The sequence below is a fragment of the Klebsiella sp. WP4-W18-ESBL-05 genome, assembly GCF_014169075.1.
Classification (GTDB): domain Bacteria; phylum Pseudomonadota; class Gammaproteobacteria; order Enterobacterales; family Enterobacteriaceae; genus Kluyvera; species Kluyvera ascorbata_B.
Map to the genome: position 1 here is coordinate 4,342,438 of NZ_AP022057.1, position 57,671 is coordinate 4,400,108.

Genomic DNA, 57,671 nt, shown 5'->3' on the forward strand with positions numbered 1-57,671 from the left:
GCTAAAACGATATCTGCGTGCGGTTTTTATCGCCTGACTGTACTGGTTTTCTCATCTGTATGGCGATCACTGGGGATACAGCGATGACGCGTTACCAACATCTGGCCAACCTGCTGGCCGAACGAATTGAACAAGGGCTGTATCGCCACGGCGAAAAGCTGCCCTCCGTGCGCAGCCTGAGCCAGGAGCATGGCGTCAGCATCAGCACCGTACAGCAGGCTTATCAGACGCTGGAACAGCGCCAGCTGATCACCCCACAGCCGCGCTCCGGCTACTTCGTCGCGCCGCAAAAAGCCCAGCCGCCGGTGCCGCCGATGTCGCGCCCGGTACAGCGCCCGGTGGAGATCACCCAGTGGGATCAGGTACTGAACATGCTCGACGCCCGCAATGACAAATCGATCATCCCCTTCGGCGGCGGCTCGCCGGACGTCACCCAGCCCACGCTTAAACCACTGTGGCGCGAGATGAGCCGGGTAATACAGCATAATATTGTCGACGTGCTGAGCTACGACGAACTGCCCGGCCGCCGCGAACTGCGCGAACAGATCGCCCGCCTGATGCTCGACGGCGGATCGGTGGTCACCGCCAACGACCTGATCATCACCAGCGGCTGCCACAGCGCGCTGTCGCTGGCGCTGCTGTCGGTATGCCAGCCTGGCGATATTATTGCCGTGGAATCCCCGACTTATTACGGCACCATGCAGCTGCTGCGCGGCTTAGGGCTGAAGGCCATAGAGATCCCCACCGATCCCAACACCGGGATCAGCATCGAAGCGCTGGAGCTGGCGCTGGATCAGTGGCCGATCAAAGGGGTGATCCTCGTCCCCAACTGCAACAACCCGCAGGGATTTATCATGCCCGACGCCCGCAAGCGCGCGGTGCTGAGCCTCGCTCAACGCTACGATATCGTGATTTTTGAAGACGATATTTACGGCGAACTGGCGACCGACTACCCGCGCCCGCGCACCATCCACTCATGGGATATCGACGGCCGGGTGATGCTGTGCAGCTCGTTTACCAAAACCATCGCCCCCGGCCTGCGCATCGGCTGGATAGCGCCCGGCCGCTACTACGACAAGCTGCTGCAAATGAAGTACGCCGCCAACGGCACCAACGTGCCGTCGACCCAGCTGGCCGCCTCGAACTTTATCCGCGATGGCCACTATCACCGCCACGTGCGGCGGATGCGGCAGATCTACCAGCGCAACATGGAGATCTACACCTGCTGGCTGCGCGAGTTTTTCCCCTGCGGGATCTGCGTCACCCGCCCCACCGGCGGCTATATGCTGTGGGTAGAGTTGCCCGAGCAGGTCGATATGGTGTGTGTAGCGAAGCAGCTGTGCCGGATGAAGATCCAGGTGGCGCCGGGATCGCTGTTTTCGGCATCGGGGAAGTACCGGAACTGCTTGCGGATCAACTGCGCGCTGCCGCCGATCGACAAGCACCGCGAGGTGATGGTGCAGCTGGGAACGGCGGTGAAGGTGGCGATGGAGTGAGAGTGGAGTGCCCTATGGCCGCATAAATTTATGCGGCCAGCTCATTATTTCTTATTTTGCTCGCGCAGCATCGCTTCGCGCAAAATGGCGTTGAGCCGCGTCTGGTAACCCTTTCCAGGGCGTTTCAACCATTCCATCACGTCAGCATCAATACGCACAGACGCCTGCGTTTTCAACGGACGGAAAAACTTACCGCGATTAGCCTCTGACCACTGCTCATCTTCTGTCGCAGGAATGTCGCTGTAATCAATTTCATCATCCGATTTATTCGCCAGCGCTTTCAGTTCAGCCTCATGCTGAGGACTCAGCGTGGATACGCTGCCGCGTTTATGCTTAACCCTGTTCATAACGACTCCTCTCTTTACGGTCTGCCTTTCTGGCGCTGATGATGCGAATCACTTCATGACCACTTTCGAACTGAACGCTGTGGGCAACCAGAATAACCACAATGCCATGAACAAGACCGATGGTCTGCCAGCGATACTCGCCATTCTCATATCGATCCTGCCGCGACAGATGTTGGGGATCGTCAAATACCAGTACCGCATCCTCAAAGCGGACACCGTGTTTCCTCAGGTTATTTTGTGCCTTGTTTGCATCCCACTCAAACTCCATTGGCATGTGTTTTCCCTAAGGAAGGTGCGAACAAGTTCCTGATATGAGATCATCATATTCATCCGGAGCGCATCCCAGAGGGACATCATGAGCCATCAACTCACCTTCGCCGATAGTGAATTCAGCACTAAGCGCCGTCAGACCCGAAAAGAGATTTTCCTCTCCCGCATGGAGCAGATTCTGCCATGGCAGAATATGACCGCTGTCATCGAGCCGTTTTATCCCAAGGCGGGCAATGGCCGACGGCCCTATCCGCTGGAGACCATGCTGCGTATTCACTGCATGCAGCATTGGTACAACCTGAGCGACGGTGCCATGGAAGATGCCCTGTACGAAATCGCCTCCATGCGCCTGTTTGCCCGATTATCCCTGGATAGCGCCCTGCCGGATCGCACCACCATCATGAATTTCCGCCACCTGCTCGAGCAGCATCAACTGGCCCGTCAATTGTTCAAGACCATCAATCGCTGGCTGGCCGAAGCAGGCGTCATGATGACCCAAGGCACTTTGGTGGATGCCACCATCATTGAGGCACCCAGCTCTACCAAGAACAAAGAGCAGCAACGCGATCCGGAGATGCATCAGACCAAGAAAGGCAATCAGTGGCACTTTGGCATGAAGGCCCACATTGGTGTCGATGCCAAGAGTGGCCTGACCCACAGCCTAGTCACCACCGCGGCCAACGAGCATGACCTCAATCAGCTGGGTAATCTGCTTCATGGAGAGGAGCAATTTGTCTCAGCCGATGCCGGCTACCAAGGAGCGCCACAGCGCGAGGAGCTGGCCGAGGTGGATGTGGACTGGCTGATCGCCGAGCGTCCCGGCAAGGTAAAAACCTTGAAGCAGCATCCGCGCAAGAACAAAACGGCCATCAACATCGAATACATGAAAGCCAGCATCCGTGCCAGGGTGGAGCACCCGTTTCGCATCATCAAGCGGCAGTTCGGCTTCGTGAAAGCCAGATACAAGGGGCTGCTGAAAAACGATAACCAACTGGCGATGTTATTCACCCTGGCCAACCTGTTTCGGGTGGACCAAATGATACGTCAGTGGGAGAGATCTCAGTAAAAACCGGAAATAACGCCAGAAATGGTGGAAAAAATAGCCTAAATAGGCTGATTCGATGTGTTTGCGGGAAAAAAATCGGCCCAGATCCGCGAAATTTTAATCAGCGAGTCAGCTTGGGAAGAAATGACCTGCTTATTCGCACCTTCCATAGCTGCCGGATGGGATTATGTAGGCCGGATAAGGCGAAGCCGCCATCCGGCGATGCCACCGTTGTGCCTGATGGCGGCTTCGCCTTATCAGGCCTACCGTTTCTTTGCCGACAGGAGTCGCTATGACCACGGAAATCACCCTTACCCCCGCCGAGCGCGAGAAGCTGCGCGATCGGCTGACCGACTACTGCGCCAAACAGTTCGACCTCGATCTGGAGCAGTTCGATGCGGAGTTCTTTATCGATTTTATTATCGAAAATCTGGGGCCGGCCTTTTATAACGCCGGGATTGATGAGGCGATTCGCACCCACTTTGCGTGGAGCGAGCGCATTCAGGAAGAGATGGATCTGAAGAAAATTCTATGAGTTCACCGTACGTTATTCGTTCTTTACGCGACCATCCCGAGCAGATGGCGGCGGTTATCGCCTATTTCCAGCAGCAGTGGGCGTCGGAAGCATCGATGATGGTTTACGACGATGCGCTGCGCCGCACGCCGGGGGCGAAAAACCCGCTGCCGCAGTGGTACTGGTTGCAGGACGGCGATCGGATCATTGGCTGCGCGGGGTTGATTGCTAACGATTTTATCAGCCGCTGCGAACTGTATCCGTGGCTGTGCGCGCTGTACATTGAGCCGGATTATCGTCAGCAGGGGTTGGCCCGCCGGTTGATTGAGCATATCGCCCGGCACACAAAAGAGCTTGGCTTTACGCAGCTGCATCTGTGTACCGATATCGACGGGTTTTACGAGAAAACAGGATTTGCGTTCAACGGGCTGGGATATCACCCGTGGGGTGAGTCCTCGCGGGTTTATACCCGCGAATTGAACCCGTAGCCCGGAAAGGTGCCGGGTGGCGGCTGCGCCTTACCCGGCCTACAAAACCGCGGCGTAAGCCTGATAAGCGCAGCGCCATCAGGCAATTAGCGGCACCATTTCTCCTGTTGAAGTTCCAGCAATAGCAGCATCATCAGCGCCTGGGCGTACGGTACGGGGGCCATGGCGATATCGCAGTAATATTGCAGGTCCGGCCCGACCATCGTCCCTTTTGACGCTTCCAGTAAGATCCCATCGTCGATCCTGTCGCGCAGCGCATGCCAGGCGCGCATCGCGTGATCGGCCACCTTCTCGTCGAGGATCCCCATTCTGACGCCGCGCAGCATACCGTAGGCGATCCCGGCGGTAGCGGAAGATTCTTGCGGCGATAAAGGATCGTCGAGCAGCGTGTGCCACATGCCGTTGTCGGCCTGAAGCTCGCAGAGCGTATTCACCTGGCGCGCGACCACCACCGCGAGATAGCGCTTCACGCTGGCGTCGAGGCTGTCGCCGAGCAGGGCGATAAATTCCGGGATCGCCACGGTGATCCACGCGTTACCGCGCCCCCAGAACGCTTCGGAGAAGTGATGTTTACCGACAAACGTCCAGCCGTGGTACCACAGGCCGCTCGCCGGTTCACAGAGGTAACGAGTATGCAGCAGAAACTGGTACGAAGCTTCGTCGATCAGGTCTTTGCGCTTGAGCACCACGCCCGCGGTACCGAGGAACAGGCAGGTCATAAACAGCGTGTCGTCCCACAGATGACCGGTGTTCGGCTGCTCTTTCACCACGTGCTGGAAGCCGCCCTCTTCGGTTTTCGGCAGCGTGCGTAACAGCGCGTCGGCCCAGTCGTTCACCACCGTCAGCAGATCGTCCCGCCCGGTGTGCCCGGCCACCAGCGCGAGGGTGATCATCGGCGCGGTGGTGTTGATCTGGATTTCCGGCAGCCCTTTCGCCAGCTGATCTTCATACCAGGTGAGGATCGACTGCTGGAGGCGAGCATCATTCTGCTGGCGCGCATACTGCCAGAAGCCGTACAGGCCGACGCCCACTTCCCATTCCCACTCTTCGAAGTGGATGGCAAAACCTTCACCGTCGCGGGTGCCCACTTCACCCATATTTTTCAGGCGGCAGAAGCCCTGAACCACCTGCTCCAGCAGGCCGTTTAATGCTGCGTTGTTCATTGCACGTCTCCTGACACCGTGACCTGAATTTCATTGCCCACCCGCGTCGGGAACGCGGCGGCCTTGCCGTTGCGCTGGCAGTTGCCCTGCCCATCGAGCTGCATCAGCGTGTGCTGGCTATCCATCACCCGCGCGACGTCGCCTTGATGTTCAATGCGCAGCGCCTGAACGCGCTGGCAGAAGGTGCTAAAATCACCCTCGCCCACTTCCAGCCACCACGCCACGCGGCGGCCTTCGGCGCGCACTTCATCGCCGTTGACGGTGAGCGGCTGCGAGCACAGCACGGCGGCAAACGCGTCGCCCGCCCGCACCACCACGCCCTGCGCCAGCGGGCGCACTTCATCAAAGGCTTCGGCGTGAAGATGCAGGTGCGTCCAGCCCAGCGACTCCTGCTTGTCGAGCTGCCACAGCAGCATCGCCTGATTTTCCACCTGCATCACGCACGGCAGCACGCCGTTGCCCGCCCAGAAGGAGGGACGCGCTTCGCTGCCCGGTGCCACGTCACCCGGGTGGTTCACCCACAGCCGCGCCTCGGGACGCGTGGCAAACTGCACATCCACCAGATGCTGCTGATGACCGCGTTCGCCGGTGTGGTGATCGACGCAGCTGGAAAGCATCACCGCGGGCTGCTTCCACGCCACAATCTTGCCACCGCCGCACGCGTAGTGGGCGCTGAGCGCGCCGTGAGATAGGCGGGCGTACTGCGCAGACTCCGCCGGCGGCGCATAGTCGCTCAGGCAGAAGAACGGCAGCGAGGCACACTTGCGGTTAACGTGCCCGCCGCCCCAGGCCACGTGGCCGAACGCTGAGAGCTCGGTCATCTGGCTGGCCAGCAGCTCTTTTTCATAGACGCGGCCCATGGTGCCTGCGGCAATCCCGGACTGATAGTGCAGCGCGCTCATGCGCATCAGGCGGTCAATCAGATGCCGTGCACGCTGGCGCAGTGCAGGGTCGTCAGCCAGCTGATAAAGCGCGAACAGACCAATGTCGTCCACCGGGTAATAGGGCGCGGAATTCCACTCGACAAAGCCTTGCTGCTTGATGGCATCAAACCAGCCGTTCAGCCGTTGGGCGGCCACCGCCTGCTGTTCACGGCCCGTGCGGCCAGAGGCAATAAAGCGTTCCTCCGGGAACATTTGCCCGGCAAGGTACTGGGCGGTGTGGAAGCACAGCGCGTGGTTTTCACTCCAGAACCACATTACATCGTTGCCCAGTTCGTCATACCAGTAGCGATAGCCGACAATCGCCGAGCGCACACGCTTCCACAGCACCGCCGGGAAGTGTTCGCCGTGGAAGTCATGCCAGATCCACAGCAGCGGTACCATGGAGAAGTCCGAACAGTCCTGCCGCGCGCTGATGCGCTGGAGCGTGCTAATCAGCAGTTCCTGCGCCTGAGGGCCGTTTTGACCGACGTGCAGCATCGCCAGCAGGCGGCCGGTGCGCGGCACGCCGTGTTCAGCAATAAAGCTCAGCGCCGCGCGTTTGCGGGTTTCCAGCACGCCTTCGCCGCCGGGCGGCGTGGCGTCGGGCAGCACGGTCAGGCTCAGGCTGCGGCTCATCGTCACGTCGTTCAGGCTGGCGGTCAGTTCAAGACGGTAACGCCCCATCCCAACGCGCTCCGGCAGCGCGAGCGTCAGCTTCCCGTCGTCGACCACGACGGTGCCAAAATCCAGCGGACAGGTGGCGATAACGTCGTTGCCGAGGCTGTGGATCGCGCCGCCCAGATGCAGCGTATTCGCCGTCAGGCCGCTCAGCGTCAGACGCTGGCGCTGAGCCACGATCGTCGCGGGCAACGCGTCCATAAACCGCTGAACGGCGGCCAGCGCTTCGCCGTTCATCTGCGGCAGCGTGGCTTCCAGCGGCGTTTCACCAAGGTAAATCATCCGCAGCGCAAACACGGTGTCGCGTTCAAATAGCTCATCAAGGTGAATCAGCAGCGCGTTCTCCCCCTGCTGAAGGGCAATATCAACCGGCAGCGTTTGCAGCGTATTGCGGGTAAACGGCGTAAAGCAGACGGCCTGCTCGCCGTCGACCCAGAGACGTACGCCGCCGCAGGTGGCAATCTGGAAGGGGTACCGCCCTGCTGCGGGCGCATGTAAGGTCACACGCAGCCAGCGCTGGCTGTGGGTGGCGACGTTTTGTACGCCGGAGAACGTTACCGTATCGCTGTCGCCGGTCCAGGTGACGGCCGCCGCCGGTAGCGCATGTTCCGGGTTAACCGCACGCCCGGCAGCATCCCGGCGGAAAATACACCGACAGAACGATTCCTGCGCCGGGCCTTTACCGTTGGCGAACGGATAGTCCATCGGTTCATCCATGGCTTCGCCGGTGAAAAATTCGGCAAACCGCGTATTGTGCGGCGATGAAACCGTAAAGTGCGTCAGCGCCCCGCCCGCAACCAACCTCATAGTACTTTCCTCAATAGCCGATAGTCATTAACCGCTATTTTCGGGAAACGAGGTGAGGCACGCTACGCGCGGGGTTGCGCCGATACGCGGAACTGCCTGGTCATTCACAATCTCGCCCTGACGAGAGAATAAAACGTGATAGACATCACATCGAAAACGCCCAACGCGCTACACAGGCCGGGAAAACTCACGTTTCCCGGTAACCACAGAACGGTCAGCCGCGATCTCTGTCACATTTTACCCTTTCAATTGCGTCAGCTCGTGGCTCAGGCTGTCGGCCAGCATCCGCACGCGGGTCGGGTCAAACAGCACGTGCAGCCCCGGCGAGGCGTCCGCGTGCTGCTCGCAGAAGCTGGTCATTTCCGCCGCGCAGCGGTAAAGCTCCTGAATATTCACCTGGCAAATCTCGCGCATGCTCCAGCTGTTTTCCACCAGCCGGGCGAAGTGGAGCGTGAAGAAGGCTTTTTGTGCGTGGCGGAACAGCAGGCAGTAGAGCGCAAAACCCTGCCACTCTTCCTGCCAGCGCCGGTGCAGTGAGAACGGAAACGCGGCGCGTTCGGCAAACGCCAGCGCCTGCTCGCCCAGCGTTAGCGCCGCCTGGTAAGCACCGTCTTTTTCTTCGGCAATCAGCGACAGGTTACGGGCAGAGGTGGCGACATCGCTGGCGCTAAAGAAAATATCGCGCTCCGAACCCGGCAGCCAGTGGTTGCGGTTGAGCTGGCCATACAGGCTCCACACCGCCTGGCCGTAGCTTTCCGGCACCTGGCTGTGACGATGAAAGACGTGGTCGCGCACGTAAATGGCCTGATACAGCACCTGGCTTGCCTGGCCTAGCAGCGATTGAAACTCCGCAAACGCCGCCGCATCAGGACGCCAGCCGTAGCACTCATCCAGCCAGTGGGTCAGCAGCGCCGCGTGCGTGAGATGTTCATGTTCCCGCGACAATATCTGGCTGCAGGCAACCAGGTTACATTCGCTCAGCGTGCCGATAACCCAGTGGTTGTCGACTCCTTCCCAGCTCGTTTTGCACACCGCGCCGTTGATGGTGGCGTTACCGCGACACCACAACAAGCGCCCCTGCAGTTCGTCGATGCGCGGGAACGGCAGCACGCCCCAGCCTACCTCTTCCCCGACCAGGTCCAGTTCGACCCAGACGTCGCGATCTTCAACGTCAAGCAGGGCGGGATTATTGGGGAAGGTCGGCCAGAAGCGCTCCGGCGTCAGCTTGATGGAGACAGACACGCACTCCGGCAGCGTGCGAATGGCTTCCATCACGTTGCTGATATCGTGGTTGCCCGCCGGAAAGGCACGCAGCACCAGGTGTTTATTTTCACGCATCACCGCCCGCGCCATGGCGCTGAAGCATTGGGTGTAGCGGGACAAGCTGCGCGGGTCGATATGCGGCGACGGGTCGTCCTGCCCGGTCAGCTCCCAGTTGGGACGGGAGATAGGCAGCAGGCCGTCGGTATTAGAGAGCGCCACCAGCAGGCCGCTCATGGCGGGGATTTGCTGGCACAGCAGCGTGAGTTTATCCGCCAGATACTGGCACCAGAACTCGACGTCAAAGCGGATGCTGCCGTCTTTATCAATCAGCTGCGGGTGTGCCGCCAGCAGGTCGGCCGGGAAACTGAGTTCTTTCGCCTGGAGATAAAAGCGCAGCCCCTGCTTGTGGCAATAACCGGCAAGACGGTTGAGGTAAACGCAGCGGGCGCGCTGCTGGCTGGAGAGACGATCGTTGTACTGGTGGGGCGTGTAGCCCTTCGGCGAGACCAGCTTGTCGAACAGATCGACCTGCCCGACAATCACGGTATTAAACTGATGGCGGGACGCCCACTGCACCAGCTCGCAGGCCTTGTCCCAGTTCCAGAACTCTTGGTTGTTCAGTTCCAGCGCACGCGTCTTCCACATCGTCTTTCTCCCTCACGCCACCGCGGCGAGGGATTATTGTAAGCACAGATGGGGGCAAACAATCAGCGTCTGGAAGTGCGCTACTTCACAATAAAGCGCGTTGGGGCGAAACAGTTGAGCAGCCGGTGCAGAATAAACACCATCGTCAGCGTCGCCAGAAGGGAAATTGTCACCGACGTAGCGCGATACAGGTCGCTGAACACCAGGTCGCCATCCGGCTGGAGATTCTGGCCGAACATAATGCCAATGGTGGTGATGCTGGCAAAACCAACGCCGGCGCCCACCTTCTCCATCACGTGCAGCCGCGCGCTGAAGGCCAGCCCCAGGCCGATCAGCGGCATCATCAGCAGCATATGGCTGCTGTGATCGTAGAGGATCAGCTGCACCACCAGAATGTACAGGCAGGCCAGCACCACGCCGACCACGCGCCAGATGGAGCTGATCACCGCGCCGCGATAGTGCATCGGGAAGAGGATCAAGATCCCCGCCATCAGCGCCGACAGCGAGTCGCTCAGGTCGCTGACCTGGAAGACGATAAAGATAATCGTCGCCACGCTGCCGGAGAGCAGCGATTCATGGCGCACCCGCGCGGCGTCTTTTTCAATCAGCGGCGGCGGCTTGCGCGGTTCTGCGTCCGGGATCAGGTAGTGCATTAACGCACTCAGCGCCACCGCCATCACGCTCGCCTCAACGTTGGAAAATAACAGCGTGTGCCAGTTAGCCGTCGGGTAGCTCATAAAGTTGAGCATCACGCTTTGGCACACCACGCCCATCGAGCCAAACAAGAACAGCGGCCCTTTACTCATAAAGCGAAAACGCATCACGTACAGCGCGAACACAACGGCCGTCATAATCACCGGCCATTGGCTTAAATAGCCGATGATCAGCACCATTTCGATGCAGTTTAGCGAGGCGCTGAAGATAAACTGTTTGGCGACGTGACGGTTGAACACCGGCACCAGCGCAGTAAGCAGCAGCGGATAAACCACATAGAAAACGCCGTACTGGGTATCAAAGAAGCTCGAAATACTCAGCGCCAACATCCCGGCAAAAGAAATGCGCAAGGTCTGACGGAAATCGTTCGCCGTATAGACGATATTACCGTGAGGGGTAAAGACCTGCGCGAGGGTGTTAATAGACATAGTGCAGCCAGCTGACAAGATGGATTTGCAGGCCGGAGAAGAAACGGGCAAATGTGCCTTCGCTGTTGTACAGCTGGACGGTGGCGCGCGCGCCGGTCGGCAACGTTTTTTCCAGCGGCGCGTCCAGCGCCACGTGAATGCGCATACGCTGCGCGTCGCGCACCCAGCGGGTGGACTGCTCAGGCTGCGATAGCTCGCCGTTCACCGCTTCCTGACCGGCGAGGATCCCGGCGTCGCTGCTGGTCACCCGCGCCCGGAAAACCTGGCCCGGTAAGGCATCAAACACCACCGCCGCATCCGTTCCCTGGCGCGTATGGCGCAGGCTTTTTTCGCGGAAGTCGGCCACGATGTCGGTTTTCTGGTTGACCACCGCCATCACCGCGCTGCCCGCCGAGGCATAAAGGCCAGGGCTGAGCTGGAGGTTACTGACGGTACCGTCCGCTTCGGCGCGGATTTTGGTCCAGTCGAGGTTGAGCTGCGCTTCCCGCAGCGCCGTCTGGTACTGCCGAAGCGTGACGTTATGTCCATCATCGCGCTCGCCGCGCTGAATTTGCAGGTTGTGAATGGAGGCACGCAGCGCGCTCACCGACTGCTCGCTGGTCTGCCAGGTGGTGCGCACTTTATCAAGATCCGCCTGAGAGACATTCTGCATGCGGCTCAGGCTTTGGTAGCGATCGTAGGTCACCCGATCGTTACGCGCGGTCAGCTGCGCGGTTTTCAGGTTGGCCTCGGCGGCAGCAATCTGCGCATCCAGCTGCTGGTTACTCAGCTTCGCCTGAGCCAGCGCTAGCGCGGCGGAATCCACTTTATTCTGGAACGGCGTCGGGTCCAGCTCATACAGCAGATCGCCCTTTTTCACCGCGCTATTATTGTGCACATAAACCTGCGAGACGTAGCCGGAAACGCGTGACGAAACGGGCGTCACCACGCGCATCACCGTGGAGTCCGGCGTCAGCGGGATCCAGATATCGGCAACGATAAAATAGGCAAACATGAGCAGGAAAGAGGCAATACTCACCCTTACCCAGCGGGCAAACTTCTGTTCTGGCGTCATCATGGTGTTAATCGATTTTATTATTTTCTTCGCGGATATTCCGCAGATTGCAGGCTATTTGATTCAAAGTGTCGCTAAACTTCACGATGTCGGCGGCAGGAATACCGGTGGACACGCGGGCCTGGAAGACTTCAATCACCTGGTTTAGCGTCTGGAGCACTGACCGACCTTCGTCGGTGAGCGTCAGCAGGCGAATGCGTTTGTCGTACGGCGAGACGGTGCGCAGCAGGTAGCCCTGTTGCTCAAGTAACGTCAGCGTGCGCATTAGCGGCGGCAGTTCAATACCCTGCACTTCCGCCAGCTCGCTCACAGAGACATTATCGCCAAGCTGGAGCAGCTGCATCAGCACCGTCCAGCTTGACTGGGTCAGGCCGGTATCGGTGATGGCATGATCGATAATCGAACGCCACTGGCGCACGACCATCGCCATCCGCATCCCCATCGGGCGGCGGGCAAAGCGCTCTTCTTCAGTCATGGCAGTCTCCGTTCGTTTCGTCGATGTACGATAATACTTACCATGGTAAGTATCAAGGAACGAAAGGCGTAAACCGCATGGATTGTAAAATGGCCCTACTTTCCGGCGATGTACTCGACGTCCATCGTTTCGCAGTCGACAAAACCAATACGCGCCAGCTTTGCCAGCGGTCCTTTGGCCACGAACGGCACGCGATACTCGTCATCTTCAATGGTGACTTCGCCGAAGATCAGCTCAGGCGTGAGCGTACCGAGCGTACTTTTTTCTCGATACCAGTGGGGAAAGCGGCCGCGCAGGTAATCCTCTTTAACGCGTAAAAGCGCTTTGCGGGAAAAATCGAGGCGGCACACGGAAGCGGTGTCAGGGAAAACGTCGTTAACAATAAATATAACGGTGATGCCCGCGGTCAGCAGGCTACAAAATAGTGCAGTCACTAATAATGTTTTTTTCATGCTGAAGGTAGGTGTATTGGGTTAAATAATCACGGGAACCAAGACCATTCTAAAAATAAATAAAAACAAGTAAAGCAATGTATTGGTATTGTTTCGTAAATATCGAATCAATCACCTAATCAAAAAGATGAGTTGCCCGTCATTATGCGTACCAGCGTTAATCCTTTGCTCTAATTTTGTTATTTTACAACACAATAAATGCGTTATTGTTACAACGCATACCAGTTTAAATCAGATGAGCGCGGCTTCACAATTCGCATTTACGGAATGATAAATGTGAGTCTTTTTGAGTATTCGTATCATTCTTGATATTAAGTACAAATAAAAGATGACGTCCAATACGTCATCATATTTGCAGATAAAAATAATCTCTTTATTTTTTGGTAATATATATTGGTTATTAATCCATTTTTAGATACCCCTTCCAGAAAATCCGCCAGGGGTAGACAGGCGGGTCAGTTTGGTGGCAGGATAAAAGGATGAACACAAATGTGACCGTTACCCGCTCAAACCGTTGGTGGCTGCCTTTCTGACAGGCGGCTCGGGTTACGTTATCTTTTCAAAGCCGCCGAAAGGCGGCTTTGTTGTTTCTCAGTGCGTCTTTCGGCTCAATGTTTTAAACGGAGCAACTGATGAACAACACCTCACATATTCTGCTTACCGGCGACCGTCCTACCGGCCAGCTGCACCTGGGGCACTATGTCGGCTCTTTACGCCAGCGTGTGCAGCTTCAGCATCAATATCAACAGTTTATTTTGATCGCAGATTTACAAGGGCTGACCGATAACGGCAGCAACCCGCAGAAAATCAGCCATCATATTCTGGAAGTTATGGCCGACTATCTGGCGGTGGGTATTGATCCCCAGCTCACCACCGTGTGCCTGCAATCGGCGCTGCCTGCGCTGGCTGAATTGACCGCGTTGTACATGAATATCGTCACCGTCGCCCGGGTAGAGCGCAACCCGACCGTGAAAAATGAAATTGCACAGAAGGGCTTTTCGCGCGCGCTGCCGGTAGGCTTTATGGCCTACCCCATCAGCCAGGCGGCCGACATCACCGCCTTCAACGCAGATCTGGTGCCGGTCGGCGACGATCAGCTGCCGATGATCGAGCAGACCAACGAAATCGTGCACAAAATGAATAGCCTGACCGCCGAACCGGTGCTGCGTCACTGTAAGGCGCTGCTCAGCGAGGTGAGCCGCCTGCCGGGTATCGACGGCGGCGCAAAAATGTCGAAATCACTCGGCAATACGCTGACGCTTTCCGCCAGCGAAGCGGAAATCCATCACGCGGTCAGCGCCATGTTTACCGATCCCAACCACCTGCGCGTTGCCGACCCGGGGCAAATTGAGGGGAACGTGGTCTTTACCTATCTTGATGCCTTCCATCCCGATAAAGCGCTGGTCGCCAGCATGAAGGCGCATTACCAGCGTGGTGGGCTGGGCGACAGGCAGTGTAAAAACGAGCTGGAAGCCTGCCTACAGACGCTACTGGCCCCGATCCGCGAACGTCGTGCGACCTTCATTCAGGATAAAGCGATGCTGCTGGAGCAGCTACGCCAGGGCAGCGAGCGGGCGCATGAAGTCACACAGCGAACGCTGCATGCGGTGAAACGCGGCCTGGGGCTGCCCATTTTGTTCTGAGCACCGTGAGGGCATCGCCTCCGCAGGTGCCCTCATCTTATTTTGATTAAACGTGTTAATCGTTTCTCAAGCCCATGTTAATAGTATGGACATACTCAATGTCGATGCTAGTATGACATTGACAGTAGCTATATATATGCGTGTTTCATTTACGGCCAGGATTGCTGATGATGACCACATGAGTAGCACACTTCACAGCCTCCTCCCTTCTCTTCACAATGAAACGCGCGCCACTCAGCAACAGGGAATAGAGCGGGTAGCGTATGGACAAATTCAAGCGGCATTGGGCCTGGTACATCATCGGTTTCGCGGTGGCAATCGCCGCCGTTTCATGGTGGATGCTGCGTCCACCGGGGCTACCGGACGGTTTCGCCAGCAGTAACGGCAGAATAGAAGCCACTGAAGTGGATATCGCCACCAAAACTGCTGGTCGCATTGAGACGATAGTGGTCAAAGAGGGACAGTTTGTCCGCCAGGGCGAGGTGCTGGCGAAGATGGACACCCGGGTTCTGAACGAACAACGGCTGGAGGCCGTAGCGCAAATCAAAGAGGCGCAAAGCGCCGTCGCTGCCGCAAAAGCCCTGCTCGACCAGCGACAAAGTGAAATGCGTGCCAGCGAAGCGGTGGTGAAACAGCGCCAGGCCGAGCTTGATTCCACGTCGAAACGCCACGCCCGCTCCAGCACGCTATCCCAACGTGGCGCGGTTTCAGCCCAGCAGTTGGATGATGACCGAGCCGCCGCCGAAAGCGGACGCGCCGCGCTCGAGTCTGCACGCGCGCAGGTTTCCGCCGCCAAAGCAGCCATTGAAGCCGCGCGAACCAGCATTATTCAGGCACAGACCCGCGTGGAAGCCGCTCAGGCCACCGAACGACGTATCATGGCCGATATTGATGACAGCACGCTGAAAGCCCCGCGCGACGGCCGCATTCAGTATCGCGTCGCCGAACCGGGCGAGGTGCTGGCCGCCGGTGGACGGGTGCTGAATATGGTCGACCTCTCCGATGTCTACATGACCTTCTTCCTGCCGACCGAGCAGGCTGGCCTGCTGGCGGTGGGCAGTGAAGTACGCCTGATCCTCGATGCCGCGCCGGATCTGGTGGTTCCCGCCAATATTAGCTTTGTCGCGAGCGTGGCCCAGTTCACGCCCAAAACCGTGGAAACCAGCGACGAACGGCTCAAACTTATGTTCCGCGTAAAAGCGCGCATTCCACCCGAGCTGCTGGCTGAACACCTGGAATACGTTAAAACCGGTCTGCCGGGCATGGCCTACGTCAGGCTGGATAACCAGCAGCCCTGGCCGGCAACGCTGATGGTGAGGCTGCCGCAATGAGACAGGACGCGCATCCCCCGGTTGCTCAATTAGAGCACGTCGGCCAGCGCTTCGGCAGCACCGTCGCGCTCAACGACATTACGCTGGCCATTCCCTCCCGCTGCATGGTGGGGCTGATCGGCCCGGACGGCGTGGGAAAATCCAGCCTGCTGTCGCTGATCGCCGGCGCGCGAGTGATTGAAGAGGGCAACGTGATGGTGCTGGGCGGCGACATGCGTGATGCCCGGCACCGCCGTGATGTCTGCCCGAAAATTGCCTGGATGCCACAGGGACTGGGCAAAAACCTTTATCACACGCTCTCGGTATACGAAAACGTCGACTTCTTCGCCCGTCTGTTCGGTCATGATAAGCGCGAGCGCGAAGCACGCATCGACGAATTGCTGCACAGCACCGGGCTGGCGCCGTTCCGCGACCGTCCGGCAGGCAAACTCTCCGGAGGGATGAAGCAAAAGCTGGGCCTGTGCTGCGCGCTAATCCACGATCCGCAGCTGTTGATCCTTGATGAGCCAACCACCGGCGTCGATCCGCTTTCACGTGCTCAGTTTTGGGAACTTATCGACAGCATTCGCGCACGCCAGCCGGAGATGAGCGTGCTGGTGGCCACCGCCTATATGGAAGAAGCCGAGCGCTTCGACTGGCTGGTGGCGATGAACGCCGGGAAGGTGCTGGCAACCGGTAGTGCGGAAGAACTGCGTACACAAACCGCCAGCCAGACGCTGGAGCAGGCGTTTATCGCCCTGCTGCCGGAAGCCCAGCGCAACGCACATCAGCAGGTCATTATCCCACCGCGCGACGCCAGCGAAGAAGAAATTGCGATTGAAGCTCGCGGGCTGACCATGCGCTTCGGCGATTTTGTCGCGGTCGATCACGTCAATTTCCGTATTGCCCGCGGCGAGATTTTTGGCTTCCTGGGGTCGAACGGCTGCGGTAAATCCACCACCATGAAGATGCTGACCGGCCTCTTACCCGCCAGCGAAGGAGAAGCCTGGCTATTCGGCCAGCCGGTGGATCCGAAGGATATCGAAACCCGCCGCCGCGTCGGCTATATGTCGCAGGCCTTTTCGCTGTACAGCGAACTGACCGTGCGTCAGAACCTGGAGCTACACGCCCGGCTGTTCCATATCCCCGACGCGGAAATTCCCGGCCGCGTGGCCGAAATGAGCCAGCGCTTTATGCTCATCGACGTTGAAGATGCCCTGCCTGCCGCGCTGCCACTGGGTATTCGCCAGCGTCTATCGCTGGCGGTGGCGGTGATTCATCGCCCCGAGATGCTGATTCTGGATGAACCGACCTCCGGCGTCGATCCGGTGGCGCGTGACATGTTCTGGCAGCTGATGGTCGATCTTGCCAGGCAGGACAAAGTCACCATTTTTATCTCCACCCACTTTATGAACGAAGCCGAGCGCTGCGACCGCATGTCGCTGATGCATGCGGGCAAAGTGCTGGCCAGCGATACGCCGCAGGCGCTGGTCGCTAAACGCGGTGCGGCGAGCCTGGAAGAGGCGTTTATTGCCTACCTTAAGGAGGCCGCCGAACCAACGCCCGATACCGGGGCAATGACGCCCCCGGCGCAAGCCGCCGCCGAACCACCGCGCCAGGCGTTTAGCTTACGCCGACTGTTCAGCTATAGCCGCCGCGAAGCGCTGGAGCTGCGCCGCGATCCGGTGCGATCGACGCTGGCCCTGCTCGGAACGGTGATCCTGATGTTTATCATGGGCTATGGGATCAGCATGGACGTTGAGGACTTACGCTTTGCGGTGCTCGACCGCGATCAAACCGTCAGCAGCCAGCGCTGGACGCAGAACATTGCCGGATCGCGCTACTTTATTGAGCAGTCGCCGCTGCACAGCTACGACGATCTCGACCGCCGGATGCGCGATGGCGAGCTGGCGGTCGCCATTGAGATCCCCCCCAACTTTGGCCGCGATATTGCGCGCGGTACACCGGTGCAAATCGGCGTATGGGTGGATGGGGCCATGCCAAACCGTGCGGAGACGGTGCGCGGATACGTGCAGGCTATGCACCTGGCATGGCTACAGGAAATGGCCGGAAGACAGCCCAGCGCCGCCAGCGATAGCGCTTTAATGTCAATAGAGACGCGCTACCGCTATAACCCGGATGTGAAGAGTCTGCCGGCGATCGTACCGGCAGTGATCCCGCTGCTGCTGATGATGATCCCGGCAATGCTCAGCGCCCTAAGCGTGGTGCGCGAAAAAGAGCTGGGTTCCATCATCAACCTTTACGTCACGCCGACGACCCGCACCGAATTCCTGCTCGGTAAGCAGATACCGTATATCGCACTGGGCATGTTCAACTTCCTGCTGCTGTGCGCGCTGTCGGTGTTTGTTTTCGGCGTGCCGCATAAGGGCAGTTTCCTGACGTTAACGCTGGCGGCGCTGCTGTATGTCACTATCGCCACCGGGCTTGGGCTGTTGATTTCCACCTTTATGAAGAGCCAGATCGCGGCGATCTTCGGTACCGCCATTATTACGCTGATCCCGGCCACGCAGTTCTCCGGGATGATCGATCCGGTCGCGTCGCTGGAAGGTCCAGGGCGCTGGATCGGCCAGATTTACCCGACCAGCCACTTTCTGACCATCGCCCGCGGCACCTTCTCGAAGGCGCTGGGGCTCAGCGATCTGTGGGCGTCGTTTATTCCGCTGCTGATTGCCGTGCCGTTGGTGTTGGGTTTGAGCGTGTGGCTGCTGAAAAAACAGGAGGGTTAATGCGCGGATTACGCAATATTTATAACCTCGGCGTGAAGGAACTGCGCAGCCTGCTGGGCGATAAAGCGATGCTGGCGCTGATCGTGTTTGCGTTTACGGTGTCGGTTTACTCGTCGGCAACGGTGATGCCTGGCTCGCTGCATCTGGCGCCGATTGCGATTGCTGATATGGACAAGTCGCAGCTTTCGTCACGGATTATTAACAGCTTCTATCGCCCGTGGTTTCTGGAGCCGGAGCTGATCACCGCCGACGAGATGGACGCGGGACTGGATGCCGGGCGCTACACCTTCGCCATCAATATTCCACCTAATTTTCAACGTGATGTGCTGGCGGGAAGGCAGCCGGAATTACAGGTTAACGTGGATGCGACGCGTATGAGTCAGGCATTTACCGGCAACAGCTATATCCAGAATATCGTGACCGGCGAGGTAAACAGCTTTGTGGCACGATATCGGGATAACAGTGCGCTGCCGGTGGAGCTGGCGGTGCGGATGCGCTTTAACCCTAATCTTGAGCAGGAGCGGTTCGGCGCAGTCATGGCCATTATCAACAACATTACGATGCTGGCGATTGTGCTCACCGGTTCGGCGTTGATCCGCGAGCGTGAGCATGGAACGGTGGAGCATCTGTTGGTGATGCCGGTGACGCCGTTTGAAATTATGCTCGCCAAGGTCTGGTCTATGGGATTGGTGGTTCTGGTCGTCTCCGGGCTGTCGCTGATACTGATGGTGCAGGGCGTGTTGCAGGTGCCGATCGAAGGCTCGATCCCGCTCTTTATGCTGGGGGTTGCGCTGAGCCTGTTTGCAACGACGTCGATCGGCATTTTTATGGGGACGATTGCCCGTTCAATGCCGCAGTTAGGGCTGCTGATGATCCTTGTACTGCTGCCGTTGCGGATGCTGTCCGGCGGTTCAACGCCGCGCGAGAGTATGCCTCAGGTGGTGCAGGATATTATGCAAACGATGCCGACAACGCACTTTGTCAGCCTGGCGCAGGCGATTCTCTATCGCGGTGCTGACTTTGCCATCGTCTGGCCGCAGTTCCTGACGCTGATAGTGATTGGCGGGGTATTTTTTACCGTTGCTCTGGTGCGTTTTCGCAAAACCATCGGCGAAATGGCATAAATATGTTCTGCCCGTAGGCCGGATAAGGCGAAGCCGCCATCCGGCAATATCCACAATGCCGCATCCCACAAAGCGCAGACGCAAAAAAGCCCATCCGTCAGGATGGGCTTCTTCACTTAATTGATGCCTGGCAGTTCCCTACTCTCGCATGGGGAGACCCCACACTACCATCGGCGCTACGGCGTTTCACTTCTGAGTTCGGCATGGGGTCAGGTGGGACCACCGCGCTACGGCCGCCAGGCAAATTCTGTTATTAACCCGCTTTTCGCCGGTCAATGTAATCTGTAATCAAGCTGAATATGATGTCTGTCTCTTCGCCAAAACATCTTCGGCGTTGTAAGGTTAAGCCTCACGGTTCATTAGTATCGGTTAGCTCAATGTATCGCTACACTTACACACCCGACCTATCAACGTCATCGTCTTTAACGTTCCTTCAGGACTCTCAAGGAGTCAGGGAGAACTCATCTCGGGGCAAGTTTCGTGCTTAGATGCTTTCAGCACTTATCTCTTCCGCATTTAGCTACCGGGCAATGCCATTGGCATGACAACCCGAACACCAGTGATGCGTCCACTCCGGTCCTCTCGTACTAGGAGCAGCCCCCCTCAATTCTCCAGCGCCCACGGCAGATAGGGACCGAACTGTCTCACGACGTTCTAAACCCAGCTCGCGTACCACTTTAAATGGCGAACAGCCATACCCTTGGGACCTACTTCAGCCCCAGGATGTGATGAGCCGACATCGAGGTGCCAAACACCGCCGTCGATATGAACTCTTGGGCGGTATCAGCCTGTTATCCCCGGAGTACCTTTTATCCGTTGAGCGATGGCCCTTCCATTCAGAACCACCGGATCACTAAGACCTGCTTTCGCACCTGCTCGAGCCGTCACTCTCGCAGTCAAGCTAGCTTATGCCTTTGCACTAACCTCCTGATGTCCGACCAGGATTAGCTAACCTTCGTGCTCCTCCGTTACTCTTTAGGAGGAGACCGCCCCAGTCAAACTACCCACCAGACACTGTCCGCAACCCGGGTAACGGGTCTACGTTAGAACACCAGCCATTAAAGGGTGGTATTTCAAGGTTGGCTCCACACGAACTGGCGTCCGCGCTTCAAAGCCTCCCACCTATCCTACACATCAAGGACCAGTGTTCAGTGTCAAGCTATAGTAAAGGTTCACGGGGTCTTTCCGTCTTGCCGCGGGTACACTGCATCTTCACAGCGAGTTCAATTTCACTGAGTCTCGGGTGGAGACAGCCTGGCCATCATTACGCCATTCGTGCAGGTCGGAACTTACCCGACAAGGAATTTCGCTACCTTAGGACCGTTATAGTTACGGCCGCCGTTTACCGGGGCTTCGATCAAGAGCTTCGCGTTGCCGCTAACCCCATCAATTAACCTTCCGGCACCGGGCAGGCGTCACACCGTATACGTCCACTTTCGTGTTTGCACAGTGCTGTGTTTTTAATAAACAGTTGCAGCCAGCTGGTATCTTCGACTGATTTCAGCTCCATGGGTAAACCACTTCACCTACATATCAGCGTGCCTTCTCCCGAAGTTACGGCACCATTTTGCCTAGTTCCTTCACCCGAGTTCTCTCAAGCGCCTTGGTATTCTCTACCTGACCACCTGTGTCGGTTTGGGGTACGATTTGATGTTACCTGATGCTTAGAGGCTTTTCCTGGAAGCAGGGCATTTGTTACTTCAGTACCGTAGTACCTCGTCATCACACCTCAGCGTTAAAAGAAGTCCGGATTTACCTAAACTTCCCGCCTACATGCTTAAACCGGGACAACCGTCGCCCGGCTAACATAGCCTTCTCCGTCCCCCCTTCGCAGTAACACCAAGTACAGGAATATTAACCTGTTTCCCATCGACTACGCCTTTCGGCCTCGCCTTAGGGGTCGACTCACCCTGCCCCGATTAACGTTGGACAGGAACCCTTGGTCTTCCGGCGTGCGGGTTTTTCACCCGCATTATCGTTACTTATGTCAGCATTCGCACTTCTGATACCTCCAGCACCCCTCACAGGACACCTTCAACGGCTTACAGAACGCTCCCCTACCCAACAACACATAGTGTCGCTGCCGCAGCTTCGGTGCACAGTTTAGCCCCGTTACATCTTCCGCGCAGGCCGACTCGACCAGTGAGCTATTACGCTTTCTTTAAATGATGGCTGCTTCTAAGCCAACATCCTGGCTGTCTGAGCCTTCCCACATCGTTTCCCACTTAACTGTGACTTTGGGACCTTAGCTGGCGGTCTGGGTTGTTTCCCTCTTCACGACGGACGTTAGCACCCGCCGTGTGTCTCCCGTGATAACATTCTTCGGTATTCGCAGTTTGCATCGGGTTGGTAAGTCGGGATGACCCCCTAGCCGAAACAGTGCTCTACCCCCGAAGATGAGTTCACGAGGCGCTACCTAAATAGCTTTCGGGGAGAACCAGCTATCTCCCGGTTTGATTGGCCTTTCACCCCCAGCCACAAGTCATCCGCTAATTTTTCAACATTAGTCGGTTCGGTCCTCCAGTTAGTGTTACCCAACCTTCAACCTGCCCATGGCTAGATCACCGGGTTTCGGGTCTATACCCTGCAACTTAACGCCCAGTTAAGACTCGGTTTCCCTTCGGCTCCCCTATTCGGTTAACCTTGCTACAGAATATAAGTCGCTGACCCATTATACAAAAGGTACGCAGTCACCCCATAAAGAGGCTCCCACTGCTTGTACGTACACGGTTTCAGGTTCTTTTTCACTCCCCTCGCCGGGGTTCTTTTCGCCTTTCCCTCACGGTACTGGTTCACTATCGGTCAGTCAGGAGTATTTAGCCTTGGAGGATGGTCCCCCCATATTCAGACAGGATACCACGTGTCCCGCCCTACTCTTCGAGTTCACAACCTGTGCATTTTGGTGTACGGGACTATCACCCTGTACCGTCGGACTTTCCAGACCGTTCCACTAACACACAAGCTGATTCAGACTCTGGGCTGCTCCCCGTTCGCTCGCCGCTACTGGGGGAATCTCGGTTGATTTCTTTTCCTCGGGGTACTTAGATGTTTCAGTTCCCCCGGTTCGCTTCATTACGCTATGTATTCACGTAATGATAGTGTGACGAATCACACTGGGTTTCCCCATTCGGAAATCGCCGGTTATAACGGTTCATATCACCTTACCGACGCTTATCGCAGATTAGCACGTCCTTCATCGCCTCTGACTGCCAGGGCATCCACCGTGTACGCTTAGTCGCTTAACCTCACAACCCGAAGATGTTTCGTAAAACACCATCGTGTTGCGAAAATTTGAGAGACTCGAACACACCGCTTATCTGTTCTTATTACGGAGAACAGACACAGTGTGTCGTTTCAATTTTCAGCTTGATCCAGATTTTTAAAGAGCAAAACTTCGCAGTGAACCTTTTCAGGTACACTCTGAAGTTTTCTTGTATTGTTGCAGTAAAGATGGTGGAGCTATGCGGGATCGAACCGCAGACCTCCTGCGTGCAAAGCAGGCGCTCTCCCAGCTGAGCTATAGCCCCATCGTTTATGAATCTCCCTCAAATTCGCGGGACGAATTTGGTAGGCCTGAGTGGACTTGAACCACCGACCTCACCCTTATCAGGGGTGCGCTCTAACCACCTGAGCTACAAGCCTGCAGAGATTCTTTACTGCTATTTTTCATCAGACAATCTGTGTGAGCACTTCAAAGAACGTTTCTTTAAGGTAAGGAGGTGATCCAACCGCAGGTTCCCCTACGGTTACCTTGTTACGACTTCACCCCAGTCATGAATCACAAAGTGGTAAGCGCCCTCCCGAAGGTTAAGCTACCTACTTCTTTTGCAACCCACTCCCATGGTGTGACGGGCGGTGTGTACAAGGCCCGGGAACGTATTCACCGTAGCATTCTGATCTACGATTACTAGCGATTCCGACTTCATGGAGTCGAGTTGCAGACTCCAATCCGGACTACGACATACTTTATGAGGTCCGCTTGCTCTCGCGAGGTCGCTTCTCTTTGTATATGCCATTGTAGCACGTGTGTAGCCCTACTCGTAAGGGCCATGATGACTTGACGTCATCCCCACCTTCCTCCAGTTTATCACTGGCAGTCTCCTTTGAGTTCCCGGCCGAACCGCTGGCAACAAAGGATAAGGGTTGCGCTCGTTGCGGGACTTAACCCAACATTTCACAACACGAGCTGACGACAGCCATGCAGCACCTGTCTCAGAGTTCCCGAAGGCACCAAAGCATCTCTGCTAAGTTCTCTGGATGTCAAGAGTAGGTAAGGTTCTTCGCGTTGCATCGAATTAAACCACATGCTCCACCGCTTGTGCGGGCCCCCGTCAATTCATTTGAGTTTTAACCTTGCGGCCGTACTCCCCAGGCGGTCTATTTAACGCGTTAGCTCCGGAAGCCACTCCTCAAGGGAACAACCTCCAAATAGACATCGTTTACGGCGTGGACTACCAGGGTATCTAATCCTGTTTGCTCCCCACGCTTTCGCACCTGAGCGTCAGTCTTCGTCCAGGGGGCCGCCTTCGCCACCGGTATTCCTCCAGATCTCTACGCATTTCACCGCTACACCTGGAATTCTACCCCCCTCTACGAGACTCAAGCTTGCCAGTTTCAAATGCAGTTCCCAGGTTGAGCCCGGGGATTTCACATCTGACTTAACAAACCGCCTGCGTGCGCTTTACGCCCAGTAATTCCGATTAACGCTTGCACCCTCCGTATTACCGCGGCTGCTGGCACGGAGTTAGCCGGTGCTTCTTCTGCGAGTAACGTCAATCACTAAGGTTATTAACCTTAATGCCTTCCTCCTCGCTGAAAGTACTTTACAACCCGAAGGCCTTCTTCATACACGCGGCATGGCTGCATCAGGCTTGCGCCCATTGTGCAATATTCCCCACTGCTGCCTCCCGTAGGAGTCTGGACCGTGTCTCAGTTCCAGTGTGGCTGGTCATCCTCTCAGACCAGCTAGGGATCGTCGCCTAGGTGAGCCGTTACCCCACCTACTAGCTAATCCCATCTGGGCACATCCGATGGTGTGAGGCCCGAAGGTCCCCCACTTTGGTCTTGCGACGTTATGCGGTATTAGCTACCGTTTCCAGTAGTTATCCCCCTCCATCGGGGAGTTTCCCAGACATTACTCACCCGTCCGCCACTCGTCACCCAAGAGCAAGCTCTCTGTGCTACCGTTCGACTTGCATGTGTTAGGCCTGCCGCCAGCGTTCAATCTGAGCCATGATCAAACTCTTCAATTTAAGTTTGATGCTCGTGAATTAAACTTCGTAATGAATTACGTGTTCACTCAGAGACTTGGTATTCATTTTTCGTCTTGCGACGTTAAGAATCCGTATCTTCGAGTGCCCACACAGATTGTCTGATAAATTGTTAAAGAGCAGTGCAACACGGCTTTCGCTCACTGTTGCGAGGTGGCGTATATTACGCTTTCCTCTTTCAGAGTCAACCCTGATTTTCAGGATTTTTTCTCTTCAACCGAACCGGCTGGTTGGTGTGAAGTGATTCACATCCGCCGTGTCGATGGAGGCGCATTATAGGGAGTTTCCCTGAGGCCGCAACCCTTAAATTGCAGAAAAATGACTGACTGCTGCAATCCCCAGCAGAACCCCGCCTTATACCCATTTACACACAGAGTTATCCACAAATCTCATCTATTCTTATCGTCTCTGCGTATCTCCCCCTTCTTTATAAAGAGGGAAAACGGCTTATCGCCCCACCCACTATTCAACAATACGCCCCGATTCGAGCTTGATAATCCGGTCCGCAAGGTGGAAATAGCGATCGTCATGGGTGATCGCGATAATGGTTTTCCCTTCAGCCTTCAGCGCCGGGAGGATTTCCTGGTAAAACACCGCTTTGAATTCCGGGTCCTGGTCAGCAGCCCACTCATCGAACAGGTAGATCGGCCGCGCTTCCAGCCAGGCCTGCAACAAAGCCAGCCGTTTGCGCTGCCCTTGTGAGAGTGCCGTCGTGGAGAAACACCCGTCCGCAAACCGAACCTTATGGCTGAGCTTCAGCCGCTCGAGTAACTCCCCTACCTGTTCCACCGTGCGTTCATGCACAAACGCCACGTTATCGAAAAGGAAGAAATCATTGAACACCACCGAGAAGCATTGCCGATATGCCTCCTGCTGGTCATCGGCAATCAGCTGGCCGTTTAGGCGCAGCGCTCCGCTGTCGGGCGGATAGATCCCCACCAGCAGATTCGCCAGCGTCGTTTTCCCACTGCCGTTACCGCCGACGATAAAGACCAGCTCGCCCGGCGTAAACGTCAGGTCGAGCGGCCCCAGGGTAAAGCGTTCACCATCTTCCCCCTGATATTGATAGCTCACCCGCTCCAGCGCCAGCGAAGTGAACGGCTCTTCTGGCAACGGACGCTGCGCCTGCTCCGGCGGCAGCGCCGCCTGTAACTGCTGCACCCGCTGCATCGCCACCCGCGCACTGGCGATAGTCGGTAGCGACGACAGCACGCCCTCAACGGGCACAATCATATAAAGGAAGATCATCACGTAGCCGGTAATCGCAGCCGGTTGCAGCGTTAGCGCTTCGCGCAGGCCAAACAGCACCAGGCCGATAAACACAAAGAACAGAATGCTGCCCCAGCTCGTCGCTAGCCCATACAGGATATAGCCCCGCGTCCGCTCACGACGCACAGCTTCAATATTCTCCGCCAGTTCGCCTTCCACAAAATGCCGCCGACGCGCGGCGTTAAGCCGATATTCACGCCCGCCGTCGAACAACGTTTTGCACTGCTGAATGAGCGTGTCTTCCCGTCGCCGGGATTGTCGCAGTAGCCCAAGCGCGCGGCCGTGTGCCGCCTGATACCCCAGCGTACCGAGCGCAATTGCCAGCAGCGCCAGCCCCAGCACGCTCAGAGATAGCGTCGCCAGGTAAATCAGGCACCCGAGGATCACCGCGCTATAGATGAAGAGATTCGGTAGATTGACAAAGAAGACCACCAGCGTATCGAGGTCCTGCGTCAGCACCGAGATAGTCCGCGCCATTCCGGAACGCTCCAGCTGTAGCCAGCGGGTTTCACTCACCCGATGCGTCAGCTCACTACGCAACCGCGCTTTTACCTTCTGGCCAAGATACATAAAGGTGGTTTGCGAGATAACGCGGGTTGCCAGCATCAGGCAGGCCAGCAGCGCAAACTGTATTCCCGGCGCCAGCCAGCCGTGTACAGGCGGCAGATTCAGGCTGTGGTTAATCATCGCCAGCAGCGACGCATTGCTCAGCCCGCTAATCAGCCCGGCAACCACGGCCAGCAGCAGCCAGCCGCCGACCATCCGAAACAACATCAACAACAACGACATGCCCGTTCCTTTTTTATAGTTTGCTTCTTTATTACATCTGATGAGATGACGGTCTGTTTCTGCCACGAATCAGCGGCCAGACCAGCAGCGGTACGCCGATGAGCGATGCCACCAGCCCCACCGGTAGCTGGCGCGGATAGAGCGCATTGCGCCCCAGCCAATCTGCAATGGTCATGATGCAGGCGGAAAGCAGCACCGCGGTGTAGAGCTGCGCCAGTACGCCTTTCACGCCAACCCGGCGCGCCAGATGCGGACCCAGCAGTCCGATAAACGACACCGGCCCCACCAATAAAGTGGCAAGCCCGGTCATCAGCGCCGCCAGCGCCAGCACGCCGAAGCGGGCACGCGGCAGCGAGACACCAAGCGAACCGGCCACGCTGCCCATCGGCAGCAGCACCAGCCAACGACGAAACAGCGGAGTTATCGCCAGCAGCACCAGCGTGGCGATAAACAGCACCTGCGCCAGAGAGGCGCTGATGTAGTAAGTACTGCCGGTCATCAGCGGCAGCAGCACCGCGCTGGCCGAAAGGTTATTGAGCATCACGATGCTGACGGCGGCCTGACATAGCGCATTCAGCGCCAGCCCGTTAAGCAACACGCGCTGAGGGTTAAACGCACTGCGTCGGCTATTCCACATCGTCAGTAGCAAACTAATAAGCGCACCTACCAGGCTGCTTAATAGAAGAAAGGCGCTGCCCTGAGTGGGAAACAACAGGATGTAGACGGTGACCCCCATCGCCGCGCCGCCGCCGATGCCCAGCACCTCCGGGCTCGCCAGCGGGTTGCCGCTCACGCGTTGCATCAGTACTCCCGCGCCCGCTAACAGCGCCCCGGCGCTGATGGCGGCCAGCAGGCGCGGTACCCTGAGCGGCAGCAACTGCGTCAGCTCCTCATAGCTTGCCCAATGCCAGTGCCTAAGGCCTAGCCCAAGACAGAGTGAAACCACAATGGTGATAAGCAGTACGGCAACGGCAAACCACGGTACCCAGCGGTGGGTTGAGGCATCTGCCGTCAGTGGCGACGGGGAAGTATCCGGAACATGCTGCCGGGCATGGCGCGCTAACAGGATTAGCAGCGGCCCGCCGGTGAGCGCGGTCAGCATACCCACGGGCAGCAACTGGCCATTCAAGAGCGAAACCCGGGACACGCAGAGGTCGGTAAACCACAGCAGCCCCGCCCCGGTGAGCGCACTGTGCAGCATCAGCTGGCGCGACGTGCGTGCGCCGCCAAAGCGGGCAAGATGCGGCGCGGCCAGGCCGATAAAACCAATCACCCCGACGGCATTAACCACCAGCGCGCTCATCACCAGCGCCAGCAGCACCGCGGCGCTGCGAATTTTCAGCGGCGACTCGCCCAGGCTACTGACCATGGTTTCCGGCAGCTGCAGCAGCTCCAACGGTCGCCACAAAAAAGCCATCACCAGCAGGCAAAGCGCCAGCCAGGGCAGCAGCGACATCAGCAGATGGCTATCTTCTTGTGCCAGCGAGCCGCCGCCCCACATCAGCACGGTCAGCAGAAAACGATCGTTGATGATGGCGATAAGCATCGTCAGCGCGCCGCACCACAGGTTGATCATCATCCCGGCCTGGATCATCACTAAAGGCGAGAGCCGCTGCCGCCAGCTCAGCGCAAGCACCAGCAGCAGCGCGGCCAGCTCGCCCACCACCACCACCGCCATTTTGGCGTCGGTCAGTAATAGCGGAAACCAGAGCGATGTCAGTCCCAGCGCCAGCGTCGCGCCGGAAGTCATCCCGAGCGTAATCGGCTCCGCCAGCGGGTTGCGCAGCGCCCGCTGCATCAGCCAGCCGCAAAGGCCAAGCGTCGCCCCGCCGACAATCGCCATGCCTTGTCGCGGCAGCCACATGCTGTGCAGAATAATCGCCGCGGGCTGGAGGTTATTGGCATACAGCAGCGCGCGCAGGCCACCTTCGCGCAGCACATCGCTACCGGCGAGCAATAGCGCCGCCAGCCACAGCAGCGTGATGAGCCCCCATGAGAGGCGGCGGGAATAGGGTTCATGCATCGCGCCACCCCGCGACAAAGGGATAGAGGATATCGGCGAAACGTCCGGCAGTGATCAGCGCGCCGGTATCGCTAATCGGCTGTTCAATCACCGCCATCGGATACCGCGACGTCACCGGCAGGCGCTGCCACAGCGCGCTTTGCCGCCAGCGGGCAACGGCGTCACGCTTGTCGTCATCGACCAGCAGGATAAGCCGGGCATCCATCGTAGCAATGCTGGTCAACTCCACCAGCACCGTCCCTTCCGCCCCACGGCTACCCTGCCAGGCATGACGCAGGCCGCAAGCGGCCAGCACATCTCCGGGCAAACTTCCCGGGACATAGAGCCGCAGATGCAGCGCATCGACGGGCGTGGCGCAGAACACCGGTTGCCGCACCGTCTGAGCAACCTTGCGCACGTGGGCTATCTGCGATTGCAGATTATTGAGCAACACCTGCGCCTGCGTTTCCCGTCCGAAGACATCACCAAGCTGGCGCGTCGCTTCTATAAAGGAGGCAAGCCCGTGCGTTGGCAGCGTTAGCGTCGGCGCAATTTTTTCCAGCGCGGGCTTCAGCAACGTATGCTGGGGAGTGATCACAATGCGGTCAGGCTTTAAGGCGTACAGCGTTTCGAGGTTCGGCTGAAACAGCAGCCCTAAATCCTGCGCCGTGGAAGGCAGCGCAGGCTGCGGGATCAGTTTGCGATACCAGTCGGGCGCCGAGACGCCAGCGGGCGTGATACCGAGAGCCAGGATCATCTCCGTCAGCCCCCAGTCCAGCACCGCCAGCCTCTGCGGGGCCACAGCACTCCCGGCCCACGACATCGCGGGAGCCAGCAGCGCTGCGGTTAATAACGTGCGTCGTGAGAGCATCGTTACCACTTGTAGCTAACGGTTGCCGTCAGCTGACGTTTCATCGCGTATTCACAGCCGTTGTTCTGGCAGGTGGCGAGATAGGTTTTGTTGGTCAGGTTCGCGGCGTTCAGCGCAACGCCCCATTCATGCCAGTCGTAGCCCAGGCGCGCATCGTAGACCGTGGCCGCCGGTACCTTCAGGCTGTTGTCGGTATTGGCGTAGCTGCTGCCGACATAGCGCACGCCGCCGCCGATGGAGAAGCCGTCCAGCGGGCCGCTCAGCGCATACTGCGTCCACAGCCTGGCGCTGTTGCGCGCAATGCCAACCGGATGTTTGCCTTCGGTGCCGTCGTTCGCGCTGATCACTTCCGGATCGGTTAACGCGTAGGAGGCCAGAACCGACCAGGCCGGGGTGATGTTGATCTTGCCGTCCAGTTCGATCCCGCGGGATCGGATCTCACCGGTCTGCACGCTGTAGTTGGCGTGATCCGGGTCCGGCGTCGCGACGTTGGTTTCCCGCAGGTTAAACAGCGCCAGCGTAAACAGCGCATCCAGCCCAACCGGGTCGTACTTCAGGCCCATTTCCGTCTGCTTGCCTTCCGTCGGCTTAAAGCCGTGACCGTAAAAATCGGTCGTGCTGCTTGGCACGAACGAGGTCGAGTAGCTGACGTACGGCGCTAAACCGTTATCGAAGTGGTACAGCAGCCCGGCGCGCCCGGTGGTCGCATAGTCGTTGCTTTCGGTACGCGCGTCGGTCAGCAGGTTGGTGCTCTTGGTTTTCGCCGCGTCGTAACGCCCGGCGAGGTTCATTATCCAGTTTTCCCATTCAAGCTGATCCTGCAGGTAGAACCCGGTTTGATCGAGCGTGGAGTGGGTGCTGCTGGTGAAGGCAGGCACTTCAACCGGGGTGCTGTAATCCGGGTTGAGGTAGTTGATCGGGCTGGCATCACCATAGCCCGCGCAGCTGCGCACCGAGCTGTGCATCCGGTCAATCCCAGCCAGCAGCGTGTGCTGTACAGGGCCGGTTTGCAGATGGAACTCCGCCTGGTTATCCACGGCGAAGTTGACCATGGTCTCCTGCAGGTTCATCGAGTAACGGTCGATCAACGGCGCATCGGCATGGACGCCCCATGGGTAGACCATCAGGTAATCGCCGGTGCTGCTGATATAGCGCAGGTTCTGGCGGAAGGTCACCGTGTCGTTAAAGTCGTGGCGGAACTGATAGCCGATGCTGCCCTGCTTGCGCTCATAGCTGTCAAAGCCCGGCTGACCGCCGTAGAACTTGCTGGAGATCTGCCCGTTCGGGTTATAGGTCAGCGTGCCGGAGGTAGGCATCTGATTGTAGAAACCGCTGTCCGGGTCTTTACGCAGCTGCGCCAGCACCGTCAGGCTGGTGCGATCGCTCGGCTGCCAGGTGAAGGATGGCGCAATGTCGTAATGCTGATAGCGAGTGTGGTCGACCTGCGTTTCGGTATCGAAGAAGGTTCCCGCCACGCGGCCAAGCAGCGTGTTGTCGTCGGTCAGCGGGCCGGTGACATCAAAGCCGGTGCCAAACAGGTTGTTGTTGCCGGTGGACATATACACTTCCCCGCCAGGCTGGGCTTGCGGGGTTTTGCTCACCATATTGACCACCCCACCCGGGTTGGCCTGGCCGTACAGTACCGACGATGGGCCCTTCACCACTTCAATGCGCGACAGCAGGAACGGGTCCCACGCCGGACGGCTCCACCAGGCTTCACGCGGCAGACGCAGGCCATCGAGATATTCGTCGGCTTCAAAACCACGCACCACGATGGTGTCAAAACGGGTATCCGGCCCGGCGTTTTCCGATGCCACGCCGGAGACATAGCGCAGCGCCTCCGGAATGGTTTTCGCCGCCTGCGCCGCGATTTGCGCTTGAGTGACCACGGCGATACTTTGCGATGTGCGGCTTATCGGCTGGCTGGATTTCGTTCCAGCAGTCGCGTTATGCGCCACCAGTGAACTCTCATCATCCTGCCCCTGCGACGGTGCCGCGGCGGTGACCACTATTGTCTGTTCTTTTGTGCTATCGTGACCGTTATCCGCAGTGAACGCTTGCCCGCTGTACCCTGCGATGATCGTACATGCCAGTACTTTCAACGGCTTATCCCTGAAAAGCTTGCCAACCTGATTCATAGCATTTCCGACTGTCATTAGAATTGGATGGAAATGATAATTATTCAAGTTTAAAAGAGAAGCCCGTCCGTGGCAGAATGGCGTTACTGGCCACCAGGATGTCGCCATGCGGACAAAAGTTGTCTCTAAACGCAGCAGTAAGCATAAATGGTGAGAATCAGACAGAGGGCAGGTGAAGATGACCATTCCGAACGCGATTGAAGGGCTGCGCCAGCTCAAATACGCCCCGGGCAGCGAAGAGCCCGTTCACCAGCACGAACAGGGGCAGCTGATTTATCCGCTGAGCGGCGTGGCGAAAATCGTCACCCCACAGCATATCTGGCTGCTGTCGCCCGGCCGCGCAATCTGGCTACCCGGCGGGCTGCCGCACGGGCTTCAGGCCGTGGATCGCGTGGTGACGCAGAACCTGTACCTTAGCCCGCAGGCTTCCCGCCTGTTTGGCAATCAGTGCCGCGGCCTGGCCGCCACTCCCCTACTCCACACCCTGATTGATGCCGGGCTTGAAGACGCCATTCCCCCTGAGCGGATGGCTCTGCTTCAGGCGCTGCTGACCGACGAGCTACAGCGACTCCCCGCCGCCGCGCTGTGCCACGTGATCCTCCCGAGCGACCGCCGGGTGCGTCAGGTCTGCGATACGCTGTGCCGCGAGCTGGATCACACTGCGACTCTCGCCTGGTGGGGCCAAAAGGTCGGAGCCAGCGAACGCACGCTGGCACGCCTGTTCCGCGAAGAGACGCACCTGAGTTTTTCCGAATGGCGACAGCAGATCCGCCTGCTGGAAGCGGTGTGTAATCTGGCGCGCGGCGTGGCGGTGAATACGCTGGCGCAGGAGCTGGGCTATGCCAGCGCGAGCGCGTTTATTGCGATGTTCAGAAAGAAGCTGGGGGTATCGCCGCAGCGGTATATTCAAGCGGCGATGGTGATGTCGTGATTTTGCGGTTATCTATTTTCATTATTAATACGGAGACTGTTTTTAATAGATAATATTAATAATGGTTTCCGGTTTTATATTTAATAGCGTTTATTACGTTTTATTTTCGGCTGGCTTTTATTTTCTGTACTGGGTATATTTGGGTCTTCCCTTGTTGTGGTGGCTGAAGGCATGATAATGGTGTATTTAATCGCCAGAGGTCACCGCCATGGACGAAAAGTCCCTCTACGCTCATATTCTCAACCTGTCCGATCCGTGGCAGGTAAAGTCCCTTTCTCTCGATGAAAATGCCGGTTCTGTTACTGTCACTATTGAGATCGCTGAAAACACCCGGCTAGCCTGTCCGACCTGCGGTAAATCCTGTTCTGTTCACGATCACCGTCATCGTAAATGGCGCCATCTTGATACCTGCCAGTTCACCACTATTGTTGAAGCCGATGTTCCACGAATTATGTGTCCGGAGCATGGCTGCCTGACGTTGCCTGTTCCGTGGGCTGGCCCCGGAAGCCGGTATACGTTGCTATTCGAATCGTTCGTTCTCTCATGGCTGAAAATCAGCACCGTTGATGCTGTCAGGAAGCAACTTAAGCTCAGTTGGAATGCGGTTGACGGCATTATGACCCGGGCAGTTAAGCGAGGTCTTGCCCGGATAAAAAAGCCATTATCCGCCCGTCATATGAATGTGGATGAGGTCGCCTTTAAAAAAGGACATCGTTACATAACGGTGATCTCCGATCGCGATGGTCGGGCGCTGGCCTTAACGGATGATCGCGGCACAGAGAGTCTTGCCGGCTATCTTCGCACGCTCACTGATGGGCAGTTGCTGGCTATCAAAACGCTCTCAATGGACATGAACGCGGGCTATATAAGAGCAGCGCGTATCCACTTACCCAGTGCGGTTGAGAAAATCGCCTTTGACCGCTTCCATGTGGCGAAGCAACTGGGCGAGGTAGTTGATAAAACCCGTCAGAATGAACATCCGCACCTCCCTGTTGAAAGCCGACACCAGGCAAAAGGAACCCGCTTCCTGTGGCAGTACAGCGATAAGTGGATGACCGAATCCCGGCAGGAAAAGCTGATGTGGCTGCGTGCACAGATGAAGCTGACGAGCCAGTGCTGGGCGCTGAAAGAGCTGGCAAAGGATATCTGGAACAGGCCATGGAGCGAGGAAAGACGGAGTGACTGGCAGAGATGGTTGGCGCTGGCGGCTAACAGTGACGTTCCCATGATGAAAAATGCCGCGAAAACGATAGGAAAAAGGCTGTACGGGATCCTGAATGCGATGCGACACAGTGTCTCAAACGGAAATGCGGAGGCACTTAACAGCAAGATCAGGCTGCTGAGGATAAAAGCCAGGGGATACCGAAACCGGGAGCGCTTTAAACTGGGGGTGATGTTCCACTACGGAAAGCTGAATATGGCGTTCTGAGCCTTCCCACCATGATCGGGGAAGACCCGTATATTTACAGGTGTTATTTTTCGCGATGCGGGTGTGCGCCAACACGCCCGCATCGCTAATCACAATTACTATTTAAAAGGAATAGTAACCATGACTGACGTCGATTGTATTGTAGATTCGTTTGAACCAGAAGTAGTGGATGGAAATAAGCGGAATTTAACCGTGAGTTATGCGAGCCGCGCGCCAGATTATCATCGCGTTCCGGCGGTGATGATGAAGGGGCAATGGCTGGAAGCAGCGGGGTTTGCCACCGGCGCGAAGGTTGAGGTGCGGGTGATGAAGGGGTGTATGGTGCTGACGGCGGTGGAAGATGAAGCTGACGAGGTACTGGAGACGGCGCGGGTGGTGGGGAAAATGTCGGTGCGGAAGCGGAGGCAGGTTAGGGAGTTTATTGGGGTGATTGGGGGGAAAGGGAGTCGGGGGTGAAGGGGGTGAGATTAGGCGCTGAGAGGCGCCTTTTTGTTGGCTACTTATTTAGGGAAAGCCGTATTTATGGGTGTTTGGCACTGAGATATTTACCACTTACTTCCAGTACTATGAGTTAGAACACAATTATCAGCACATTGAATACGCTATGATTTCCCACATATCATGATACGTATTCAGGCGACTATGAAGAATAAAACAATTGGGTTAGTTATTATTTTATTTTTTATCTGGCTCTTTGCCAAAAATGATAAAACACCAGCTACCGAAAGTAGAGTTCAAAACTCAAACACATCTACATCAAGTTCACTTTCGGCAGCTCCGCGAATACCTGACATCACTGGGTCTGAACAACCCGAGCACCGCAATGTGAATGCTGACGCTTTAAAGGTGCGTAGTTCCCCAAAAGGAAACGCACTCGATACATTGAAAAGAGGGACATCCGTCAACGTGTATGAGCAGCGCGATACATGGAGTCGGATAAGCGCAGCTAAAGAGCAAGAACGCTGGGTTGGTTCAGCATACTTATGTGAAATGGCGGGATGCTATATCAAGAATGATCTCTCACAGAACGCTCCAGCAGTTATGAAGTGGTCAACTAAAACTGGCCACGGCTTTAGAGTTTTTCCAGTATCGGTTTTCCGATTCGTTTGGGGGTAACCCACCGTTATAGTCATGCGGCCTTAGCGAGCTGTAATACCCGACGATATAGTCTGTGATTGCATGAGCTGCTTCGCTAAAGTTTGTATAGCCTGTCACTGGCACCCACTCGTTTTTCAAACTTCTGAAGAAGCGTTCCATCGGGCTGTTGTCCCAGCAGTTTCCGCGTCGGCTCATACTTTGCCTGATCCGGTAACGCCACAGTAACTGCCGGAACAGCCTGCTTGTGTAGTGGCTACCCTGGTCACTGTGGAACATCACTCCTGCTGGTTTACCTCGGGTTTCCCACGCCATTTCCAGCGCTTTGATGGTTAGCTTGCTGTCCGGTGAGAATGACATTGCCCAGCCTACCGGTTTCCTGGCGAACAAATCGAGAACAACGGCGAGGTAAGCCCAGCGCCTGCCTGTCCAGAGTAGAGTAAGAGGCAGGGCGTAGTCGGACTATTTCCCTGCCTCTCCTCCCCGAACCGGACGTGCACCTTTCAGCGCATCCGGCTCTCCATTTAAATGCTGGCGAACGCCATTGCCACTTCTGTAAAGCGCGATGTATACGTGTTTCTGGTCTCCGTCCTCAGATAGGGATTACCTTCGGGTAGCCGCCAGCGGAACAGCTTCTTGCCTTGCCCCACCAACCGGTACAGTATTTCGCCGCTGAGCTTGCCGTGATTGGTTTTACCAAATAAAACCCACGTTTTGCTCTGACCCGGTTTCGGTGATTTACACCACCACCTCATCAGGGAAGCGATACCTGTACGGTATTTGCGGGCCAGCCAGTGAGCCAGCTTCCAGAACACGACACGGTCGATATAACTGAAGACTTTGGCCTTAAAATCAACGAACTGATAGAACATGGCCCAGCCTTTCAGTTTTCGGTTGAGTTGTTCAGCCATATCGACTTTGCTTTCACTGTAGTTGCCTGATAACAGTGCTGTCAGCGATGCGGCGAAGTTTCTGGCTTTCTCCTGCGGGATCGTTGAGACCACTCGCATCTCGCCATAACGACTGCGTTTGCGAATGATCCTGTGCCCCAGAAAGATAAAGCCGTCATTAACATGGGTGATTTTAGTCTTATCCATGTTCAGCCTGAGTTTCAGACTGCCTTCGAGCACACCCCGACACTCCTCCCTGATGGCTTCCGCCTGTGCTTTGGTGCCTTTGACGATGAGGACAAAATCATCGGCATAGCGGCAGTACGCCACCGCGGGTTTCCACTGCCAGTTTTCTCTGACCGCCGTACTTCGGCCCCGTTGGATACTGTTATTCCAGTACCACCGATCTTTTCTGGCTTTCCCGCTCAGGTAGCGCTCATGCAGGTATTGATCGAACTCATTCAGCATGATGTTCGATAATAGCGGCGATATAACACCGCCCTGTGGCACACCTTCACTGGCCGCCCGAAAGAGACCGACATCGATATGTCCCGCCTTGATGGTTTTCCACAGCAGAGTCATGAAACGTGCGTCACTGATCCTGCGGCGTACAGCCTTCATCAGCAGTCGATGATGTACGGTGTCGAAGTAACTGGACAGGTCGCCTTCAATCACCCAGCGTCCCCGGGTTTCACCACAGTCTGTGAGCTGTAATTTCACCGTGCGGATCGCGTGGTGGACACTGCGCTCAGGCCGGAAGCCATATGAGAGCGTATGAAAATCACTCTCCCATATCGGCTCCATCGCCATCAGCATGGCCCGCTGAACAATACGATCCCGCAACGCGGGGATACCCAGTGGTCGCAGTTTGCCGTTGCTTTTAGGGATGTAAACCCGTCTGGCGGGCAAGGGCTGGTAGTGGCCTGAGAGTAATTCATCCCTGAGGATTTGCAGCTCAACAGCCAGTCTGGCCTGTAGCATTGTTTTGTTCACGCCATCAACGCCGGGGGTATGGGCCCCCTTTGATGAAAGCGTGATCCGCGCCGCTTCAGCCAGCCATTCTGGTTGTGTTATCAGACGCAGCAGCCGTTGAATCCGTAGGGACGGATCGGTGACTGCCCATGTGGCAAGCTTGCGTTGCATTTCGCTGATTATCAAAGGTCTTCACCTCGTTAGGTCAGTTAATTCACGTCGCAAACACATTCAAACTGCTTCCCTTCGCCATGTAATGGGCTTTCCCCATCGCGGACTACTACGGAAGCTCCGCCAGCCAGCGCGTCATCGGAGCCATGCCCCCTTAACATCCGTCGCTGACCTTCCCCGGTTTACCTGCCTGGACTCAGGCATACTGAGGAGGCTGCCCGTCGCACTCTTTATCCTTGCTTGCCGCAAGTTGGCAGAGGTCAGCAACGCAAGCGTGATAGACGCTGCTGCCCCGGTGTTTCGCATACATGTCAAAACACCTTCGACCGGCAGTGCTTACGTATCACTGCCAGTTCCTCCTGCACGGCCTGTCAGATCACGTAGGCCGTGGTGACGTTTTCAACCCACAGAGGCGGATTAACGGGTTCATGTTCTTCAGCCTTTCAGTACTTAACCTTGAGGATCATCTCGGCTTAGTGATCTCGCCTCAATCCCCGTTGTCAGCGGGTTACATCACCCTGCGGGCATGCCGCAGGTCACTGCCGCTCAGGTTCTCCACCGTCACACCCGGTGGGATTGTTGGGTTTCTCATCGTGAGTTACCGGTTCAATATTCCAGACAGACTCGCGGTTCATTTAAGCATCCATGCCCGCCCTGAACTCCGGGCACACTATATGTCACATCGCCGCACCACACCTGATTAGGTTCTGTCACTGCGAACTGTCGCTCAAGGTGATTTGAGATAGCGATGCGTTCATTACCACCACGTTTATAACGGTGGATGGGTTGCTGACAACTCACCAGTCCCAGTTCTTTCATGAGCCTGCCGGCAAGCCAGCGTCCCATTCTGAAGCCTCTCAGGGTTGCCATAGTCGCAATACTCCTCGCGCCAGCAGAGCCATGGCTGATGTTATGCAGCTCCAGAACCTGACTACGTAATACAGCCCGCTTGCCGTCTGGCTTTTCGGGGCTTTTCACCCAGTATTTGTAGCTGCTGCGATGGACCCCGAACACGTGGCAGAGTGTGACCACAGGATACCGCGCTCTGAGTTTCCCGATTAACGAGAACTGTTCAGGGAGTCTGACATCAAGAGCGCGGTTGTAGATTCAATTGGTCAACGCAACAGTTATGTGAAAACATGGGGTTGCGGAGGTTTTTTGAATGAGACGAACATTTACAGCAGAGGAAAAAGCCTCTGTTTTTGAACTATGGAAGAACGGAACAGGCTTCAGTGAAATAGCGAATATCCTGGGTTCAAAACCCGGAACGATCTTCACTATGTTAAGGGATACTGGCGGCATAAAACCCCATGAGCGTAAGCGGGCTGTAGCTCACCTGACACTGTCTGAGCGCGAGGAGATACGAGCTGGTTTGTCAGCCAAAATGAGCATTCGTGCGATAGCTACTGCGCTGAATCGCAGTCCTTCGACGATCTCACGTGAAGTTCAGCGTAATCGGGGCAGACGCTATTACAAAGCTGTTGATGCTAATAACCGAGCCAACAGAATGGCGAAAAGGCCAAAACCGTGCTTACTGGATCAAAATTTACCATTGCGAAAGCTTGTTCTGGAAAAGCTGGAGATGAAATGGTCTCCAGAGCAAATATCAGGATGGTTAAGGCGAACAAAACCACGTCAAAAAACGCTGCGAATATCACCTGAGACAATTTATAAAACGCTGTACTTTCGTAGCCGTGAAGCGCTACACCACCTGAATATACAGCATCTGCGACGGTCGCATAGCCTTCGCCATGGCAGGCGTCATACCCGCAAAGGCGAAAGAGGTACGATTAACATAGTGAACGGAACACCAATTCACGAACGTTCCCGAAATATCGATAACAGACGCTCTCTGGGGCATTGGGAGGGCGATTTAGTCTCAGGTACAAAAAACTCTCATATAGCCACACTTGTAGACCGAAAATCACGTTATACGATCATCCTTAGACTCAGGGGCAAAGATTCTGTCTCAGTAAATCAGGCTCTTACCGACAAATTCCTGAGTTTACCGTCAGAACTCAGAAAATCACTGACATGGGACAGAGGAATGGAACTGGCCAGACATCTAGAATTTACTGTCAGCACCGGCGTTAAAGTTTACTTCTGCGATCCTCAGAGTCCTTGGCAGCGGGGAACAAATGAGAACACAAATGGGCTAATTCGGCAGTACTTTCCTAAAAAGACATGTCTTGCCCAATATACTCAACATGAACTAGATCTGGTTGCTGCTCAGCTAAACAACAGACCGAGAAAGACACTGAAGTTCAAAACACCGAAAGAGATAATTGAAAGGGGTGTTGCATTGACAGATTGAATCTACAGTAGCCTTTTTTAATATGTCATTTTCCATTTCAATGCGTTGTAGCTTTTTCTTCAGTTCGCGTATTTCAATCTGTTCCGGGGTTATAGGGGCGGCTTTAGATATTTTGCCCTGTCGTTCATCCCGCAACTGCTTTACCCATCGCGTCATGGTAGAAAGCCCCACATCCATAGCACTGGCTGCAGCTGCAACGGTGTAGTTCTGATCAAGGACCAGTTGAGCGGATTCGCGTTTAAACTCTGCGCTGAAATTTCTTTTTTTCATTGGGACACCTGTATTGTTCTGAGATGAGCATATCACCTCTGTTCAGGTGGCCAAATTCAGTAAACCACTTCATTATCACCAGTGCACCAATATCGAATGCTCGGCCACTTTCCGCACCATCGAGTCGGTTGACGGTGTGATACGTGCCGCACCGGAGAAACCCGACCCTGCGCCGGTGACGCCACCGCCGCCGCGTAAAGTACAGGGCTGCTACAGCTCGCCGTTCCGGCATTAATCAGGAGAGAAACTCGTGACCACTGTGACATTGCTGCAGGCCTTTGAGGCCTGTCAGACGAACAAAAATACCTGGCTGAAACGTAAAGCCGAACTGGCTGAACTTGAACTTGAATACCGTGAACAGCTCCTTGCCGGTGACGAACAAATCCCGCGCAGAATGCAGGATTTGCGCGACAATATCGACGTGAAGAAATGGGAGATTAATCAGGCCGCCGGTCGCTATATCCGCTCACATGAGGAGGTGCAGCACATCAGCATCCGCAACCGGCTCCATGACTTTATGCAGCAGCACGGCACGGAGCTGGCCGCCACGCTGGCGCCTGAACTTATGGGGTATAACGAACAGCTTCCCGCAGTAAAACAGAGCGCCATGCAGCACTCGGTTGATTATCTGCGTGAAGCCCTGTCGGTGTGGCTGGCCGCAGGTGAAAAAATTAATTATTCCGCGCAGGACAGCGATATTTTAACGGCCATCGGATTCAGGCCTGATGCGGCTTCGCGGGATGATAATCGCCAGAAATTCACCCCGGCACAGAAACTGATTTACACCCGCCGACGTGCAGAACTGGCCGCACGGTAGCACGCGAAAAAATCCCCGAAAATTCCGCTATTTTTCTCGAAAAAAGCCATGCATCCATACGGTGCATGGTTTTGCATGCAAATCCCCGTATTTTATTTTCCCCACCACGCCAGTACCGGCGCGGCCTGAGCCGGTTCATGCTCCTGCATTAAAAGCGACCTCTTAAGCGGGCAGGCGAGGAGGGGTGAGTATTGCGCGCCAGCATTAACAAACTATTTTGACATAAAGCAACCTACATATAATGAAGATTGGATATATTTCGTCCACAACGATGTCAAAACTGGCAAAAGCAGATTATAATTCATAGCATTATTAGACCACCTTTTTTACTACGCATGCAAAATGGACTATGTGATGACAAATAAAAACAAAATCAAACCATTATTAAATAATATATCCGCTCGCCTTTGGGACGGTCGTGCAGCCATATTGATAGGAGCTGGGTTTAGTCGGAATGCAAAGCCATTAACAAGTAAGGCAAGAAAGTTTCCAATGTGGAACGACTTAGGCGACATTTTTTATGAAAGTGTTTACTGCGAAAAAAACAATGATAGATATTCAAATGTATTGAAGCTAGGAGATGAAGTTCAGGCTGCATTTGGCAGGGCTACACTTGATAAATTAATAATGGACCATGTACCAGATAAGGAATATGAACCATCCAAACTACATGTTTCTCTCCTATCCTTACCATGGATAGACGTCTTTACAACTAACTACGATACTTTACTTGAACGCGCTTGCGTAAATGTTGACTCTAGAAAATATGACATTGTTCTTAATAAAAATGATTTGATGAATGCCGAACGACCAAGAATTATAAAACTGCATGGTAGCTTCCCATCTGAAAGACCTTTCATCGTAACAGAAGAAGATTATAGAAAATACCCTTTAGAAAACTCTCCATTTGTAAACACCGTTCAGCAGTCATTAATTGAGAACACGTTATGCTTAATTGGCTTTTCTGGTGATGACCCTAATTTTCTAAATTGGATTGGCTGGATAAGAGATAACCTCGGGGCAGAAAACTCACCGAAGATATACTTGATAGGACTTTTTTCATTTAATGAAGCACAACGTAAGCTTTTAGAAAAAAGGAATATTTCCATTGTTGATTTAAGTTTTCTAGGTGATTTTGGCAAGGACCATTATTTAGCACACCAACAATTCATTCAATTCCTTTATGAATCTAAAAACAAAGATAATTTGATAGAATGGCCAATAGAGGAAACTAATGAACGAGTGATTTTTGATGATAGCCCTGAATTAAAGCTTGAGAAAATTAATAAGTGTATAAACAAATGGACTAAAGTAAGAAATTCATATCCAAACTGGCTGATTTTGCCTGAGTCAAACCGACGCAGGTTATGGCGAGATACAAAAGACTGGTTATCTGTAGCTAATTATGAAATCGCATGGGAAGGCTCTAACGATTTAGATTTCGGCTATGAAATTACATGGCGACTAAATAAAGCTCTACTACCTATTTTCAATAACACATCCGAATTATTATTTAAGCTAGTCGACAAGTATGAGGCTATTTATAGCAATAGAAGCAATAAAAATAGCATAGTTGATTTCGATGAGAAATACTCTCAAATAATTATCAGCTTAATGAAGTTTTGTCGGCAGGAAAGTCTTGCAGACAAATGGGAAAGATTAAATAATATTTTAATTCTAAACATAGACCGGTTAACACCGGAGGTTAAATCTGACTATTATTACGAAAACATTATGTTTTCATATTTCAATTTAAAGTTTGATGAAGCTCGAACTAAGCTTTCTAACTGGGAAACAAACAAACTGCTCCCTCATCATGAAATAAAAAGAGCCGGTTTGCTTGCGGAATTTGGAATGCTCGATGAAGCCATCAATCTACTTGAAGAAACCTTATCTACTATCAGGAGAAATAGCCTTCTTTCATCAAGAAACATCGACTATTCAAGTGAATCCCAAGAGGCATATGGGATTTATATTTTGCGAATGTTTAAACAAAGCTGGCGTTTAGATGGTAAAGATGATGATTATTCATCTGAGTATAACTCTCGTTTGGCCACGTTATCACAGTACCGCAGCGACCCTGAAAATGAAATAAAATATCTAGAGATCAAACTTGAGTCATTGTTAGGTGACTTTAGGGTTACTAATGATACAGACTTTGACCTTAACAGAAGAACAGTGACAAAATATTTCGGTGGCACTCCTCTTGAGACCAGATCATTAGATGCTTATAGCTTCTTTCTCCTAAATAGCTGCGCGGAATAGTAGATCACTGAAAGGGAACTCAGCCCGGATTGTGCGATCTGATCAATCGCCAAACCAACCAAAATCACCAACCGGACTGAGCGATGCCGATCATAGTACCAATACCCCGTGGCGAACGACGCCTGATGCAGAAAGCTATTCATAAAACGCGTGATAAAAATCATGCCCGCAGACTCACGGCCATGCTGATGCTTCATCGGGGTGAACGGGTCAGCGATGTTGCCAGAACTCTCTGTTGTGCCCGTTCATCCGTTGGTCGCTGGATTAACTGGTTTACGCACTCAGGTATTGAAGGCCTGAAATCCTTACCCGCAGGGCGCTCCCGACGCTGGCCTTTTGAACATATCTGCACCCTGTTACGTGAGCTGATAAAGCATTCTCCCGGCGATTTTGGTTATCAACGTTCACGCTGGAGCACCGAATTACTGGCAATAAAAATCAATGAGATAACCGGTTGCCAGTTACATGCAGGAACCGTTCGCCGCTGGTTGCCATCTGCGGGGCTTGTATGGCGCAGGGCCGCGCCAACTCTGCGTATCCGTGACCCACATAAAGATGAAAAGATGGCGGTAATCCACAAAGCGCTGGATGAATGCAGCGCAGAGCATCCGGTATTTTATGAAGATGAAGTGGATATCCACCTTAATCCTAAAATCGGTGCGGACTGGCAGTTGCGCGGACAGCAGAAACGGGTAGTGACGCCGGGGCAGAACGAAAAATACTATCTGGCCGGCGCACTGCACAGTGGCACGGGTAAAGTCAGCTACGTGGGCGGCAACAGCAAAAGTTCAGCGCTGTTTATCGCTCTGCTGAAGCACCTGAAAGCCACTTACCGGCGGGCGAAAACAATCACGCTGATCGTTGATAACTACATTATCCATAAAAGCCGCGAAACACAGCGCTGGTTGAAAGCAAATCCCAAGTTCAGGGTAATTTACCAGCCGGTTTACTCGCCGTGGGTGAATCATGTGGAACGGCTATGGCAGGCACTTCATGACACGATAACCCGTAATCATCAGTGCCGCTCAATGTGGCAGTTACTGAAAAAGGTCCGCCATTTTATGGAAACCGCCAGCCCATTCCCCGGAGGAAAACATGGTCAGGCAAAAGTGTAGCGGTATTAGGCGCAGCTATTTAGCAGAAGAGCTAGGCCTGCCTTTTCATGTTCCGGGAATGAATATTTTTAGCGGTATTGTCGAAAATGCAGCTCGACATATGTATCCTTACTCTCCCGAATGGGCTATTTTTTCAATATTCAGAACATTTAACAAAGATAAGGCTAAAAGCTTATTTAACCGAAATAGAATATCCACTCTTGAAAGGGTAAAAGTCGAAAGCTTATTTGACTCATACTATAAAAAATATGAGCAAATAATCACTAAAAAAATAGATGACAGATTAAATGATAAGCTTGAGATCGAGATTTCTGCGCTATCTATTATTCCTGAATTCCTATCGCGACTGGTCACTAAAGTATCATTTGAAAAAAAGAAAGATATTATTAATCTTTTACAAAAACTATTTAACTCAGATAGTTTTTATGATTACTCCGAGACTAAAGATTTATTAAAACGTACTATTTTGACCTTAAATGACTTACAAAAAACCTCGCTTATCGATACTTTTATAGGCTTCCCTTCAGCCCCTCCTAATAGTAAGTTACATATTGGTCAGAAATATAATTTCATTACGCCATTTGAATGTTTATTAGGGTGTAATTTAAAACCTTCAAAAGAAGCATCACGAAAAATCACATCCGCAAAACTAAAAAAAGATATTAATGATTTAAAGAGTGAACATTCAGAACTTAGAAAAGCTGCATCGCAAAAGCTAATTACATTATATAATCTTGACATGCTTAATAAATCCGACACAGCTATGCTTATAAAAAATCTTTGGTCAAAACGTGATGCATATGGATTTCCTATTGATAGTGGATATTATAGATTTTTCTTTATAAATAATCTTCACCCAGAAAGCGAAAATACTACGGACAAATTCATGTCTATAATTACATCATATAAATTCCCAATTCAAGTCGGTACGGGCGTAAGCATTACGAATGGGTCAGATGAATATTGCACCGAACTTAACGGCTCGTTACACCACTTAAGCCTCCCTGAGAAAACATTGTCTGAAATTATTTCAAAAATGAATGAGTGGTATGTTAAAGATAGAGTTTGGCTTCAAAAAAGAGATGATATAGCTAAAGAGTTTATATTTAGATTTAGAAATATTACAAATATTGTGACTACAATTTTAGAAAACCATAAAGATAAATTGAGCGTAGAATCAATAAGTGATATTTCAAGATTATTAGATGAAATGAAAAGCGATAAAGTCCCTGTCAATTCAGCAGTGACAATGCTCTCGCTAAAAAGTAATAACATTCAAACATCAAGAATTAGAGATATAGAGAACGGATTATATAGCTTCAATAATGAAGATGTCATTGAAGCTATTAATTCCATTTATGTATTAATTAGAAATAATGAATACCCTCCTACTATCATTGAAGTCCTTAGTGACAAAATCGCATGGAATAAAGATCCGAAATTACCAGAATGTTATGATTTGGTTAAATACATTATCAATTCTTGTAATTTTGACCTGCCTAATAAAATAACAGATAACATCCTTCGTGGGTTCACATGGCTAGCAAATAATGATGACAGTAAATTCAATAACAACAACGATTATTTGAATCATCTTGAAAAAAAACTTAGTGCAACAAAGTTAGCTGCATCTATGTTTAGAAAAAATGCAACGTTAGGTATTGAGCAACCTCAGATTCTTCAAAATTGGGAAAATATGTGTAAATCTAGAAACGAATTCGACGAAATTAGAAACGAATGGAATAATAATATCTAATCTAAAATATGAATACCCAATTTAAATTGGGTGATCTATCCTAATTAGACCTTTTGCCATAGTCGAACGGTGACATTAACTGAAATTTATTCGCGTCCAAGTAATCAGCCCACCACTGCACCATCAAACGACGCTCATCCAAATGCTCAGAAGTATGAATATAAGCAGCACGCACATTATTGCGCTCAGAGTGGCTCAACTGGCGCTCTATAGCGTCATCACTCCACAATCCAGACTCTCCCAGTGCCCCGCGCGCCATAGTCCTAAAACCATGCCCACAAACTTCAGTTTTAGTGTCATATCCCATCGCACGCAATGCGCTGTTTACTGTATTTTCACTCATAACCTTAGTTGCGTCATGATCGCCTGGGAAAAGCAGCTCCCTATCACCGCTAATCTGCTTGAGTTGCTCTAACAAAACCATCGCCTGCCGACTGAGAGGAACGATATGCTCCTCTTTCATCTTCATTCCGCGGTATGAGTAACGCACGCCTTTAATTTCTTCTCGTTTTGCCGGTATACGCCAAAGAGATTTATCGAAATCGAATTCATCCCAACGCGCAAAGCGTAACTCACTGGAACGCACGAAAGTTAATAAGGAAAGCTCGACCGAGATCCGTGTCATTACCCTGCCACGATATGCAGCAAGACGAGCAAGAAACTCAGGGAACCGGCTGGAGGGCAAAGCGGGGTAATGTCGCGCTTTGGTTGTCGATAACGCACCGGCCATGTCGCTGGCTGGATTTGAGTCGATGTAATCGTTCTGTACGGCATACCGCATAATGGCCGTGACGCGCTGTTGCAGGCGCTGAGCGACGTCATGCTTACCACTGGCATCAACTTTTTTAATCGGGGCTAATAGCTGGCTGGTTTTGAGCTGACGAATATCAGAAGAACCAATATAAGGGAAGATATACAGCTCAAGATAACGAAGAACGCGCGAGCGATGGTCTTCACTCCAACGTTTGTTACTTGCATGCCACTCGCGGGCGATGGTTTCGAAAGTATATGCCCCGGCGTTCTCGGCCTGAGCTTCCTTCTGTTCGGCTTTTGGGTCGATGCCCTGCACTAACATCTTTTTAGCTTCGTCGCGCTTTGCTCTTGCCTGAGCAAGCGTCACAGTCGGCCAAACACCAAAAGCGAGGCGATCCTCTTTTTTGTCAGAGGGTCGTCGGTATTTCATGCGCCAGTATTTAGAACCCTTGGCCGAAACCTCGAGATACAAACCGCCGCCATCGGCCATTTTGTAAGTTTTGTCTTTTGGCTTTGCGGTCTCGACCTGTCTGGCGTTGAGCTTCATTTGGGGGCACAATTCTAATCGAAGTTAAGATGCCCCCAATTATGCCCCCAATGACATCCGGATTTCAACGGACTAGCTCGGACGGCTCAGGACAGAAAAACCGCTACAGGCATTGATTTTAAAGGGTTTTCTGGACTTTCTCGGATGGTCTTGGAAGTACTAATGGTGCCGAAGGCCGGACTCGAACCGGCACGTATTTCTACGGTTGATTTTGAATCAACTGCGTCTACCGATTTCGCCACTCCGGCACGGAAAGGTATGCGGAAAACGTTGTGGATTATACCTGTCACGCGCCACCATGCAAGTGTCAGTCACCTGCCCCACCGCCAAGTGTCTAAAAAAACGTCGACTCTCACACAAAACCCTTAACCACCGCTAACTCCGTCCCCAGCCAGTGCTTTTTCCTGGAATCCGCCTCGCAAAAAAATGCAACGTGACCGGGTCGGTTTACATTTGCCCTCGTTTGATATGAGATCGCGTTACTGAATCTCGTAACAACAGCCATTGTGCTCAGGGCATCGCTATGCGCTTCTATCAGGTTGAACCCACGCTGGAAAACTACTGGCGTGGGATTATTCTCTTCGGCAAAAACGTCGCGTCCTATAAGTTCGCGCTGGCGCATGCGCTGTACGATCTCAAGCCTGAAGGTAGCGATCTGATCTTACTGGACGATCTGGCGGTGCCGTTCAGCGATCATCTCTGTCGTCATCTGCAACATGCGCCTAAGCAGATAACCTCGCGCAGCAGCCAGTTTATTAGCGCCTGTTCGCAGTTCAACGCGGGGGAAATCACTCGCGATACGTTAACGGCGATTACGGTGCGTCAGGGGTTCAATAACGTGATTGATGCCTTCCACAATGTGAATCAGGGCGAGATTGAGAAACGCTTTTTTATCGATGAGCGCAAAACCCATAAGGGCATCCGCCTGACGGAAAATTTTTACCGTCTGGGTGAGCGCCTGCAGTATCAAAACCTCAGATTTGAAACCAACGCGCGCTGGAATCTGGTCGAGCAAGCGTGGTCGATGAATATCTCCAGCCAGCTTATCAACGTGGAGTATGACGAGAACGATCGGATGCTGTTTAGCCACAATCACGATCGTCGCGTGGATATCTCGAGCTGTCGTGATAGCCTCAATGGCTATCAGAAGGGGCGCTGCTTCTACTGCTATGCACCCATCAGCCTACAGCCGGACGATGAACAGTTTGCTGACGTTGACCACTTTATCCCGTGGAAGGCGCGCGAGCAGGTACTTAACGTGAATGGCGTCTGGAATTTGGTTCTGGCCTGTAAGGAATGTAATCGGGGTGAGAAGGGCAAGTTCGCGCGCCTGCCGTCCCGCAAGCTGCTTCAGCGCCTGCACGATAGAAACGAGTACTTTATCAATAGCCACCTGCCGCTGCGCGAAACGTTGATTCGGCAAACCGGGTCAGCCACCGCACAGCGCGAAAATTTTCTGGCCACCAGTTGGAACAATGCGCTACAAGTCCTTTTCCACCAATGGGAACCTATCGCACAAGGAACGGATACTTTCTGATGACGCTTGAATACTACCAGCACCACGCCGACGATTTTTTTAGCTCGACGGTCAACGTCGATATGGATTCGCTCTATACGCCTTTTCTGGAGCGCGTTCCAAAAGGTGGCTGGATTCTGGATGCCGGGTGCGGCTCCGGGCGGGATAGCAAAGCGTTTTTACAGCAGGGCTATCAAGTTGAAGCGTTCGACGCGACGGCGGAAATGGCAAAGCTTGCCAGCCAGCATACCGGGTTCTCGGTTAAGCAGATGACCTTTAGCGATGTCGATGCCGTTAATCGTTATGACGGTATCTGGTGCTGCGCCTCGCTGCTGCACGTCAGCGCAGCTGAGCTGCCGGATGCCATGGCAAAACTGGCGCGAGCACTTAAGCCTGGCGGCACCTGGTACGTCTCCTTTAAATATGGCGACGGCGAACGGGTCAAGGATGGCCGCCACTTTACCGATCTTAACGAGCAAAGATTGAATGCGATGCTGGCAGGGCTTGCGGATATTACGCTTGCCGGTCACTGGATAACGGAAGACAAGCGGCCCGATCGCAGCGAGATGTGGTTAAACGCACTGTTACAGAAGCGCTCTTAATCCCCCCTTCCGCCAAGCACTTCCCCTCCCCATGCTCTACACTCTCAGTTCAACACCAAACTGAGAGAAGCACGATGTCCATAATAAAAAGCTACGCCGCGAAAAACGCCGGTGGGGAACTGGAAGTCTGGGAATACGATGCCGGGGAGCTGCTGCCGGAAGACGTTGAGGTGAAAGTGGATTACTGCGGGATCTGCCACTCGGACCTGTCGATGATCGACAACGAATGGGGGTTCTCTCAATATCCGCTGGTTGCCGGTCACGAGGTGATTGGTCACGTGGTAGCGCTGGGCAGCGCCGCGCAGAATAAAGGGCTGAAAATTGGCCAGCGCGTGGGCATTGGCTGGACGGCGCGCAGCTGTGGCCACTGCGATGCCTGTATCGATGGCAACCAGATTAACTGTACCGAAGGCTCGGTGCCGACCATCATCAACCACGGCGGCTTTGCCGATAAGCTGCGCGCTGACTGGCAGTGGGTGATTCCACTACCGGACAACATTGATATCGAAACCGCAGGCCCGATGCTGTGCGGCGGGATTACGGTATTTAAACCGCTGCTGATGCATCATGTCACCGCCACCAGCCGCGTGGGGGTGATTGGGATCGGTGGTCTGGGGCATATCGCCATTAAGCTGCTGCGCGCGATGGGTGCCGAGGTGACTGCCTTTAGCTCGAATCCATCAAAAGAACAGGAAGTGCGGGCGATGGGCGCAGACCACGTGGTTAATAGCCGTTCGCCGGAAGCGCTCAAAGAGTTGGCGGGTCAGTTTGATCTGATCATCAACACCGTCAACGTCGACCTGAACTGGCAGCCGTACTTCGAAGCGCTGGCCTCGGGCGGCAACTTCCACACCGTGGGCGCAGTGCTCACGCCGCTGCCGGTGCCGGCGTTTACCCTGATTGGCGGCGACCGCAGCGTCTCCGGTTCGGCAACGGGTAACCCGTTCGAGCTGCGCAAGCTGATGAAGTTTGCCGGCCGCAGCAAGGTGGCGCCTATTACCGAACTGTTCCCGATGTCGAAAATTAACGACGCCATCCAGCACGTGCGCGACGGTAAAGCCCGTTACCGCGTGGTGCTGAAAGCCGACTTCTGATATGCCACCGGCGGCGTTCTGCCGCCGGTTCTCTGCACCACTCCCCCTTACCGCAAAACAGACAATTTACCGCGCCGCAATGCCTTTGTTTTGCCTATACTCGACGCAGAATAAATGGAGGATTTATCATGAGCGCACCGCTGCTGATTGCACGCACCCAGGACACGCAGCTTGTTTTGCTGCCCAATATGGCCAACCGTCACGGGCTGATTACCGGCGCTACCGGCACGGGGAAAACCGTCACCCTGCAAAAACTGGCGGAGTCATTCTCAGAGATTGGCGTACCGGTATTTATGGCCGACGTAAAGGGCGATCTGACCGGCATCGCCAAAGAAGGCCTGGCGTCGGAGAAGCTGATGGCACGCCTGAACAACATCGGTGTCACCGACTGGGAACCGCACGCCAATCCGGTGGTGGTGTGGGATATCTTCGGTGAAAAAGGCCATCCGGTGCGCGCGACCGTCTCAGACCTTGGTCCGCTGCTGCTCGCGCGCCTGCTGAACCTTAACGAGGTGCAGTCCGGGGTGCTGAATATCATCTTCCGCATCGCCGACGACCAGGGCCTGTTGCTGCTGGACTTCAAAGACCTGCGCGCCATCACCCAGTACATCGGCGATAACGCGAAATCCTTCCAGAACCAGTACGGCAACATCAGCACTGCTTCCGTCGGAGCGATCCAGCGCGGGCTACTGACGCTTGAGCAACAGGGGGCCGAGCACTTCTTCGGCGAGCCGATGCTCGATATTAAAGACTGGATGCGCGTCGACAGTAACGGTAAAGGCATCATCAATATCCTCAGCGCTGAAAAGCTCTACCAAATGCCGAAGCTCTACGCCGCCAGCCTGCTGTGGATGCTCTCTGAACTGTATGAGCAACTGCCGGAAGCCGGTGATCTCGAAAAACCCAAGCTGGTGTTCTTCTTCGACGAAGCGCACCTGCTGTTTAACGATGCGCCGCAGGTGCTGCTGGATAAAATCGAGCAGGTTATCCGCCTGATCCGCTCCAAGGGCGTCGGCGTCTATTTTGTCTCGCAGAACCCGTCGGATATCCCCGATGCGGTGCTCGGCCAGTTAGGTAACCGCGTGCAGCACGCCCTGCGCGCCTTCACGCCGAAGGATCAGAAAGCGGTGAAAACCGCCGCCCAGACGATGCGCGCCAACCCGGCGTTCAGCACCGAACAGGCGATACAGGAGCTGGGTACCGGTGAAGCGCTGATCTCCTTCCTCGATGAAAAAGGCAGCCCGTCGGTGGTTGAGCGAGCCATGGTGATTGCGCCGTGTTCGCGCATGGGGCCAGTGACCGACGATGAGCGTAACGGGCTAATCAACAACTCGCCGCTGTACGGCAAGTATGAGGATGAAGTCGACCGCGAATCCGCGTTCGAAATGCTGCAAAAAGGTGTACAGAACAGCGCGGGACAGGCGGACGCGCCACCGGCGAAGGGCCAGCAGCAAAGTGCCGATGACGGCCTGCTGGGCGGCCTGAAGGATATCTTCTTTGGCACCACCGGGCCGCGCGGCGGCAAGCACGATGGGCTGGTGCAAACGGCAGCGAAAAGCGCCGTGCGCCAGGTGACGAACCAGATTGTGCGTGGGATGTTGGGTAGCCTGCTGGGCGGGCGGCGGCGTTAGTTCTTCATCGCCGGTTTGCCGGATGGCGGCGTAAACGCCTTATCCGGCCTACGCCCTTCTGTACCATCCGGCGGCCAGCTCGGGCTACAGCACCCAATACCATCAAATAACAGGCACAAAAAACCCGGCGTCGCTTTCGCTTGGCCGGGTTATCAGTGGCGTTACGCTTTTCGCATCATCAGCCAGAGGCTTATCAGGAAGAAGCTGGCGCTTGGCAGCAGCGCGCCGATAATCGGCGGGATGCCGTACACCAGCGTCAGCGGGCCGAAGATCTGGTCAAGCACATAGAATACGAAGCCAAAGCTGATGCCGGTCACCACCCGCACGCCCATCGGTACGCTGCGCAGCGGGCCGAAGATAAACGACAGCGCCATCAGCATCATCACCGCCACCGACAGCGGCTGGAAGACCTTGCTCCACATATTCAACTGGTAACGACCGGCATCCTGGCCGCTGGCATGCAGATACTTCACGTAGTTGTGCAGGCCGCTAATCGACAGCGCATCCGGGTCCAGCGCGACCACGCCGAGTTTGTCCGGCGTCAGGGTGGTTTTCCAGGTCCCGCTCACCGTCTGTGAGCCGGTGATCTGTTTCGGGTCGGTCAGGTTCGATTCATCCACCTGCGACAGCCGCCACACCTTCTGTTCGTTATCAAACTTCGCGCTGGCCGCATAGCGCACGGACTGTAAACGACGCTCGTTGTTAAAGCTGTAGATGCTCACGCCGCCCAGCTCATCGTTACCCTTTACCCGCTCAATATAGACGAAGTTGTGGCCATCTTTGGCCCACATGCCCTGCTGGGTGGAAAGCAGTGAGCCACCGTACATCTGCTGAGCACGATAGTTACGCGCCATCTGCTCGCCCTGCGGCGCCACCCACTCACCCATTGCCATGGTCAGCAGCACCAGCGGAATCGCGGTTTTCATTACCGACAGCGCCACCTGCATACGGGTAAAGCCCGACGCCTGCATCACCACCAGTTCACTGCGCTGGGCCAGCATGCCCAGGCCCAACAGCGCGCCAAGCAGCGCCGCCATCGGGAAGAAGATCTGCACGTCTTTCGGCACGCTGAGGAGGGTATAGATACCCGCGCCCAGCGCGTCATAGCTCCCCTGCCCGGCTTTCTTCAGCTGGTCGACAAACTTAATGATGCCGGACAGCGACACCAGCATGAACAGCGTCATCATGATGGTGGTGAAGATGGTTTTACCGATATAGCGGTCAAGTACACCAAATGGCTGCATTATACCGCTCCTTTATTGGTCAGGCGGGCGCGGAGACGGCGCATCGGTACGGTGTCCCACAGGTTGAGCGCGACGGCAACCGCGATGTACAACAGGTTCACCGTCCACATCCACACGGCGGGATCGAGCTTGCCTTTACCGGCATTCGACTTCAGCGAAGTCTGCAGCAGGAAGAACACCAGATACAACAGCATCGCCGGCAGCATCGACAGTACGCGCCCCTGGCGCGGGTTCACCACGCTCAGCGGTACCACCATCAGCGCCATAATAAACACCGTCAGTACCAGCGTAATGCGCCAGTGCAGCTCCGCACGAGCGCGATCGGTATCGGTGTTCCATAGCGTACGCATGTTCATCTGTTCGGTATCGGTCGGGTCAGCCGCTACCGCCTGATGGCCAACAATCGCCTGATAGTTTTTAAAATCAGTAATGCGGAAGTCGCGCAGCATCGCGGTCCCTTCGAAGCGCGTCCCCTGGTTAAGGGTGACGACCTGAGAGCCGTCCTTATGCTGAGAAAGCTGGCCGGAGTCGGCGACAACGACCGAAGGGCGCGCGCTACCTTTTGGCCGCAGCTGCGCCAGGAAGACGTCGTGGAACTTAGCACCATTCACGCCTTCAATAAATAACACCGCGTTGCCGTCGGTGGACTGCTGGAACTGGCCCTGCGCCAGCGCCGCCATGCCGGGGTTGGCCTTGGCCTCCGCCAGCACTTCATCCTGATGGCGAGAGGACCACGGCCCCAGCCACATCACGTTGACCGCCGCAACGATGCCGGTAAACAGCGCCAGCACCATCGCCGCTTTCACCAACACGGCTTTACTCAGGCCGCAGGCGTGCATCACCGTAATTTCACTTTCGGTATACAGTTTTCCCAGCGTCATCAATAGACCGAGGAACAGGCTCAGCGGTAAGATAAGCTGTGCCATTTCGGGTACGCCGAGCCCCAGCAAAGAGAGGACCAGGTTTGTCGGGATATCGCCATCAACCGCAGCGCCAAGGATCCTCACCAGTTTTTGACAAAAGAAGATCAAAAGCAGGATGAAGAGGATGGCAAGCTGGCTTTTTAGCGTCTCCCGCACCAGATATCGTATGATTATCACTATAAATACGCCCGTAAAAACCCGTCTTATTGCAGGAAAATAGCTTGTTTCATGGCTTAAACGTCATTTATTCTCTTGAGTCGTCGAAAACATCGCTAAGATTAAATGACTCAGCGGTTTCACGTTTCAGGACCTGTTCTGACGTGCCAACACCGTAATAACGTTAAGATTAACACGAAGTCACCGCAACAGCGGAAATGAGTTACGTAAGCTTGCAATTCTATCCGTAGCCACCGCCGTTGTCTTTAAGATTCAGGAGCGTAGTGCATGGAGTTCAGTGTAAAAAGTGGTAGCCCGGAGAAACAGCGGAGTGCCTGTATCGTCGTGGGCGTATTCGAACCACGTCGGCTCTCTCCCATCGCCGAACAGCTCGATAAAATCAGCGACGGCTACATCAGCGCGCTGCTGCGTCGCGGCGAACTGGAAGGCAAACCGGGGCAGACCTTATTGCTGCACCACGTACCTAACGTACTGTCAGAGCGCATCCTGCTGATCGGCTGCGGCAAAGAGCGCGAGCTTGACGAGCGTCAGTACAAACAGGTCATTCAGAAAACCATCAACACCCTGAATGATACCGGTTCCATGGAGGCCGTCTGCTTCCTGACCGAACTGCACGTTAAGGGTCGCAATAACTACTGGAAAGTACGCCAGGCGGTTGAAACAGCCAAAGAGACGCTGTACAGCTTTGACCAGCTTAAAACCAACAAAAGCGAGCCGCGTCGTCCGCTGCGTAAAATGGTCTTCAACGTACCAACCCGCCGTGAACTGACCAGCGGCGAGCGCGCCATTCAGCACGGACTGGCGATTGCTGCCGGTATTAAAGCCGCCAAAGATCTTGGCAACATGCCGCCAAACATCTGTAACGCGGCCTACCTGGCCTCTCAGGCGCGCCAGCTGGCAGATAGCTACAGTAAAAACGTCATCACCCGCGTGATCGGCGAACAGCAGATGAAAGAGCTGGGCATGCACTCCTACCTCGCGGTCGGCAACGGTTCACAAAACGAATCGCTGATGTCGGTCATCGAGTATAAAGGCGTCGAGTCCGAAGACGTTCGTCCGATTGTGCTGGTCGGCAAGGGTCTGACCTTCGACTCCGGCGGCATCTCTATTAAGCCGTCCGAAGGCATGGACGAAATGAAATACGACATGTGCGGCGCGGCGGCGGTGTACGGCGTGATGCGCATGGTTGCTGAACTTCAGTTGCCGATTAACGTCATCGGCGTACTGGCAGGCTGTGAGAACATGCCGGGTGGGCGCGCGTATCGCCCGGGCGATGTGCTGACCACCATGTCCGGCCAGACCGTTGAAGTGCTCAATACCGATGCCGAAGGCCGTCTGGTACTGTGCGACGTGTTAACCTACGTCGAACGCTTTGAGCCGGAGGCGGTGATTGACGTCGCGACCCTGACCGGTGCCTGCGTGATTGCGCTGGGCCATCACATCACCGGCCTGATGTCGAACCACAACCCGCTGGCGCATGAGCTGATCGGCGCGTCCGAGCAGTCTGGCGACCGCGCGTGGCGTCTGCCGCTGGGCGATGAGTATCAGGAGCAGCTGGAGTCTAACTTCGCGGATATGGCCAACATCGGCGGCCGTCCTGGCGGTGCGATCACCGCGGGCTGCTTCCTGGCGCGCTTTACCCGTAAGTACAACTGGGCGCACCTGGACATCGCCGGTACCGCATGGCGCTCCGGGAAAGCCAAAGGCGCTACCGGTCGTCCGGTGGCGCTGCTGTCGCAGTTCCTGCTCAATCGCGCTGGCTTTAACGGCGAAGAGTAATACGCTTCAAGCCTGCAACATGTAGGCCTGATAAGCGCAGCGCCATCAGGCACTGACGCACAATCGCCGGATGGCGGCGTTTACGCCTTATCCGGCCTACATACGGCAATAAATCGCAGGCCCGGTCCGCCGGGCGCTGCATTTAAATCCATCACAAGAAGCCCCATATATGAAGAATGCAACGTTCTATCTTCTGGACAACGACACCACCGTCGACGAGCTCAGCGCCGTCGAGCAACTGGTGTGTGAAATTGCCGCAGAACGTTGGCGCGCCGGCAAGCGCGTGCTGATCGCCTGCGAAGACGAGCAGCAGGCCATTCGCCTGGATGAAGCGCTGTGGAGCAGGCCGCCCGAGAGCTTTGTACCGCATAACCTGGCTGGCGAAGGCCCGCGCGGCGGTGCGCCGGTCGAGATTGCGTGGCCTGCCAAGCGCAACAGCAGCCCACGGGATATACTGATCAGTCTGCGGGTAAACTTTGCAGATTTTGCCACCGCTTTCACAGAAGTGGTAGACTTCGTCCCTTACGAAGAAACTCTGAAACAACTCGCCCGCGATCGCTACAAAGCCTACCGCGTGGCTGGTTTTAACCTGAATACGGCAACCTGGAAATAATGGAAAAGACATATAACCCACAAGATATCGAACAGCCGCTTTACGAGCACTGGGAAAAGCAGGGCTATTTCAAGCCTAACGGCGACGAAAGCAAAGAGTCCTTCTGCATCATGATCCCGCCGCCGAACGTCACCGGCAGTTTGCATATGGGTCATGCTTTCCAGCAAACCATCATGGATACCATGATTCGCTACCAGCGCATGCAGGGTAAAAACACCCTGTGGCAGGCTGGTACCGACCACGCGGGTATTGCTACCCAGATGGTGGTTGAGCGTAAGATTGCCGCTGAAGAAGGTAAAACCCGTCACGACTATGGTCGCGAAGCATTTATCGACAAAATCTGGCAGTGGAAAGCGGAATCCGGCGGCACCATTACCCGTCAGATGCGCCGTCTCGGCAACTCCGTTGACTGGGAGCGCGAGCGCTTCACCATGGACGAAGGTCTTTCCAATGCCGTGAAAGAAGTCTTCGTTCGCCTGTACAAAGAAGATCTGATTTACCGTGGCAAGCGCCTGGTAAACTGGGACCCGAAACTGCGCACCGCCATCTCTGACCTGGAAGTGGAAAACCGCGAGTCTAAAGGCTCGATGTGGCACATCCGCTATCCGCTGGCCGACGGCGCGAAAACCGCAGACGGTAAAGATTACCTGGTCGTGGCGACCACCCGTCCGGAAACCATTCTGGGCGACACCGGCGTGGCCGTGAACCCGGAAGATCCGCGCTATAAAGATCTGATCGGCAAATTCGTTATTCTGCCGCTGGTTGACCGCCGTATTCCGATCGTCGGCGACGAACATGCCGATATGGAAAAAGGCACCGGCTGCGTGAAGATCACCCCGGCG

Annotated in this window: 42 protein-coding genes, 3 tRNA genes, 3 rRNA genes and 4 pseudogenes (1 of these 52 running past the window's edge); 26 read left to right on the forward strand and 26 right to left on the reverse strand. The window is 54.8% G+C overall.

Annotated elements, in window-relative coordinates; genetic code table 11:
* The first annotated feature begins 83 nt into the window (after nt 1-83).
* The gene (locus H7R58_RS20795; RefSeq protein ID WP_182929533.1) at nt 84-1,496 is read left to right on the forward strand and encodes an aminotransferase-like domain-containing protein; all 1,413 of its coding nucleotides are present in this window, start codon (nt 84-86) and stop codon (nt 1,494-1,496) included.
* A 44-nt stretch (nt 1,497-1,540) separates the two neighbouring features.
* Here the strand turns inward: H7R58_RS20795 and H7R58_RS20800 are convergent, their stop codons facing one another.
* Nucleotides 1,541-1,843, reverse strand: coding sequence for a BrnA antitoxin family protein (locus H7R58_RS20800; RefSeq protein ID WP_106930461.1), 303 nt, complete (start codon nt 1,841-1,843; stop codon nt 1,541-1,543).
* The gene (locus tag H7R58_RS20805; RefSeq protein ID WP_182929534.1) at nt 1,830-2,117 is read right to left on the reverse strand and encodes a BrnT family toxin; all 288 of its coding nucleotides are present in this window, start codon (nt 2,115-2,117) and stop codon (nt 1,830-1,832) included. The genes H7R58_RS20800 and H7R58_RS20805 overlap by 14 nt, the downstream gene beginning before the upstream one ends.
* 81 nt (nt 2,118-2,198) lie before the next feature.
* Here H7R58_RS20805 and H7R58_RS20810 point away from each other — a divergent pair, with 81 nt between their 5' ends.
* The 3 genes from H7R58_RS20810 to H7R58_RS20820 all read left to right on the forward strand — a co-directional run bounded on the left by H7R58_RS20810 (nt 2,199) and on the right by H7R58_RS20820 (nt 4,160).
* Complete coding sequence (locus tag H7R58_RS20810) at nt 2,199-3,179, forward strand: IS5-like element ISKpn26 family transposase (RefSeq protein WP_000019445.1); 981 nt, start codon at nt 2,199-2,201, stop codon at nt 3,177-3,179.
* Nucleotides 3,180-3,450: 271 nt separating this feature from the next.
* Nucleotides 3,451-3,693 carry a DUF2164 domain-containing protein gene (locus tag H7R58_RS20815; RefSeq protein WP_182929539.1) on the forward strand — a complete coding sequence of 81 codons (243 nt, stop codon included), beginning with the start codon at nt 3,451-3,453 and terminating at the stop codon, nt 3,691-3,693.
* Nucleotides 3,690-4,160, forward strand: a complete 471-nt coding sequence (locus tag H7R58_RS20820; protein ID WP_182929540.1) for a GNAT family N-acetyltransferase — start codon at nt 3,690-3,692, stop codon at nt 4,158-4,160. The genes H7R58_RS20815 and H7R58_RS20820 overlap by 4 nt, the downstream gene beginning before the upstream one ends.
* 86 nt (nt 4,161-4,246) lie before the next feature.
* Here the strand turns inward: H7R58_RS20820 and H7R58_RS20825 are convergent, their stop codons facing one another.
* From H7R58_RS20825 to H7R58_RS20855, 7 genes are all read right to left on the reverse strand, one after another.
* Entirely contained in the window at nt 4,247-5,323 is a 1,077-nt protein-coding gene (locus H7R58_RS20825) for a beta-galactosidase BglB (protein WP_182929541.1), read from the reverse strand.
* Entirely contained in the window at nt 5,320-7,731 is a 2,412-nt protein-coding gene (locus tag H7R58_RS20830; RefSeq protein WP_182929542.1) for a PA14 domain-containing protein, read from the reverse strand. Before H7R58_RS20830 ends, H7R58_RS20825 begins: the two co-directional genes overlap by 4 nt.
* Before the next feature lie 237 nt (nt 7,732-7,968).
* Nucleotides 7,969-9,639 carry a hypothetical protein gene (locus tag H7R58_RS20835; RefSeq protein ID WP_106930477.1) on the reverse strand — a complete coding sequence of 557 codons (1,671 nt, stop codon included), beginning with the start codon at nt 9,637-9,639 and terminating at the stop codon, nt 7,969-7,971.
* 80 nt (nt 9,640-9,719) lie between these two features.
* Nucleotides 9,720-10,781 (reverse strand): DUF2955 domain-containing protein, encoded by a 1,062-nt coding sequence (locus tag H7R58_RS20840; protein ID WP_182929543.1) that lies wholly within the window; start codon nt 10,779-10,781, stop codon nt 9,720-9,722.
* Nucleotides 10,771-11,838, reverse strand: coding sequence for an HlyD family secretion protein (locus H7R58_RS20845; protein ID WP_182929544.1), 1,068 nt, complete (start codon nt 11,836-11,838; stop codon nt 10,771-10,773). The genes H7R58_RS20840 and H7R58_RS20845 overlap by 11 nt, the downstream gene beginning before the upstream one ends.
* Nucleotides 11,839-11,842: 4 nt before the next feature.
* Nucleotides 11,843-12,310 (reverse strand): MarR family transcriptional regulator, encoded by a 468-nt coding sequence (locus H7R58_RS20850; protein ID WP_182929545.1) that lies wholly within the window; start codon nt 12,308-12,310, stop codon nt 11,843-11,845.
* Nucleotides 12,311-12,405: 95 nt separating this feature from the next.
* Nucleotides 12,406-12,744, reverse strand: coding sequence for a YebF family protein (locus H7R58_RS20855; RefSeq protein WP_182929546.1), 339 nt, complete (start codon nt 12,742-12,744; stop codon nt 12,406-12,408).
* A gap of 650 nt (nt 12,745-13,394) precedes the next feature.
* Here H7R58_RS20855 and trpS point away from each other — a divergent pair.
* From trpS to H7R58_RS20875, 4 genes are all read left to right on the forward strand, one after another.
* Nucleotides 13,395-14,405, forward strand: coding sequence for a tryptophan--tRNA ligase (gene trpS / locus H7R58_RS20860; protein WP_182929547.1), 1,011 nt, complete (start codon nt 13,395-13,397; stop codon nt 14,403-14,405).
* A gap of 263 nt (nt 14,406-14,668) precedes the next feature.
* Nucleotides 14,669-15,736: an HlyD family secretion protein gene (locus tag H7R58_RS20865; RefSeq protein ID WP_106930489.1), complete on the forward strand. Its 1,068-nt coding sequence runs from the start codon at nt 14,669-14,671 to the stop codon at nt 15,734-15,736.
* Complete coding sequence (gene rbbA, locus H7R58_RS20870) at nt 15,733-18,462, forward strand: ribosome-associated ATPase/putative transporter RbbA (RefSeq protein WP_182929548.1); 2,730 nt, start codon at nt 15,733-15,735, stop codon at nt 18,460-18,462. Before H7R58_RS20865 ends, rbbA begins: the two co-directional genes overlap by 4 nt.
* The gene (locus tag H7R58_RS20875) at nt 18,462-19,586 is read left to right on the forward strand and encodes an ABC transporter permease (protein WP_182934523.1); all 1,125 of its coding nucleotides are present in this window, start codon (nt 18,462-18,464) and stop codon (nt 19,584-19,586) included. Before rbbA ends, H7R58_RS20875 begins: the two co-directional genes overlap by 1 nt.
* Nucleotides 19,587-19,711: 125 nt before the next feature.
* Here the strand turns inward: H7R58_RS20875 and rrf are convergent.
* From rrf to H7R58_RS20920, 9 genes are all read right to left on the reverse strand, one after another.
* Nucleotides 19,712-19,827 (reverse strand): 5S ribosomal RNA (gene rrf, locus H7R58_RS20880).
* A gap of 97 nt (nt 19,828-19,924) precedes the next feature.
* Nucleotides 19,925-22,831, reverse strand: a 23S ribosomal RNA gene (locus tag H7R58_RS20885).
* 206 nt (nt 22,832-23,037) lie between these two features.
* A tRNA-Ala gene (locus tag H7R58_RS20890) sits at nt 23,038-23,113 on the reverse strand.
* A 38-nt stretch (nt 23,114-23,151) separates the two neighbouring features.
* Nucleotides 23,152-23,228: transfer RNA gene (locus H7R58_RS20895), tRNA-Ile, on the reverse strand.
* Between the two features lie 70 nt (nt 23,229-23,298).
* Nucleotides 23,299-24,838: ribosomal RNA gene (locus H7R58_RS20900) — 16S ribosomal RNA — on the reverse strand.
* Together the 16S, 23S and 5S rRNA genes with 2 tRNA genes alongside form the textbook arrangement of a ribosomal RNA operon.
* Nucleotides 24,839-25,318: 480 nt before the next feature.
* A complete protein-coding gene (locus H7R58_RS20905; protein WP_182929549.1) occupies nt 25,319-26,914 on the reverse strand; it encodes a cyclic peptide export ABC transporter in 1,596 nt (531 codons plus the stop codon).
* Nucleotides 26,915-26,945: 31 nt separating this feature from the next.
* On the reverse strand, nt 26,946-28,937 hold the full coding sequence (gene fhuB / locus H7R58_RS20910; RefSeq protein ID WP_182929550.1) for a Fe(3+)-hydroxamate ABC transporter permease FhuB: 1,992 nt from the start codon (nt 28,935-28,937) through the stop codon (nt 26,946-26,948).
* Nucleotides 28,930-29,787: an iron-siderophore ABC transporter substrate-binding protein gene (locus H7R58_RS20915; protein WP_182929551.1), complete on the reverse strand. Its 858-nt coding sequence runs from the start codon at nt 29,785-29,787 to the stop codon at nt 28,930-28,932. Before H7R58_RS20915 ends, fhuB begins: the two co-directional genes overlap by 8 nt.
* Nucleotides 29,788-29,789: 2 nt before the next feature.
* Nucleotides 29,790-31,925: a TonB-dependent siderophore receptor gene (locus H7R58_RS20920; RefSeq protein WP_182929552.1), complete on the reverse strand. Its 2,136-nt coding sequence runs from the start codon at nt 31,923-31,925 to the stop codon at nt 29,790-29,792.
* 178 nt (nt 31,926-32,103) lie between these two features.
* On the opposite strand from H7R58_RS20920, the gene H7R58_RS20925 reads away from it, so the two are divergent.
* From H7R58_RS20925 to H7R58_RS20940, 4 genes are all read left to right on the forward strand, one after another.
* Nucleotides 32,104-32,856, forward strand: coding sequence for an AraC family transcriptional regulator (locus H7R58_RS20925; RefSeq protein WP_182929553.1), 753 nt, complete (start codon nt 32,104-32,106; stop codon nt 32,854-32,856).
* 208 nt (nt 32,857-33,064) lie between these two features.
* Nucleotides 33,065-34,285 (forward strand): ISL3-like element ISKox3 family transposase, encoded by a 1,221-nt coding sequence (locus H7R58_RS20930; RefSeq protein ID WP_000343760.1) that lies wholly within the window; start codon nt 33,065-33,067, stop codon nt 34,283-34,285.
* Nucleotides 34,286-34,405: 120 nt separating this feature from the next.
* Nucleotides 34,406-34,741 (forward strand): endoribonuclease SymE, encoded by a 336-nt coding sequence (symE, locus tag H7R58_RS20935; protein WP_182929554.1) that lies wholly within the window; start codon nt 34,406-34,408, stop codon nt 34,739-34,741.
* Between the two features lie 186 nt (nt 34,742-34,927).
* Complete coding sequence (locus tag H7R58_RS20940) at nt 34,928-35,401, forward strand: SH3 domain-containing protein (RefSeq protein WP_182929555.1); 474 nt, start codon at nt 34,928-34,930, stop codon at nt 35,399-35,401.
* Here H7R58_RS20940 and H7R58_RS20945 read toward each other — a convergent pair.
* From H7R58_RS20945 to H7R58_RS20955, 3 genes and pseudogenes are all read right to left on the reverse strand, one after another.
* Nucleotides 35,336-35,824 (reverse strand): annotated as a pseudogene (locus tag H7R58_RS20945) (IS3 family transposase); the annotation flags it as partial. The gene H7R58_RS20940 and the pseudogene H7R58_RS20945 sit on opposite strands and share 66 nt — an antisense overlap.
* 80 nt (nt 35,825-35,904) lie before the next feature.
* Nucleotides 35,905-37,413 carry a group II intron reverse transcriptase/maturase gene (gene ltrA / locus H7R58_RS20950; protein WP_001189123.1) on the reverse strand — a complete coding sequence of 503 codons (1,509 nt, stop codon included), beginning with the start codon at nt 37,411-37,413 and terminating at the stop codon, nt 35,905-35,907.
* 672 nt (nt 37,414-38,085) lie between these two features.
* A pseudogene (locus H7R58_RS20955) lies at nt 38,086-38,511 on the reverse strand (IS3 family transposase); the annotation flags it as partial.
* On the opposite strand from H7R58_RS20955, the pseudogene H7R58_RS25350 reads away from it, so the two are divergent.
* Both H7R58_RS25350 and H7R58_RS20960 read left to right on the forward strand, forming a co-directional pair.
* Nucleotides 38,499-38,579 (forward strand): annotated as a pseudogene (locus H7R58_RS25350) (hypothetical protein); the annotation flags it as partial. The pseudogenes H7R58_RS20955 and H7R58_RS25350 overlap by 13 nt on opposite strands.
* The gene (locus tag H7R58_RS20960) at nt 38,576-39,727 is read left to right on the forward strand and encodes an IS30-like element IS30 family transposase (protein WP_001254932.1); all 1,152 of its coding nucleotides are present in this window, start codon (nt 38,576-38,578) and stop codon (nt 39,725-39,727) included. The pseudogene H7R58_RS25350 and the gene H7R58_RS20960, both read left to right, overlap by 4 nt.
* 12 nt (nt 39,728-39,739) lie before the next feature.
* Here the strand turns inward: H7R58_RS20960 and H7R58_RS20965 are convergent.
* Nucleotides 39,740-39,997, reverse strand: a pseudogene (locus H7R58_RS20965) (transposase); the annotation flags it as partial.
* 31 nt (nt 39,998-40,028) lie between these two features.
* Between H7R58_RS20965 and H7R58_RS20970 the strand changes: the two are divergent.
* The 5 genes from H7R58_RS20970 to H7R58_RS20990 all read left to right on the forward strand — a co-directional run bounded on the left by H7R58_RS20970 (nt 40,029) and on the right by H7R58_RS20990 (nt 45,950).
* Nucleotides 40,029-40,232, forward strand: coding sequence for an ogr/Delta-like zinc finger family protein (locus H7R58_RS20970; RefSeq protein WP_227674236.1), 204 nt, complete (start codon nt 40,029-40,031; stop codon nt 40,230-40,232).
* Between the two features lie 15 nt (nt 40,233-40,247).
* Entirely contained in the window at nt 40,248-40,814 is a 567-nt protein-coding gene (locus H7R58_RS20975; RefSeq protein WP_182929557.1) for a phage polarity suppression protein, read from the forward strand.
* A gap of 354 nt (nt 40,815-41,168) precedes the next feature.
* Nucleotides 41,169-43,079: an SIR2 family NAD-dependent protein deacylase gene (locus tag H7R58_RS20980; RefSeq protein WP_227674942.1), complete on the forward strand. Its 1,911-nt coding sequence runs from the start codon at nt 41,169-41,171 to the stop codon at nt 43,077-43,079.
* An 83-nt stretch (nt 43,080-43,162) separates the two neighbouring features.
* Entirely contained in the window at nt 43,163-44,194 is a 1,032-nt protein-coding gene (locus H7R58_RS20985; RefSeq protein ID WP_001395480.1) for an IS630-like element ISEc33 family transposase, read from the forward strand.
* Entirely contained in the window at nt 44,175-45,950 is a 1,776-nt protein-coding gene (locus H7R58_RS20990) for a hypothetical protein (protein ID WP_227674943.1), read from the forward strand. The genes H7R58_RS20985 and H7R58_RS20990 overlap by 20 nt, the downstream gene beginning before the upstream one ends.
* A 40-nt stretch (nt 45,951-45,990) precedes the next feature.
* Here H7R58_RS20990 and H7R58_RS20995 read toward each other — a convergent pair whose 3' ends face one another.
* Both H7R58_RS20995 and H7R58_RS21000 read right to left on the reverse strand, forming a co-directional pair.
* On the reverse strand, nt 45,991-47,250 hold the full coding sequence (locus H7R58_RS20995) for a tyrosine-type recombinase/integrase (protein WP_182929558.1): 1,260 nt from the start codon (nt 47,248-47,250) through the stop codon (nt 45,991-45,993).
* Between the two features lie 163 nt (nt 47,251-47,413).
* Nucleotides 47,414-47,498, reverse strand: a tRNA-Leu gene (locus tag H7R58_RS21000).
* A gap of 275 nt (nt 47,499-47,773) precedes the next feature.
* Here H7R58_RS21000 and H7R58_RS21005 point away from each other — a divergent pair.
* From H7R58_RS21005 to H7R58_RS21020, 4 genes are all read left to right on the forward strand, one after another.
* Complete coding sequence (locus H7R58_RS21005) at nt 47,774-48,787, forward strand: HNH endonuclease (protein ID WP_182929559.1); 1,014 nt, start codon at nt 47,774-47,776, stop codon at nt 48,785-48,787.
* Nucleotides 48,787-49,368 (forward strand): class I SAM-dependent methyltransferase, encoded by a 582-nt coding sequence (locus H7R58_RS21010; RefSeq protein WP_182929560.1) that lies wholly within the window; start codon nt 48,787-48,789, stop codon nt 49,366-49,368. The genes H7R58_RS21005 and H7R58_RS21010 overlap by 1 nt, the downstream gene beginning before the upstream one ends.
* A 74-nt stretch (nt 49,369-49,442) precedes the next feature.
* On the forward strand, nt 49,443-50,462 hold the full coding sequence (gene ahr / locus H7R58_RS21015) for an NADPH-dependent aldehyde reductase Ahr (protein ID WP_106927616.1): 1,020 nt from the start codon (nt 49,443-49,445) through the stop codon (nt 50,460-50,462).
* Between the two features lie 128 nt (nt 50,463-50,590).
* Nucleotides 50,591-52,093 carry a helicase HerA-like C-terminal domain-containing protein gene (locus tag H7R58_RS21020; protein ID WP_182929561.1) on the forward strand — a complete coding sequence of 501 codons (1,503 nt, stop codon included), beginning with the start codon at nt 50,591-50,593 and terminating at the stop codon, nt 52,091-52,093.
* Between the two features lie 161 nt (nt 52,094-52,254).
* Here H7R58_RS21020 and lptG read toward each other — a convergent pair whose 3' ends face one another.
* Both lptG and lptF read right to left on the reverse strand, forming a co-directional pair.
* Entirely contained in the window at nt 52,255-53,337 is a 1,083-nt protein-coding gene (lptG, locus tag H7R58_RS21025; protein ID WP_106927612.1) for an LPS export ABC transporter permease LptG, read from the reverse strand.
* Entirely contained in the window at nt 53,337-54,437 is a 1,101-nt protein-coding gene (gene lptF / locus H7R58_RS21030) for an LPS export ABC transporter permease LptF (protein ID WP_182929562.1), read from the reverse strand. The genes lptG and lptF overlap by 1 nt, the downstream gene beginning before the upstream one ends.
* Nucleotides 54,438-54,704: 267 nt before the next feature.
* On the opposite strand from lptF, the gene pepA reads away from it, so the two are divergent.
* From pepA to H7R58_RS21045, 3 genes are all read left to right on the forward strand, one after another.
* A complete protein-coding gene (gene pepA, locus H7R58_RS21035) occupies nt 54,705-56,216 on the forward strand; it encodes a leucyl aminopeptidase (protein WP_064546996.1) in 1,512 nt (503 codons plus the stop codon).
* A 169-nt stretch (nt 56,217-56,385) separates the two neighbouring features.
* Nucleotides 56,386-56,829, forward strand: coding sequence for a DNA polymerase III subunit chi (holC, locus tag H7R58_RS21040; RefSeq protein ID WP_182929563.1), 444 nt, complete (start codon nt 56,386-56,388; stop codon nt 56,827-56,829).
* Nucleotides 56,829-57,671, forward strand: the 5' end (the start) of a protein-coding gene (locus H7R58_RS21045; RefSeq protein WP_182929564.1) for a valine--tRNA ligase. 2,013 nt of this gene lie beyond the right edge of the window; only the first 843 of its 2,856 coding nucleotides appear in the window; the start codon lies at nt 56,829-56,831; the stop codon falls past the right edge of the window. The genes holC and H7R58_RS21045 overlap by 1 nt, the downstream gene beginning before the upstream one ends.

What these genes read in the sequence shown, in the direction of transcription:
- fhuB (WP_182929550.1), bottom strand. Translation starts at nt 28,937, where the DNA reads ATGCATGAACCCTATTCCCGCCGCCTCTCATGGGGGCTCATCACGCTG.
- ahr (WP_106927616.1), top strand. Translation starts at nt 49,443, where the DNA reads ATGTCCATAATAAAAAGCTACGCCGCGAAAAACGCCGGTGGGGAACTG.
- H7R58_RS20795 (WP_182929533.1), top strand. Translation starts at nt 84, where the DNA reads ATGACGCGTTACCAACATCTGGCCAACCTGCTGGCCGAACGAATTGAA.
- ltrA (WP_001189123.1), bottom strand. Translation starts at nt 37,413, where the DNA reads ATGCAACGCAAGCTTGCCACATGGGCAGTCACCGATCCGTCCCTACGG.
- H7R58_RS20800 (WP_106930461.1), bottom strand. Translation starts at nt 1,843, where the DNA reads ATGAACAGGGTTAAGCATAAACGCGGCAGCGTATCCACGCTGAGTCCT.
- pepA (WP_064546996.1), top strand. Translation starts at nt 54,705, where the DNA reads ATGGAGTTCAGTGTAAAAAGTGGTAGCCCGGAGAAACAGCGGAGTGCC.
- H7R58_RS20920 (WP_182929552.1), bottom strand. Translation starts at nt 31,925, where the DNA reads ATGAATCAGGTTGGCAAGCTTTTCAGGGATAAGCCGTTGAAAGTACTG.
- H7R58_RS20960 (WP_001254932.1), top strand. Translation starts at nt 38,576, where the DNA reads ATGAGACGAACATTTACAGCAGAGGAAAAAGCCTCTGTTTTTGAACTA.
- H7R58_RS20905 (WP_182929549.1), bottom strand. Translation starts at nt 26,914, where the DNA reads ATGTCGTTGTTGTTGATGTTGTTTCGGATGGTCGGCGGCTGGCTGCTG.
- symE (WP_182929554.1), top strand. Translation starts at nt 34,406, where the DNA reads ATGACTGACGTCGATTGTATTGTAGATTCGTTTGAACCAGAAGTAGTG.
- H7R58_RS20930 (WP_000343760.1), top strand. Translation starts at nt 33,065, where the DNA reads ATGGACGAAAAGTCCCTCTACGCTCATATTCTCAACCTGTCCGATCCG.
- H7R58_RS20840 (WP_182929543.1), bottom strand. Translation starts at nt 10,781, where the DNA reads ATGTCTATTAACACCCTCGCGCAGGTCTTTACCCCTCACGGTAATATC.
- rbbA (WP_182929548.1), top strand. Translation starts at nt 15,733, where the DNA reads ATGAGACAGGACGCGCATCCCCCGGTTGCTCAATTAGAGCACGTCGGC.
- H7R58_RS20865 (WP_106930489.1), top strand. Translation starts at nt 14,669, where the DNA reads ATGGACAAATTCAAGCGGCATTGGGCCTGGTACATCATCGGTTTCGCG.
- H7R58_RS21010 (WP_182929560.1), top strand. Translation starts at nt 48,787, where the DNA reads ATGACGCTTGAATACTACCAGCACCACGCCGACGATTTTTTTAGCTCG.
- H7R58_RS20940 (WP_182929555.1), top strand. Translation starts at nt 34,928, where the DNA reads ATGAAGAATAAAACAATTGGGTTAGTTATTATTTTATTTTTTATCTGG.
- H7R58_RS20815 (WP_182929539.1), top strand. Translation starts at nt 3,451, where the DNA reads ATGACCACGGAAATCACCCTTACCCCCGCCGAGCGCGAGAAGCTGCGC.
- H7R58_RS21005 (WP_182929559.1), top strand. Translation starts at nt 47,774, where the DNA reads ATGCGCTTCTATCAGGTTGAACCCACGCTGGAAAACTACTGGCGTGGG.
- H7R58_RS20915 (WP_182929551.1), bottom strand. Translation starts at nt 29,787, where the DNA reads ATGCTCTCACGACGCACGTTATTAACCGCAGCGCTGCTGGCTCCCGCG.
- H7R58_RS20995 (WP_182929558.1), bottom strand. Translation starts at nt 47,250, where the DNA reads ATGAAGCTCAACGCCAGACAGGTCGAGACCGCAAAGCCAAAAGACAAA.
- H7R58_RS20810 (WP_000019445.1), top strand. Translation starts at nt 2,199, where the DNA reads ATGAGCCATCAACTCACCTTCGCCGATAGTGAATTCAGCACTAAGCGC.
- trpS (WP_182929547.1), top strand. Translation starts at nt 13,395, where the DNA reads ATGAACAACACCTCACATATTCTGCTTACCGGCGACCGTCCTACCGGC.
- H7R58_RS20925 (WP_182929553.1), top strand. Translation starts at nt 32,104, where the DNA reads ATGACCATTCCGAACGCGATTGAAGGGCTGCGCCAGCTCAAATACGCC.
- H7R58_RS20850 (WP_182929545.1), bottom strand. Translation starts at nt 12,310, where the DNA reads ATGACTGAAGAAGAGCGCTTTGCCCGCCGCCCGATGGGGATGCGGATG.
- H7R58_RS20980 (WP_227674942.1), top strand. Translation starts at nt 41,169, where the DNA reads ATGACAAATAAAAACAAAATCAAACCATTATTAAATAATATATCCGCT.
- H7R58_RS20825 (WP_182929541.1), bottom strand. Translation starts at nt 5,323, where the DNA reads ATGAACAACGCAGCATTAAACGGCCTGCTGGAGCAGGTGGTTCAGGGC.
- H7R58_RS20805 (WP_182929534.1), bottom strand. Translation starts at nt 2,117, where the DNA reads ATGCCAATGGAGTTTGAGTGGGATGCAAACAAGGCACAAAATAACCTG.
- H7R58_RS20830 (WP_182929542.1), bottom strand. Translation starts at nt 7,731, where the DNA reads ATGAGGTTGGTTGCGGGCGGGGCGCTGACGCACTTTACGGTTTCATCG.
- H7R58_RS20985 (WP_001395480.1), top strand. Translation starts at nt 43,163, where the DNA reads ATGCCGATCATAGTACCAATACCCCGTGGCGAACGACGCCTGATGCAG.
- H7R58_RS20845 (WP_182929544.1), bottom strand. Translation starts at nt 11,838, where the DNA reads ATGATGACGCCAGAACAGAAGTTTGCCCGCTGGGTAAGGGTGAGTATT.
- lptG (WP_106927612.1), bottom strand. Translation starts at nt 53,337, where the DNA reads ATGCAGCCATTTGGTGTACTTGACCGCTATATCGGTAAAACCATCTTC.
- H7R58_RS21020 (WP_182929561.1), top strand. Translation starts at nt 50,591, where the DNA reads ATGAGCGCACCGCTGCTGATTGCACGCACCCAGGACACGCAGCTTGTT.
- holC (WP_182929563.1), top strand. Translation starts at nt 56,386, where the DNA reads ATGAAGAATGCAACGTTCTATCTTCTGGACAACGACACCACCGTCGAC.
- H7R58_RS20820 (WP_182929540.1), top strand. Translation starts at nt 3,690, where the DNA reads ATGAGTTCACCGTACGTTATTCGTTCTTTACGCGACCATCCCGAGCAG.
- H7R58_RS20990 (WP_227674943.1), top strand. Translation starts at nt 44,175, where the DNA reads ATGGTCAGGCAAAAGTGTAGCGGTATTAGGCGCAGCTATTTAGCAGAA.
- H7R58_RS20835 (WP_106930477.1), bottom strand. Translation starts at nt 9,639, where the DNA reads ATGTGGAAGACGCGTGCGCTGGAACTGAACAACCAAGAGTTCTGGAAC.
- H7R58_RS20875 (WP_182934523.1), top strand. Translation starts at nt 18,462, where the DNA reads ATGCGCGGATTACGCAATATTTATAACCTCGGCGTGAAGGAACTGCGC.